This window comes from Lentzea roselyniae (assembly GCF_039537795.1).
In the GTDB taxonomy this organism is placed as follows: Bacteria; Actinomycetota; Actinomycetes; order Mycobacteriales; family Pseudonocardiaceae; genus Lentzea; species Lentzea atacamensis.
In genome coordinates this window covers 56,819-112,079 of the sequence record NZ_BAABBE010000026.1, presented here as the reverse complement: position 1 = coordinate 112,079, position 55,261 = coordinate 56,819, and the positions used below count along the sequence as shown (strand labels likewise).

Genomic DNA, 55,261 nt, shown 5'->3' with positions numbered 1-55,261 from the left:
AACGAGTCGCCGTCGGCGAAGCTGCCCGATGCCTCGCTGACCGCCGAGCCGCCGTTGTCGAAGTCCAGGTTGCCGCGCGCCGCGTTCACGGACACGTCCTCAGGGCGCAGGTGGTGGATGTCGGTGCCCGGACCGGTGGCCGTGCCGAAGTCACCGTGCGACTTGGCCCAGACGTGCTCGCGGTTCCAGTCGTCGGCGCCGCCTCCGTTGGTCGACTTCGGCTGCGAACGGCCGCTGTACAGCAGGATCACGTTGTTCGAGTTGTTCGGATCCTCGTCCGTCACCTTCAGCGCGTCCCAGACCGCCTCGTAGCTCAGCTTGGTCTGGTCGCGGATGATGCTGTTCAGAGCGTTCTTCAACGCCGAGCCGGTCTTGTTGCAGGCCGCCGCGTAGTAGCCGGTGCAGGCCGGTGGTGTTGTTGTCGACGAGGTGGGCGGGGCCGACGAGGTGGGTGTCGCGCTGGTGAACGCGAACGCCGTGGACGAGACCAGGCCGGGATGCGAGAAGTACGAGCTCAACGAGCCCGTGACGTCGATCCGCCTGCCCAGCAACGACGGGTTGGACCTGAGCCCCCACGAAGCGCGGAACGCCGTCGGGATCTGCACGTAGATCATGCGCGACGTGCCGGTCTCGGACGCCGAGTCGGCCAGCGCGAGCGCGTAGTCGCTGGGGTAGTTCGAACGAACGACCGTGTTCGTGGCCGTGGGCTGACCGACGACGTACCCGCTCACGGTCGCCGACGACCCGTTCTGCTGACTGATCGCCTGAGCAACGGTGAGCGGAGCTGCTGCGGAAGCGGCGGTCGACCCGTACAGGCCGACCGCCGCCAACAAACCGATGATCAACGCCAGTGGACTCCACCGCGCCATTTGCTCTCCCCGATCGTGTGAATGTTTCGCACACAATCAGGTGCAATGGTCAACGCGCGGTAAACGCAGTGTCACGGCACCAGGACGACCTTGCCCGTGGTCCTCTTCGACTCGACGAGCTCGTGCGCCTTCGCGGCGTCCGCGAGCGGCACCACGTGGTCGAGCTGCACCTTGACCTGCGGCAACGCCTCCAGATCGGCGCCGGAGGCGGACACGCTGCCGAAGAGCTCGAACCGGATGCCGAGGTCGGCAGCTCGGTCAACGTCAAAACCCGGGTTGCCGGGAATGGTCGACACGAGCACGCCGCCGGGCTTCAGCACCTTGGCGGACCGCTCGGCGTACTCACCGCCGACGAGGTCGAACACCACGTCGACCGGCTCGATCTCGGTGAAGTCCTGGTGCCGGTAGTCGACGACCTCGCCGGCGCCGAGCGAGCGCACGAAGTCGTGCTTGGCCGCGGAGGCCGTGCCGATCACGTACGCGCCGCGCGCCTTGGCGAGCTGCACCGCCACGTGCCCGACGCCGCCGGCCGCCGCGTGGATCAACACGCGCTGACCGGCGGAGACACCGCCCCGCCCGAGAAGCGCCTGCCACGCCGTGAGCGCCACCAACGGCAGCGCGCCCGCTTCCTCGACGGTCAGCCACGAGGGCCGGCGGGCGAGGTCGGACTCGTCCGCCACGACGTACTCGGCGTAGCCACCGCCCGTGCCGGGGAAGGGAAGCATCCCGTACGCGTCGTCGCCGGCCGCGAACCCCCGCACGCCCTCACCGGCCTGCTCCACGGTGCCCGCGACGTCCCAGCCCAGCGTGAACGGCGGCTCCCCGAGCGCCGGGAACCCGCCGGCCCGGATGTAGGTGTCGACCGGGTTCACACCGGCCGCGCCCACCTTGACCAGCACCTGACCCGGTCCTGGCACGGGCTTCGCGACTTCCGCGACCTCCAGCACGGACGCGCCCCCGACGGTCTTCTGCGTGATGACTCGCATCTTGATCCCCTTCGATGTTCTCGATGCTGATCATCTTGCAGTTAGCGCCAACTTTTAGAAAGTAGGCACTTCTGAGTAACTAACTCTCCCTCAGGTAGAGATCACGAAGCAGGGCGATCTCCGCGCCGTGGTGGATCACCTCCCGGTTGATGTGCAGCACCAGCGTGGCCATCGGCTCCTCGGCGAACGGCCCTTCCGCCGGACCGACAGCAAGCGAGAGATCCGCCTTGCGCGCACCGTCCATCCACGCCGCATAGGCGTCGTCCAACTGCTTCAACGCCTCGTCCGCGCTCAGCGCGTACTGCCACGTCCTGTAGTCGGCGGACGGGCCACCGAAGTGTGAGGCCGTGCGCATGTTGAACACGCCCACGATGATGTGCGCCATTCGCCACGCGATCGTGGTCACCGGCTCCGGCGAGGGCAGCGGGAGCTCCCAGTCGATCGAGCCGTCCCGCCGCACCGTCCACACGTCGGACACGGGCTCCCAGAAGTACTCGTCGTCGGTCAGGCCCTCCAGCCGCGGCCGCAACTGCATCTGCCAATGCCAGTCGAGCTGGTCCGTCAACTGCTTGTTCCAGTCCATGCCGGCGACGGTAGGCCCGACTGCGGACAACCACTGTCCTGAAACTAATAAACCGAGCGCTCGGTCTAGTATTGAGCACATGACGACTGTGCAGGAGACCGCGGCGGTCCGGTACGGCATCTGGGTGTTGTGCCCGGTGCTGGGAGCGGCTGTGGTGTGGGGGCTCAAGCTGGCAGCCGTGTGGATCACGACGTTGAGGTGGTTCCCGTTTCAGGGCGTGTTCGAGCTGGTCACGGACATCCCGGAGCCGTGGGTGACGATCGCGGCGCTCGCCGTGGGCGCACTCGGCGGCGGGGTGCTCGCTCTGTTGTGGGCCGCCGAGATGATGTCGGTCGAGGTCTCACACGACCGCGTCAGGCTGAAGAAGAACGACAAGATCTTCGACTTCGGCCGCAACCAGATCGAGTCGGTGTTCACCGAAGGCAAGCAACTCGTGCTGCTGTCACCCAGCGGGGCCGAGCTCGCCCGCGAGAGTTCGGACCTGAGCAGGGCCAGGCTCGAACAGGCCTTCACCGGCCAGGGCTACCGGTGGCTCGACGCGGACCCGTTCGCGGACGACTACCGCATGTGGGTCGAGCACGCGCCCGATCTTCCGGCGGACGTGAACGCCCTGTTCACGGCGCGGCGGAAGGCCATCTCGAAGTACGAGCACGAGGAGGCCGCAGAATTGGCGCGGGAGATCCGCAAGCGCGGAGTCTGCGTCAAGGACGAGAAGAAGAGGCAGTACTACAGGTGCGAACGGTAGATCCGGTCAAGCACGCCGCGAAGAAGCGCCACATCACCGACACGGCCGCGGGCCTGTTCGCGGAGAAGGGCTTCGATCGGACGACCGTCGCGGACATCTGCAAGGCCGCCGACATCAGCACCGGCAGCCTGTTCCACTACTTCCCCACCAAGCGGGCGATCTTCCGCGAGATCTTCGAGCAGGACGGCAAGGACAACGCGGAGATCCTGGCGCGGGCCGGGGAGCTGAGCCCGTGGGACGGCGTGCTGATGGTGATCGACCACCTGTGCGTGCCCGCGCTCGACCGGTCCGTGGCCGGGCTGGTGCTGGAGGTCGTGGCGCAGGCGAGCCGTGATCCAGAGCTGTGGGAGCTGGTCGCCCGCAACGAACAGGCGGTGCGCGACGAACTGGCCGTCCTGCTGCAGCGGGCGCACGACGCGGGCCAGATCAAGCTCCCGGTGAGCGCTCGGACGGCCGCGACCTGGGCGCAGGGTCTGGTCGACGGCCTATACGGCAGGCTCGTCGACCCGGACTTCGACGCGACCGCTCAGGTGAGCACCCTCCGGTTGATCCTTTCCCGGTTCGTGGGTGCTCAAGCACCATGAGGACATGGCCTACGACGTCGCCGCGGTCCGCGCCCACTTCCCCGCGTTGCGCGAGGGTGCCGCGCACTTCGACGGACCCGGCGGCTCGCAGACGCCGGACGTCGTCGCCGACGCGGTCAGGGAAACCCTGACCTCGGCGATCGCCAACCGCGGCAGCGTCACTGCCGCCGAGCGCAGGGCCGAGGAGATCGTCCGGACCGCGCGCCGCACGATGAGCGAGTTCCTCAACGCGGGCAGCATCGTGTTCGGGCGCAGCATGACCCAGCTGACCTACGACATCTCCCGCACGCTCGCGAAGAACTGGCGGCCCGGCGACGAGATCATCGTGACCAGGCTCGACCACGACGCCAACGTCCGGCCGTGGGTGCAGGCGGCCGAGTCGGCACGGGCCACGGTGCGCTGGGCGCCGTTCGACCGCACCACCGGCGAACTGCCCGTCGAAGCGGTGACGAACCTGCTGTCCGACCGCACCCGCGTCGTCGCGATCACGGCGGCGTCGAACCTGCTCGGCACGCGTCCGGACGTGGCGGCGATCGCGGCGGCGGCGCACGAGATGGCGGCGTTCGTGTACGTCGACGGCGTGCACTACACACCACATCTACCGGTCGACGTCGAGGCGATGGACGCGGACTTCTTCGTGTGTTCGCCGTACAAGTTCCTCGGCCCGCACCTCGGCGTGCTGGCGGCCGCGCCGGAACTGCTGGAGACGCTGCGGCCGGACAAGCTGCTGCCGTCGACGAACGCCGTGCCGGAACGGTTCGAGCTGGGCACGCTGCCGTACGAGCTGCTGGCGGGCACGACCGCGGCGGTGGAGTTCATGCGCGGCCTCGACGGGCTGGAGGAGCACGAGTCCGGGCTGCGCGACCAGCTGGAGGCGGGCCTGCGCGAGCTCGGCGTGCGGATCTACAGCAAGGCGTCCGCGCGCACTCCGACCGTGCTGTTCTCGGTCGACGGGCTGGAGCCGGCCGAGGTGTACCGCAGGCTCGGAGCCGAGGGTGTCAACGCGCCCGCTGGCCACTTCTACGCGATCGAGTGCTCGCGGTGGCTCGGCCTCGGCGACAAGGGCGCCGTGCGGGCCGGCATCGGGCCGTACAACGACGAGTCCGATGTGGACCGTCTGCTCAAGGCCGTCGCGAAACTCAGATGAACAGGATCAACCCGACGTAGGCGATCCCGACGAGCACGCTGATGTTGAGCTTGCGGCCGACCCGCTCGCCGGGGTGGTCGGCGATCAACGACCGTGCACGGGCCCACATCAGCTTCTCGCCCGCCTGCCGGTCCGGCAGGTGCGGTGTTGTGATCACGTCGCCGTGCGGGCCGAACGCGAGCATGAGCTGCGGACCGGCGCGACGGACACCGTGCAGCTGCGCCCACGGCACGCGGTAGGTCCAGATGCCGGTGTAGAGCACGACCGAGCGGTGGTCGAAGCGCAGCAGCGGCTGGAACCGTGTCACCGCGGCCAGCACGCACTGCACGCCGATCAGGCCGACGACGAACAGGTCCGGGTACTGCTTCAGCACGATCAGCGCGCCGGCCGCGCCCAGCAGCAGCAACACGCCCTCGGTCCGTCGCCGGTCACCCGGCCACATCGCGTGCGGCAGCTCGACGGGCGTACCGGCGGTGACCGGCTCACCCGGAAGATGTGCACTGTGGACGGTGTGGCGCGGGCGCACCCGGCTGAGCGTGCTGGTGGCCACGACCTCCCCCTCGACCAGGAGCGCGACCTGACCGCCGTGGTGCCACTCACCCGCGACGAGGATCTCCGCGGGCTCGAGCCTCACCGGCGGGTCCTCCTCACCGCGCCACACCCGGCCGAACTGCTCGGTGTCGTGGTAGAGCGGCTCCTCAAGCCCGAGGTCGGCGAACGTGGTGATGGTCGCGATGTCGTCCTTGTTGTGCCGCAACAGGATCCGCCGCTGGCCGACGGGGTGGGCCTGCAGCCGGACCGCCTTCACCGGACCGGTCCACAACGCGCGGCGGCGACGTTCCCGCGCGGCCAGCAGGATCGCGAGGAACACGGCCGCGCCGCCCAGCGCCAGCCACCAGGTGAAGTCCTCGGGCTCGCTCACCATCTGCACCCACGCGCCGTCCTCCAGCATCGGGACCTTGTCGCCGACCTGGTACTCCTCCGGCGCGAGCGGATGGAGTTCGATCCGCCGGCGGCCGGGCAGTTCCACCCACACGTCGTAGGTGTCCTTGACCTCGACGACCTCGGCATCAACCCGGCTGGCGTTCGCGACGTGCTGCGCGACCTCGTCGTTCCTGAGGTCGTACTGCACGAACGTCAGGAACCCGAACACCACGAGCAGCACGGCGACGATGCGCAGAACTCCGCGTTGCGGCGGCATGTCCGGCAACGACACGAGGGCGTCACCCGCCGCCGCGTGCTGGTCCGCGCGTGACCTGATCGTCCATGCCGCAACGATCGCGCACGCGACGGCGTACAGCCCGAACGGAACGTTGGTGGGTGCCGAGGGGTCGAACACGATGTCCAGCACACCGAAAGCCACGCCCATCGCGCAGCCGGTGAGCACACGGCCGAGCAACAACAGCAGCGGTGTGGCCAGCCACGGCACCATGGCGATCGAGAAGAACGGGTTGGGCTCGCAGGGCTGCGCGACCGTGCACGGCGCACCGCTCCCGCTCAGGGCGAAGTAGAAGGCGACGACCCAGCCGCCGACGAGCCCGACCTTGGTCACCCACCACGGAACCGCGGCCGCCTGCCACCGCTGGACATCCATAGAGCGGATCATGACACGCCCATTGCTCCGAACGGTGTGATTCCGGCACAACAAAACGGGTATCCGCAGCTCAGAACCTAGGAGGTGGACACATGCTGGCCATCATCGCCGCAGTGGCATTCGGGCTCGCCCTGATCCTCGACCTGGCGAAGGCAGCGCTCGGTGGAGTGATCACCGTCAACACGCTGGTGGTGCTCGGGCTGCTGCTCCTATCCCTGCACCTCGCCGGTGTTGGTTCCAGCACGCGTTCCTGGAGCTGGCGCCGTGCCCGCAGGTAAGACTGTCGACCGCCCCACCAGGCTGCCGAAAGGCGCCTGGTGGGGCGTTCTCAAACGGACGGTCAAAGAGTTCAACGACGACAACCTGACGGACTGGGCGGCTGCGCTCACCTACTACGCGGTGCTGTCGTTGTTCCCGGGCCTGATCGTCCTGACGTCCGTGCTCGCACTGCTCGGCGAAACGACCACGCAAGAGCTGATGAAGTACGTCGACCAGGTCGCGCCGGGCGAGGCCGGTGAGCTGGTGAAGACCTCCATCGAAGAGCTGCAGAGGGGCCAAGGCGCCGCCGGGCTGCTGGGCATCATCGGCCTGCTGACGGCGTTCTGGACCGCGTCGGGCTACCTCGGCGCGTTCATGCGCGCGTGCAACGCGGTCTACGACGTCGAGGAGGGCAGGCCGTTCTGGAAGACGGTGCCGCTGCGTCTCCTGCTGACACTGGGCTCGGTGGTGGTGATCTCACTGACGCTCGGGGCGCTCGTGCTGACGGGTGGCGTCGCGGACGCGGTGGGCAATCTGCTGGGACTGGGCGACACCGTCGTCACCGTGTGGGACATCGCGAAGTGGCCGGTCATCCTGCTGCTGGTGGCGCTCGCGTTCGCGGTGCTCTACTGGGCCGCGCCGAACGTGCGGCAGCCCGCCGTCCGCTGGGTCACGCCCGGCAGCCTGCTCGCGATCGCGCTGTGGGCGCTCGCGACCGTCGGTTTCGCGATCTACGTGGCGAACTTCGCGTCCTACAACAAGACCTACGGCTCGCTCGGTGGTGTGATCGTCTTCCTGGTGTGGCTGTGGATCTCCAACATCGCCGTGCTGCTCGGCGCCGAGTTCGACGCGGAGCTGGAGCGCGGCCGCCGGCTCGCGCAGGGCGAGAAGGACACCTCAGCCGAGCCGCGTGATCTCCCCGGGTAGTTCGGCCTCGACCGCCGTCCACACCCCGCCCGGTCCCGGCTCGATGCGCTCGCTCATGCGACCGCCGGGTACGAGCACCCACAGCTGGTCCTTGGTGGACAGCCACACCACGCCGATGCCGTCGGCGCGGTAGCTGGTGGCGTACTCGTACGACTTCTGGAAGATGTCACCGCCGTCGTGATCGGTGATCCGCACACCGCTGGAACCCTCGGCGTGCGCGATGAACTTCCCGCTCGGCGACGTCTTGGGCGCGCCGGGGCGGGCGAACCGGTCCTCACCGTCGCCGCCGCAGCCGGTGAGGACGAGCAGGAGGGCGACAACCGCCGCCAGGAGCCTCATGCCGGCTCGGAACGGAAACCGCAGTGCGTCATGCCGCCCAAAGTAGCCAGTGCCGCGACCGCCAACCAACGCCGCGTCTTCCGGCGCTCAGCAGGATGCCTCGCACCCGTCCGAACGTCGAAATACGGGGCGCAGGTTGCCGGTCGCGGCACTAGCGTGATCGTCCGTGTGGGACGTTCTCGAACAGTTTTACGACTCTGTGCCCCGACCGGGATCTCGCGTTGAGGATCACGGCGAGCTGGTGCTCTTCGTCCAGGCCGGCAACGGCTATCCGTACTACGCGCGGCCGCGGTTCCCCGGCGGGCGGCCGACGGTCGCGGACGTGGTGAAGATGCGCGAACGCCAGCGCGAGCTCGGCGTGCCCGAGGCCCTCGAGTGGGTGCACGAGACCACGCCGGACCTGTACGACGCGGCGATCGCGGCCGGTCTGGAAGTGCTCCGGGCGCCGCTGATGGTGCTCGACCCGGAGCAGCTGCCGGAACCGCACCCGCACGTGCGCGTGCTCGGCACGCGGCCGGCCGAGGTGTCGGTGGTGGCGGAGCTGGCGTTCTCGTCGCCGGGCACCGCGCCGGGCGAGGCCGGTACCGCGGAACGGGACGCGGCGCTCGCGGAGGCCGTCCCGCTGAGCACCCGGCACCGCCACGCGGTGGCCGACCTGCCAGGCGAGGGCGTGCTGGCGGTGGGCACCGCGCAACGGGCGGGTGATGTAGTGGAGATCGCGGGAATCGGCACGTTGCCGGCGGCACGGCGACGTGGCCTCGGTGGTGCGGTCACTGCGGAGCTCGCGCGGGATGCCCTGGCACGGGGCGCGAAGCTCGTGTTCCTGTCGGCGGGAAGCCCGGAGATCGCGCGGGTCTACGAGCGTGTCGGGTTCAGGCACGCCGGAACGGCCTGCATCGCGTCACCAGTCGTGGGCTAGTTCGCCGTCTCTGGGCATCGGTACGCGAAACAGGCAGCCAACGCACGGCATTCCGGACGGCTGGGCGAGCAGTTCGGCCTCGCCGCGGTGGATGAGCTCGCCGCAGTACGCGGTCATCGCGAGCGGTGTGCTGTCGTCGTCGGGCATGGGAACGAGGTGGCACGTGCGTTGTGTCTCGCCTACGACACCCGCACGCTTGCGGACCAGCAACACAGGCATGCGCGCTTCCGTTCGCCCTTGAGTGCTCATGCCTTCACCTCGACGTCGTCGACCACACACACGACGGCGTGCGTGGTCGCGTAGAACTTGAGCCGGTACGGGCCCGCGTTCCGCTCTGCCACTGCCGCGCAGAACTTCTCGGCGCTGACCTCGTCCGAGCGCGGCGTTCGTTCGGCTAGGTCGATCACACCTAGATCGTGCGGGGAGCGCCCGGAAATGGGGAGGGTCGCAGACCAATTGCGGGTCGCGTATGCGGAACTCGCATACGCCTTACCGCAGCTGGGTGACCTCGGCGGTGAGTTCGGCGATCGCGGGCGTCTCGTGCCACGGGCCGAGCTTGGCCAGCTCGGTCACGATCAGCTGGGAGCCTGTCGCACGGGCGAGGTCCAGTGCCGTGAACCCGAAGCCGACCGCCTGCTCCACGTCACCGCTGGCGGCGTACGCGTAGGCGAGCTTGGCCGTGTGCACGCCCTGCTCCCACTGGCAGATGCGGCCCCACCTGGGCATGAGCTGCGTGTACGCGGTGATCGCCCGGCGGTGGTCGGCGAGGTCGACCATGCTGGCGGCGCGCTGGATCTCCACGTGCAGGTCGGTGAAGCAGTAACCGATGGAGTACTCGTCGCTCTGCGGCCGTTCCACGCTCAACGCCAGCGACTGCGCGAGGTCGAACCGCGGCATGCACGCGTCGTAACCCGCACGTGCGAGGCCTCGTGCTTCCTGCCGCAACGCCATCGCGCGCACGATCGGGCTCACGCCGGTCTCGCGCTGGGCGGCGCGCGCCAGGCCGATGACGCGGTCGTCGTCGCCGTCGACCTCGGCGAGCTGGCTCATCCGCACGTAGCAGTACGCGACGACATCCCTGTCGTCCGCGGCCTGACCCTGCTCGAGAGCCCTGGACGTCCACGCCCCCGCGCCGCGCAGGTCGCCGATCTCCTCGTGCAACCAGCCGTAGAACTCCGCGTACATCGCACCCGTGCCGAGCAACCGCCGACGGATCTCCCCGCGCGCGTTGCGGCGCAGTGCGTCGATGAAGTCGTACATGTTGCGGACGGCGGGCATGAGCGCGCCGGTGCCACGCCAGTTGTGCGCGTCGTTGACGATCCGTCGCAGCACGAGCAGCTGGCTCACGGCGTCGTTGGCCAGCACGCCGTCGCCGTTCGCACCGAAGGCAGCGGAGGCGCACAACGCCATCAGCGCCTTGCCCTCCATGCCCACGACCAGGTCTTTCGCCACGGCCTCCAGCCCGCCGGCGCCCAGGCTCCTGGCCTCACCCGACCGCATCGGCACGGTGCGGTCGGTCAGGCCGAGCAGGTGGGCGGGGATGCCGAGCAGCCGCTGCATCGTCCTGAGCACGCGCAGGTCGTAGGCGATGTTGCTGCCGGCTTCCAGGCGCGAGATCGCCGACTGCGAGAACCCGGCGAGCGTGCCCAGCTCGTCCTGGCGCAGGCCGTGCGCCCTGCGCGCGATCGCGACCACGGCGCCGGGTGACTCCGCGGCGACCGCGTCCCGCACTTCCTTCGACTCCCAGATGGCGGGCGGCAGCACCGGCAGCGGCCCGTCCGGGACGACGACGGCGTTCTTAGCTGGGTTGCTCAACCTCAACGCCTCCCGCGTTCACCACGCATCATGCCGGTCTTGCCGAAATCGCGCTTCCTCCATCTCAACTGGGCCGGCACCGACTATCCTGCGCGCGTGATCAAGGACTTCGGGGCTGGTGTCGCACTGCTGCTGCGCGGGTTCAGGCTGGTGTTCAGCTCGCCGAAGCGCGTGCTCGTCGGGGCGTTGCCCGCGGTCATCACCGCTGTGCTGATGATCACCGGCTGGGTGCTGCTCCTCACCCACATCGACTCGATCTCCGGGTGGCTGACGGGTTTCGCGGACTCGTGGAGCGATACCTGGCGCAACGTCGTCGAGGTCGCCGTCGGAATTTCGGTGATCGCGGCGACACTCGGCCTGAGCGTGCTGCTGTTCACCGCGATCACGATCATGATCGGCGGCCCGTTCTACGAGTACATCGCAGAAGAGGTCGAGGACGAGCTCGGCGGCGTGCCCGGTACCGAGCAGGTCGGCTGGTGGCGCGGGTTCCTGGTCGGGCTGCGCAGCACGATCCTGCTGGTCGGCACGTCGATCCTGTTCGCGATCCCGCTGTTCTTCTGCGGGTTCATCCCCGTCGTCGGGCAGACCGTGGTGCCGGTGCTCGCCGTGTGCATCAACGGCTACCTGCTGGGCATCGAGCTGACCGGCATCCCGTTCACGCGGCGCGGCAAGTCGTTCAAGCAGCGCAGGCAGGTCCTCGCGACGCGGCGGGCGATGGTGCTCGGGTTCGCCGTCCCCGCGTACCTGCTGTGCCTCGTCCCGCTGGCCGCGATCGTCGTGCTCCCGGCGGCGATGGCAGGCGGCACGGTGTTGTCGCACCGCCTGCTCACCGGTGACCGCTCGGCCGCCTAGAAGGGCAGCCAGGCCTGCTGCGCCAGGCCGCTGCGGGCGTTGACCTGCACGCCCGACGCGGAGATCGACCACAGCTGGTCGCCGATCACGATCGTGCGCCTGGCTCCGCCGTGGTTCTGCCCGCTCGCCGGCTCGACGATCTTGCCCGTCTCCCGGATCTGGTTGCCCTCGACCCGCAGCACCAGTGACGACGCCTCGAAGTTCGTCTTGTACTGCGTCACCGGGATGACCAGCGTGCCGTCGGGCGGCCAGTACAGGAACGCGTGCGGGTCGAACTGGGCCTCGGAGTTCGAGCCCGGCAGGTGGTGCTGCGCGAGCCGTTGCGGTGCCGCGGGGTTGCTCACGTCGAACAGCGACACCTGCGTTCCGGTGGTGCGGCCCTGGTCGGTGGCCTCCTGACCGACGCCGATCAGCTTCCCGTCGCCCGCGGGGTGCAGGTAGGCGGAGTAGCCGGTGATCTTCAGCTCGCCCATCACCCTGGGCTGCCTGGGATCGCTCAGGTCCAGTGTGTAGAGCGGGTCGGTCTGCCGGAACGTGACGACGTAGCCCATCTTGCCGATGAAGCGCACGCTGTAGATGCGCTCGCCCTTGCCGAGCCCGCCGATCTGACCTTCCTTGGTCAGCTGGTTCCCGTTGCGGCGCAACGTGGTGACGAAGCTCTCCGACGGCGGCGGTTGCTGCTGTGGCGCGATGTCGCCGGGCATGCGCCAGCAGCAACGGATCTCGGTGCCCGTCGTGGTGGCGACGCGCAGCACTCCGTCGTGTTCGGACAACGAGTACTGGTTCAGCAGCGTGCCGTTGACGTCACCGGACGCGACGTGCTTCGGCGGGCCCGCCTGGCTGATGTCGAACTGGTGGATCGCCGTGGTGATCGGGCGCTGCACCGGTGGCTTGCCGGGGAGTTCCGGCAGCAGGCGGTGGTCGTCGGCGATGTAGAGGTTGCGGTCGGTGCCGTAGACCGTGTCACCGTCGGCCACGATCGACACCGGCTGGCCGGTGCCTAGCTGTCCGGACAGCTCGAACGTGAGCACGGTCAGCATCGACGTCGCCGAGTGCACGGCGGGGTGGCTGATGTTGGGGCAGTCGACCAGGGTTCCGCTGGACTTGGCACCGTTCTGGTCCAGCTCGTAGCGCGGCAGCCACGAGGTGATCGGCTCGCTCTGCAGGATCTCCTTGTTGCGGCGCAACGCTCCCGCTTCGTTGGTCGTCATGTCCGGGTAGACCCACTGCAGCCGCGGCTGCGAGCGGACGACGACGCGGGCGGTGCCGCCGATCTGGCGGGCGTCGAGGTAGAAGCCGTCGGTCTTGAGGCTGCCGATCTGCTTGAGCGCCTTGAGGTCCACGAGCAGGATCTCGGTGGCGCTGTCGAACACCGGCATCGTCGGTTTGCCGCGCTCGAGGGCAATGGCGTCGGTGTGGCCGACGATCACCAGCGCGCGGTCACCGGCGACGAGGAGCTGGGTGGCGTGGCGGTTGCCGATGTCGACCGTGCCCGTGATGGTCCTGCTCGCCACGTCGACCACGCGCAGCTTGCCGTCCGCGACGGAGACGACGCGCTTTCCGTCCGTCTTCACGATGTCCGGCTCGTCGACGCCCTGTTCGTGGACGTTCGTCGTCGAGTGCCCCTGCTGCTGCGTCGGAGGCGTGGCGGCCTTCTGCTCCGCATGGCTCCGCTGCGGGGTGCCTGCGCTCAGGTCCGTCGCCATGCCTTCACCGGCGGCGAAGATGTCGGGGCCGCCCCCGATGCCGTAGGCGGTGACGTACGGGGCCATGGCGCGGCGCAGTTCGGCCACCGCGTTGTCGCACGAGTCGAACGCGACGAGACGCACCGGCCCGTAGTCCACGACCGGTGGTGGTGCGAGGGTTTCGTCCCTCACCGCGGAGCTCACACACACTCCGGCGACGGCCAGCACGGCGGCGCCGGCCAACAGCTTTCTGCCGTTCATGCCACCAGGACGGAAACAAGGCCGGGAAGGGTTGCGCGCCGTCCGCGACAACCCTTCCCGGAGGTGGTGCTAGGAGTTGATCTGCGCCTGGATCTGCGTCGCGTACGTGGAGACGCGGGCGTAGATGCCGGGCCAGCCGGCGTCCGCGCAGCCCTCGCCCCACGACGTGATGCCGATCAGCTTGCCACCGGCCACGAGCGGGCCACCGGAGTCGCCCTGGCAGGTGTCGGTACCGCCCTGGGCGTACCCGGCGCACACCATGTGGGTGGCGTTGAAGCGGCTGCCGTACGAGCTGGCGCAGCTGGAGTTGCTGGTCAGCGGCACGGTGGCCTTGAGCAGGTAGCGCGAGTCCGTACCGCCGGACGAGGTGTCGCCCCAGCCGAGGATCGTCGAGCTGGTGCCCGCCGCGTACAGCGCGCTGTCCGCGGAGGTGGCGAACTTGATCGGGGTCTGCGGCAGGTTGCGGTCGAGCGTGAGGACCGAGACGTCGTAGCCGCGGGTCACGTCGGTGTAGCTCGGGTGGATCCAGATCCTCGTGACGCGGGCGACGGTGCCCGCGGTGGAGTTCTTGTCGTCGCGGCCGGCCACGACGCGCACGGCGGACGCCGAGTCGCCGACGGTGCAGTGCGCCGCGGTGACGACCTTGTTGGGAGCCACGAGCGTGCCACCGCAGTACTGGAAGCCGCTGCTGGTCGCCAGATAGACGACCCACGGGTAGGTGGACGTGCTCGCACGCGTGCCACCGACGACCTGAACGCCGACTTCGCCGTCGACGGTCGGGGTCGGAGCTGCTTCGGCCACGCTGACGCACGCCATCGGCAGCGTTGCCGCCACCAATGCCGCGCCGAGCCATGACCGGAGGCGGTGCAGGGTTGCCGCCATGATCATTCTCCTTTTTCTGTTGTGTCCCCCCGGTGCAGGGCCGGGAGTTCGTATAGATCAACACGGCCTTTCGAGACGGGGTAGGGCTGGTCTTCGTAGGCCATTCGGCCGCGTCCGCGCTCGCGTGATTGGATCGAGCACGAACAACCCCGTTCCGAGAGGAAGTTGTGATGGCCCCCACGAAGCCCGACGTCGACCCGCACGACGGCCCGGCGCCCGCAGACCTGGTGATCGAGGACATCGCGGTTGGTGACGGCGAGGAGGCCAAGGCCGGTCAGCGCGTTCTCGTGCACTACGTCGGTGTGTCGCACTCGACCGGTGAGCAGTTCGACGCGTCCTGGGACCGCGGCGAGCCGTTCCAGTTCCCGCTCGGTGGCGGCCGCGTCATCCAGGGCTGGGACCAGGGCGTCGCCGGCATGAAGGTCGGCGGTCGCCGCAAGCTGGTCATCCCGCCGCACCTGGGCTACGGCTCGCGCGGTGCCGGTGGCGTGATCAAGCCCAACGAGACCCTGATCTTCGTGGTCGACCTGCTCGGTGTCGCCTAGAACACAGCTCTGACGGCGTTCCACTGGTCCGCCCAGTGGAACGCCGTTGGTCTGTGCGGCCGATTTGCCGTGCGGGCGGAACTGGATCAGGCCCGCCTGCGTCATCCTTTGAGTCCGCTGCCGAAGAGAGGGAACACGCGTGCCCGAGGACATCGCCGGGTCGGAGCAGATGCTCGCGAACTGGAACCAGAACATCCAGGAACGCGCCGCGCGTTACCAGGACATGGCGACGCGGGTGCAGGGCATGACGATCTCCGAGCGGTCCTCCGACGGCGCAGTCGAACTGACCATCGGCTCCAACGGGATCCTGCAGAACCTCGTGATCAACGAGTCGGCCGCGGGACGCCGGATGTCCGAGATCAGCGGCGAGATCATGAAGCTGCTGCAGCGCGCGCAGTCGAAGATCCCCGCACTGCTGCAGGAGGCGATGGCGGAGACCATCGGCACGCAGGACGAGACGGCCAACGTGCTGTTCAACGAGGCCAAGAAGAACTTCCCGGCGCCGCCGCCGGAGGACCCGCCCGCGCGAGCGCCGTACGACAACAACGAAATGAACTTCCGGGTGGAGGACGACGCGCCGCCACCTCCTCCGCGCGCCACGCCACCTCCCGCGCGCCGCCGTCCGCCGTCGGATGACGACGACGACTTCGGCGGTCAGTCGGTGCTGTCCTGATCTTCTGTCCACTGCTCGAACTTGAGGGGGTTCGATGACTGCTGGCGGTTTCAACGTCACGTCGGACGTGCTGGAAGCGCACGCCAAGGCCCTGGAGGGCCTGCACGGCCGGTTGCAGGGAGCAGTGGACGCGGCGAACACCGTGTCGATGCCGACCGACGCGTACGGGATCATCTGCCAGCCGTTCCGCATGCTGCTCGATCCCGTTGAGCAGTGGGGCCTGGACGCGCTGAAGGGCGTCGCCGAAGCGATGGACTCCACCGCGAAGCGCGTCACCGAGACCGCGAAGCACTACCAGGCCGTCGAGGACCAGATCGCCAACACGCTGAAGGGCTTCTGATGTCCACGCCGAACCCCTTGGTGGCGCAGGCGCCCGCGGAACCGTCCGGATTCTTCAACGCCGGCACCGGTGACAACGGCTGGGCGACCGGTTTCCACATCGCCGACTCCGCGGTCGACGCCTACAAGGGCATCTCCGAGGGCAACTGGATCGAGGGCGGCCTCGGCGTGCTCGGCCTCGCGGCCGACGCGGCCTCGATGGCGATCGACCCGTTCGGCACCCTGCTGTCCTCCGCGGCCTCGTTCCTGATGGAACACATGCAGCCGTTGAAGGAAGCGCTGGACTGGCTGGCCGGCGACCCGCCGGTGATCGAGTCGTACTCGACGACGTGGAAGAACGTCTCGCAGGAGCTCGGCAAGATCTCGGCCGACTACAAGGCCGCCGTCGACCAGACCGCGTCGTGGACCGGTGCCGCCGGCGACGCCTACCGCGCCGCGGCGGGCGAGCAGCTGGACGCGTTGTCCGGCGCGGCTTCCACCGCGGGCTCGGTCGGCACGGTCGTCGGCGTGATGGGCATGGTCGTCGGCTTCGTGCGCGAGATGGTGCGCGACCTGATCGCCGACCTCGTGGCGAAGCTGATCACGTGGGTGCTCGAGGCCGTCTTCACGCTGGGCTTCGGCACTCCGGTCATCGTGGCGCAGGCCGTGACCGCGATCTCGAAGTGGGCGACGCGGATCGGCGAGCTGATCCAGAAGCTCATCAAGACCATCAAGAAGGTCTCGCCGCTGCTGGGCAAGCTCGTCGAGATCTTCACCAAGATCATGAAGGTCGTCGGCAAGCTGGTCGGCAAGGTGACCGGTCTCGACGTGATCTCCACGAAGTCCATCAAGCCGGGCGGCCTGTTCCACCGCACCGACTCACCGGACCTCTCGCCTTCGGGCAGCCCCGGCTCGCCTTCCTCCCCTGACGGCTCACCTTCGTCCACTCCGGACTCTTCGCCGTCGTCGTCCACACCGGACAGTTCGCCGTCGTCGCCGTCGTCGCCTTCTTCTCCGTCCACTTCGTCGACGCCGGACGGGCCTTCACCTTCTCGAACGCCGGACAGCTCGTCGCCGTCGTCCGCGTCGTCCCCGTCGCGCACTCCCGACAGCCCGTCGACGCCGGACGCCCCGTCCCGGACCCCGGACAGCTCGTCCCCCAACGCGCCGTCGCGCACCCCGGACAGCTCGTCCCCGGACGCCCCGTCGCGCACCCCGGACACCCCCTCAACCCCGTCGTCCGCCCGCACCCCGGACAGCTCCCAGTCCTCGCCCGCGGGCCCCGGCGCCCCGCACACGTCGTCCACGCCGGACACCCCGTCGCCCAGGAACACGGGCTCGACCGTCCAGTCCTCGGTGGCGCCCCCGATCGACGCCCCGACCCGCGCCGACGCTCCGCAAGCCCCGTCGCGCACCCCGGACAGCTCCCCGTCGTCCACTCCCCCGCAGGCCGCCCCGGCAGGCGCCGGCGCCCCGAACGCCGCCGGCAACCCCCCGTCGTCCCCCGCTGCGGGCCGCCCGTCGACCGGCGGCCAGGGCTGGACCGGCACCCCGGGCAGCCGAGGAGATCTGGGCGCGAGCGCCCCGCCTCCGCGCTCCCCCGACATGTCGACGTCGGCCTCCCGAGCCGACGCCCCCGCACGCCCGACGTCGATGCCGCAGTCCCCGTCCGCGCCGTCGATGCCGTCTTCCCCGTCCGTCCCGTCGAGCGGCATGCCCTCAGCCGGCGCCCCGTCCAGCGGAATGCCTTCCGCCGGGGCACCGCACGCTCCGTCGGCAGGGTCCCCGCACGCCCCGTCGGCAGGCGGCCCGTCGGGCTCCCCGAACACCGGCCGCCCCGACGCAACGCCTCCAAGCCGCGCCACGGCCCCTTCCGCAGCGGCCCCACACGCGCCGTCCACGCCGAACATGCCCCCGGCAGGGGCCCCGCACGCCCCGTCGATGGGCGGCGCCCCGCACGCTCCCTCCGCCGGAGCTCCGCACGCCCCGTCGTCAGGCGCCCCACGCACCGACGCGCCAATGCGCCCGCAGTCATCGCCCCCGATGACCCCGAACGCACCCCACACCCCCAACACGCCATCGGTACCTTCGGCCCGCACCGACGCCCCTCAGGCCCCGACGCGCCCGAACACGCCGCAGGGCGGCCCGTCCGCCCCGCACGGCCCTGGCGCTCCGTCCCACAGCCCGAACACGCCGTTCCGACCGGACTCCCCGCACAGCGGCCCGTCTGCGCCGTCGCGTCCCGACGCACCACACAGCGGCCCCTCCGCGCCGTCGCGAACTGACGCGCCCAACGCACCCTCACGTCCCGACGCACCTCACAACGGCCCTTCCGCGCCGTCGCGTACCGACGCCAACGGTCCGTCCGCTCCGTCACGGCCCGACGCGCCGTCGCGCCCGGACGCGCCGCACAGCAGCACGACGCCGTCCTCGCGTGCCGACGCTCCCCACAGCCCCAACGCACCGCACAACGGCCCGTCTGCGCCGCCGCGACCTGACGCGCCGAACGCTCCGCACGGCGGACCCAACGCCCCCCACGCACCCAACGCTCCGCACGGCGGGCCGAACGCGCCCACCTCCCGTCCGGACGCACCGCACGGCGGACCGTCCCGTCCTGACGCCCCGAACCGCCCGGACGCGCCGCACCGGCCCGACTCCCCGTCGCGCCCGGACGGCAGCGGCCCCGGCAACCGTCCCGACGGCACCAGGCCCGACGGCTCACGGCCGCACAGCCCGGACGGCGCCCGTTCCCGCGGCACCGACACCGCCGAGGCCCCGCACCGCGCCCCGGACGGCACCCGCCCGGACGGCAGCGGTCCAGGCAACCGTCCCGACGCCGACGCGCCCCACCGCCCGGATGCCGACAAGCCGCACGACAGCACCCCGGACAAGCCGCACGACGGCGACCCCGACGCCCCGAACAGCAAGGACCCGGACACCCCGCCCGCGGACCGCCCGTCTCCGGAAGAGGCACACGCCCGCCACGCCGAGTCCACCCCGGCCGGCGTCTCCCACCACGGCGGCGACCCGGACATGGGCGACCTTCCCCACAAGGTCCCCAACGACCCGCGCTTCTTCACCGCGGACGTCCACATCACCCCGGACGGCAAGGCCCGCATCGGCGGCCACGACTACACCCCCGCCGAGTACGCCGACATGCTCCGCCGCTCCGGCTACGACGGCAGCAAACCCGTCCGTCTGATCGGCTGCGACGCGGGCAGCAACGACTTCGCGCAGCAGCTGTCCAAGCACCTCGACGCCCCGGTGGTCGCCCCGACCAAGCCGGCGTGGACCGACAGCCACGGCCGCGTCTTCACGAGCGACGCCGAGCTCCGGCCCGACGGAACTCGCGAGCCCAAGATCCCGCCGAACGGCGAGTGGGAGACCCACCACCCGGACGGCTCCAAGTCCAAGGCGAGCGACGACGGCTTCGCGCCCGGCACACACGACAAGGACAAGGATCTCGACCCGGCCGACGCGAAGGACCGCGCGGCCGACGACACCGACACGTCGGGCAACCAACCGGACAACGACCCGCGTCCCAAGGTCACGATCGACGCAAGCCACCCGGACGCGCCGCTCAAGAGCAAGCCGTTCGGCCGCGAACCCGACGGCACGCCCAGCGTGCTGCAGGCGAACACCAGGTACGAGGTGACCGACAAGGCAGGCAGGGAGCGCGGCACGTTCATCACGGGCGACGACGGGCGCATCAAGGAGATCCACACGACCTCCGGCGAGAAGGGCAACTGGCGGCCCGACAGCAGGCAGCCGTTCCCGAACGCCACGTACCACGTCACCGGTCAGAAGGGCAGCGTCTACCAGTTCCACACCGACGCAGAGGGCCGCACCCAGCGCATGGAGGGTGAGCTGGTGCACACCGGCTCGGACGACGCGCGCCGCAGCCCGGACCAGGGCCCGGTCGGCCACGAGGGCCGCGACGAGTACCGCGAGCACAACAAGAAGACCATCGAGGAGTTCCGCAACCAGCACGGCCGCGACCCGGAGCCGCACGAGGTCACGCTCTACGAGGACGTCGGCTGGAACGGCGGCCACCTCGCGGGCACCGAGTTCGACGGTCCCGGCGAGTACATCAACATGGTCCCGATGCTGGAGGACCTCAACCAGCGCCAGGCCGGGACGACGCTGGCCAACAACTTCCGCGCGCTCGAAGAGCACTGGGGTGACCTGCTCAAGCAGACGCCGAAGCCGAAGCTGGACGTCCAGATCGACATGACGTACCCCGATGGTAAGAAGACGCCTACCAAGATTCGAGTGCAGTACTGGGTCGACGGGGTACCGGAGCCACCTCTGGTCTACAAGAACATCCCGCCCCGGAGGATGTAGTCAACCGGAAGGAACTGTTTCGTCATGTCGGAACCCGGTCCGCTCTCTCCGCCCGAGCAGGAGGAAGTAGTTCAGAACGCCTGCGCGGCCCTCGTGCGGGAAGCCCCAGACGGCTGGCAGCAGATCCGGTTCGAGTTCTACTCGACGGTCGGCATCGACAGCGCCAGGTTCGAGGTCACGGCGCAGGACGGGAGCGAGGTCAAGCTCGCCCCTCCGATGAGCGCCATGGACCCGCTCGGCGACCTGCGGACAGAAATGTACGAAGAGGGCAAGGGCAGTTGGTTCACGGCCAGGATCGTGATCAACCCACCCGGCAGCTACTCCGTCGAGTACGACTACGACGGCGAGCCGGCCTTCAAGCCGCCGCTGCAGGCCGACGTGTACGCCCTCGACTTCGAGCACTTCCCGCGCTCGGAGGAGAACACGCCCGACTGGCTTCGCGCGAAACTCGCCGAAGCGGCCAAGACCGAGTAACGGAACCGAGCCACCCGGACGCGCCCACGCCTCACCCCGATCGCTTCGCCACGCCGCCCGCTGTGCGAATGCTCCTGGCCACCTGGCTCATGACCACGTGAACGGGTGGAGGTGCCCGACCGGCCCGCGCGCGCGACGGCCGCCCGATAAGATCAGCGGGCGTTTTACGGGGAGAGGGGCGAGGACCACATGAGCCAGCCGGCGACACCGCTGAGCGAGCAGGACCAGCAGCAGCTGGTGCGGCAGATCGGCCGTGCCATGCTGCCGGCCGTACCGCAGGGCTGGCAGCGCATCCGGGCCGAGTACCGGGCGGCGGGCAGGCACATCGAGGTCGACCTGGCGTTCGCGGGTCCCGACGGCCAGCTGCGGCCGGTGCGGCCGCCGATGGACGTGGTGCAGATGTTCGGCCAGCTGCGCGCGGGCATGTACCACCCGGACCGCGGCACGTGGCTGAGCGCGACCTACGAGATCGAGGCGCCCGCGGCGTTCACGGTCGACTTCAACGCCGAGGACGAGCCGCGCTGGCGCAACACGCCGCCGCCCATCGGCTTCCGCGACGAGCTGCAGACGTTCCCCCGCCCGGACCGGCTGATCCCGGACTGGTGGCGCCAGCGCGTCGGACTGCCGCCGCTGCCCGCGCCCGAGCCGGAACCGCAGCAGGAGTACCAGGTTCCGCCGCCGAGCCAGGCGGCGCCGCAGCCGGACCAGCAGCAGCCGGGCGAGCTGCGGACCGCGAAGGTGTACGACGGCAAGAACGACGACGGCCGCATCATCGTCAACCGCCAGCCGATCGACCCGCAGCTGGTGGACAGCCTGCTCAACTACCTCGAGTCGGCGCCGGTCGTGCTGGCCGCGCGCAGCTACGACCTCGACGAGTTCTCGCAGAGCGGTGAGCAGGACGTGCCGCTCAACTTCCGCACCGACGGCACCTGGATCTGGGCCGGCGCCGTGCCGCACTACCTGCGCAAGTACGGCCTCCCGCCGGAGCCGGAGCTGGTCGCGCACGCGGCGGCGCGCGGTTTCCAGGTCGGCGAGGTCAGCAACCAGACGCAGGACCGCGCGGTGTCGATCATCACGGGCCAGAGCTAGTGGTGTGGCCCGGAACGTTGCCGGGGGAATTCGCGGTCAGACGGGTGCATCGCGCCCTGCTGAGCGTGAATCACCTCGCCAACGTTCCGGGACGCGCCACTAGGTATCAAGCGTTCGCAGGTACGCCTCTCCCCTCGGGGAGAGGCGATAGCCCACCTCCAGCGACTCGGTGAGCCCCTTCGCCTTGAGCTTGCGGACGTCCGCCTTGAACGGCAGCTTCTCCCTGCCCACCGACGCGGCCAGGTCAGCGGCCCGCACACCGGGGTTCGCCGCGATCAGGCGCAGCAACGCCACCGCGGCCTCGGACAGCTCAAGCCCGTCCACATCGGACGATGAGCGCAACGCGATCCGTGGATCCTCACCCACGAAACGCAGGCGGATCCGGTAAAGCGAACCCTCACGTCCCTCCACAGAGGACATGAGTGCCGCGACCGTGGGAAACCCGGCGGCAACGGCCTCGGCACGGGAGACCCGCGACACGACGTCCACGGCGTCGATCGCCAGCACGCCCAGCGACGTCCGCAAGGTCCCGCCCGCGCGCACCGTCGGCCGCTTCCACCGCCGGAACTGCAGCGTGACCTCACCGGAACGGATCCGCTGCCAGTCAGCCACCCGGATCAGCACCGCACGAGGGTCTCAGGTTGCGGGCCCCACCGACAGCCGAGACGATCCGGAACCATGCAACGCTGGTGGCTCTTCACGGTGCGCGGAGTGTTCGCTGTCCTCTTCGGTCTGGCCGCCCTCATCTGGCCAGGCCTCACCCTGCTCGCCCTGATCATCCTGTGGGGCGCCTACGCGTTCGTCGACGGCGCGACGATGCTGTACCTGACCCTCACCCACAAGGAGTGGCCCGCCCGCTGGGCACTCGGCCTGATCGGCGTGCTGGGCCTGGTCACGGGCTTGGTCGCGTTGTTCTGGCCGGGCATCACCGCGGGCGCGTTGCTGCTGCTGATCGCGGCGTGGGCGCTGGTCACCGGTGTGCTGCAGATCGTCGACGCCATCCGCCTGCGCAAGGTGATGACGAACGAGTGGTTCTACATCATCACCGGCGCGCTGACGGTGCTGCTCGGCATCATCCTGATCGCGAACCCGGCTGCGGGCGTGATGGCGCTCGTGATCACCATCGGGGTGTTCGCGATCCTGTGGGGCGTGGTGCTGGTGCTGTTCAGCCTGCGGTTGAAGCAGCACGACGGCGGTCTCGTACAACCCGTACCGCGAGCGTGACCAGCACGGCGACCCCGACGAACACGTAGAGGTTGCCGATCACCTGCTGCCACCACGCCCACTGCTGCTCGACGTCGTTGTCGCGAGGGAACAGCCAGTGCGGCCCGACGGCGAACACCGCCACGACCGCCCACGGCGCCCAGTGGCGGCGCAACGAGGCGCGCGACAGCAGCACGAGCGCGGGCGCGATCCAGATCCAGTGGTGTCCCCACGACACCGGCGAGATCAACAGCCCGCCGATCGCGACCACGAAGAACGCCTCGACGTCGCCCAGCCGTGAGGCCAGCCACCACACGGTGGCCACGACCAGCAGTGACAGCACGACCCACACCGCGACCTGGGCACCGCTCTCCAGCCCGAAACGCGCCAGCGTGCCGCGCATGGCCTGGTTCGACGCGTAGGTGAGGCGCCCGACGCGGCCCGGGTCGAGCAACGCGTGCGTCCAGTACTCCTTCGCGTCGCCGAACGCGATCACGAACCCGAGCAGCCCGAAGAAGAAGAACGACGCGATCGACACGAACACGGGCTTCCACTGCCGCCGCGCCACGAAGTACAACGCGAAGAACGCCGGTGTCAGCTTGATCGCGGCCGCCAGCCCGATGAGCGCGCCCCGCGGCCACCACCGGGTGCGTTCCAGCAGGCAGTCGGCCATCACGAGCACGGCGAGCAACAGGTTGATCTGGCCGAACCAGAGCGTCTCGCGCAGCGGGTCGAAGATCGACGACACCGCGGCCGCGCCCAGGCCCCACTTCACGGCCTGAGGCCCCCAGCCGAGCACGCGCTGCGCCGCGATCAGGCACAGCGCCGTGAGCATCGCGAGGTTCGCCACCGCCACCGCGAAGATCGCGACGACCAGCGGCACGAGCGCCAGCAGGCTGAACAGCGCCGCGGCGATCGGCGGGTACGTGAACGGCAGGTCAGGACCACCGAGAGGCTTCGCGAAACCCTCGGCGTAGAGCGGGAGGCCCTGCAGCAGCGCGTCGCCACCGTTGCGGTAGACCCGCAGGTCGAGCGACCAGCCCGGCGGGCGGGACAGCACGTACGCGAGCGTGGCGACCATGACGGCGGCCCACGCGACGATGGCCCGCTTGGCGCCCCGGTCCAGCTGCATCGGGGAATCGTAGCGATGCGTCAGATGAGGTCCACGTCACCGCTCCGCACCGGGAAATCTCACGTAGCGTCGTTGCGTGAACGCGCAACGTCGAACGTTTAGGGTCAATGCCCTGACAAGGCGCACAAATGCGCACGCGCGAGATATTCTGTGCGCATGACTCCCGCGCTGGAGACGGTGCTGGCCAAGGCCGGCCTGCAGGTGACCCCCGACGAGTTCATGGCCCTCGTGACCGACGCGGCGCGCCGGCTCGCCCCACCGCACCCGGAACCGGCCACCTACTTCACGCCGGACCAGCAGGCGGCGCTCACCGACGTGGGTCTCGACCTGTCCCCGGCGGGCGCGTCCGACGCACTCCCGCGCACCCGCACCGTCGTCGCACACGCCGTGCTGCGCGACTCGGCGCTGACCGTCGCCGAGGCGGCGCGCCAGCTTCAGGTGGACACGAGCCGCATCCGGCACCGGCTCGGCGTCGGCAGGCTCGTGGGCTGGAAGGACAGGGGCAGCTGGCGGCTGCCCGCGTGGCAGTTCGCGGGCACCGGCGTCCTGCCGGGCCTGGAAACCGTGCTGGCGGCGGTCCCGTCGGACCAACCGGCGCTGGTCGTCGCCGCGTTCATGACCACCCTCCAGGAGGACCTGCCCGTCGACGGCAAGCCCGCGACCCCGCGCGACTGGCTCCTCGCCGGAGGAGACCCGCGCCGCGTCGCCGATCTGGTCTCCGTGCTCGGCACCCCCGCCTGAGCGCTCCCGAACACCCGACAGGACCCGAATGTCACGGCTTCCGCAGCCGCCTGCCCCTGCCGTGCTGCAAGCACACCTGCGCCGCACCGAGGACGTGGTGGCGGTGCACCGGGCAACCCGCCTGGTCCGCGTCTTCACGGCCAAGGGCTCCCACCCGCAGCGCTGGAACACGTTCCGCTACACGGGCCCGCTCCCCCACGCCCGCTTCGACGCGCAACAGCCGGCCGCCGACGGCAGTCCGGTCCAGGACCACGAGAACGGCGTCCTCTACTTCGGGCTGTCCGTGCGCACCTCCATCGCCGAGGTCTTCCAGGCCACCTCGATCGTCGACCGCCGCACCCGCAGCCCGTTCCTCGTCGTCCTGCGGCCGCGCCGGACGTTGAGGTTGCTGGACCTCGGCGGCCTCTGGCCCACCCGCGTCGGCGCCTCGCAGGAGATCTCCACGGGTCCCAAGCTCGTGACGCAGGCCTGGTCGCGCGCGATCCGTGCCGCCTACCCGGAACTGGACGGTCTCTGGTACCGCTCTTCCATGGATTCCGGTGACCCGGCCATCTGCCTGTGGGATCCTCCCGGCGCATCGGGCCTCCCAGCGGCACCGGACGTGCTGCTGCCGCTGGACCACCCCGGCCTCGACCTGCCGCTGGCGCGGGTGTGCGAGGAGCTCAACTACACGCTGCTGGGGTGACGAAGTGCGGGACGACCTGCCGGAGACCGTGCCGAGCGCGCACCGCCTCGAAGCCTGGACCACCGCCGGTGACCTGCTCGGCTGCTGGGACGGCACCGAGGCGGCCGCGGTTCTCGAGCTCGTCGCCACCTTCCCCGGCGAGGAAGGGATGCGGTGCTTCAACCCCGGCTACGCGATCTGGGCGTACTCGGCCGACGGGGAGTTCCTGTTCGACCTGGAGTTCTGCTACCGGTGCCACTGGGTGGGCGTGCGGGAGCCGGGGCAACGGCAGCGCCTCGTGCCGTTCGACCCGGAGTCCGTGCCGGCAAAGGAACTCCTGGCCCGCTTCCTGGCCTTCGAGCCGTCCACTCGGGACTGACAGGGCCTGACGACCCTGTCCGCCGTCAGGACGCGTACCTAGCCTGAACGGATGCGCTTCGCGATCGCCGGGGGTGGTGTCGCCGGGCTGGCCGCCGGCCTGGCGGTGGCGCGTGCCGGGCACTCGGCCGTCGTGGTCGAGCGCGACCACGTGACGGCCCAGGACGACCCGGAGGGCGCGTTCGACGTCGTGCGCAAGGGCATCCCGCACTTCCAGCAGCCGCACACCTTCCTGCCGCGCGGCCGCCGGGTCCTGCGCGACCTCGCCCCCGACGTCATCGCCACCCTGCTCGACGCCGGCGCCGAAGAACAGGACGTGGCCGCCAAGCTGTCAGGCCCGCGGCAGCCGGGCGACGAGGACCTGGTCTACCTCTGGGTGCGCCGCCCGATGATCGAATGGGCCCTGCGCCGCGCCGCCGCGGCCGAACCCGCGGTGCGCCTGGTGGCGGGCAGGCAGATCGCCGGCCTGATGCCCGGTGCGAGCGGTCTGCACCTCGACGACGGGCAGGAGATCCGCGCCGACGTCGTGGTCGACGCGCTGGGCCGGTACCGCTGCCCTCCCGGCTGGCCACGCGCCTCCGCCCAGCCGAGCGAGTGCGGCGCGATCTACTACTGCCGCTACTTCGAACTCGCTCCCGGCGCCGAGCACCTCGACGGCCCCTGGCTGCTGAACCCGCGCGGCGACCTCGGCTACATGGGCTTCAACACCTTCCGCGGCGACAACGACACCTTCGCGGTGATCTTCCTGGTGCCCAGCGCGGACCACGACCTCCGAGTGCTGCGCGACGACCACGCGTGGATGGCCGCGGCCAGAGCCATCACCCCGCTGGACGTGATGACCTCATCCGACCACGCCCGCCCCATCACCGGCGTGATGCCGATGGGCGGCCTGGCCAACATCGACCGCACGGCGGGCCCTGGCGTGCCGGGGCTCATCCCCGTAGGCGACGCCTTGTGCCACACCGATCCCGCGTTCGCCTACGGACTGTCGTTCGCCCTGGTGCACGCCCAGGCGCTGGGCCGCGCCAGCACCACGCACACCACCCCGGCCGACCTCACGGAGGCCTACCTCGCCGACGTCGGCCCGGAAGCCCGCGAACGCCACACCTTCGCGCTGGAGACCGACGCGGCGCGCACCCTCGCGTGGAGCGGCACATCGGTCGACATCAGCCGGCGCGACGGCTGCTATCCGTTGTTCGCCTTCGGTGCGGCGCTGGCCGCGGCACCACACGACGACCACGTGCTGCGCCGGATCATCGGCCGCATAGGGCTGCTCGACCGGGTTTCCGTCTTCGACACCGACAGCGACCTGCACGACCGCATCGAACGGATCTGGGCGGGCCTGCCCCGCACGCGACCGGGACCGCCTCGGGAGGAGCTGCTCCGGGCGGTCACGGCCGAACGGGTCAGCTCTTGAGGTAGCGGCCCCACCACTCCAGCACCGCGTCGAAGCGCTGCTTGCGGTGCCGCGGCTGCCCGGAGCGCGTCAGCTCGTGCCCCTCGCCCGGGAAGATCAGCATCTCGGCCTCGACGCCACGCCGCTTCAGTGCCACGAACATGCGTTGGGCCTGTTCGAGCGGGCAGCGCCAGTCCTGCTCGGAGTGGACGACGGCGAACGGGAGGTTGATCTTCTCGACGTAGGTCAGCGGCGACATCACGCGGTGGGCCTCGGGGTCGGTGCCGCAGTAGGCGTCGGTGAAGAAGTAGCCGATGTCCGACGAGCCCGAGAACGAGTCCCAGGCGTTGACGGCGCGTTCGCTCCACGCCGCCTTGAAGCGCTCGCCGTGGTGGGCGGAGAGCCACGACGTCATGAAGCCGCCGTAGGAGCCACCCATCACGCCGACGCGTTCGGCATCGCAGTCGGGGCGGGCGAGCGCAACGTCCAGAACGGACAGGACGTCGTCGACGTCGACGGTGCCGAACCTGCCGATGACCGCCTGGCCGTGGGACTGGCCGTAGCCCGCCGAGCCGCGCGGGTTCGGCAGCACGACGGCGTAGCCCGCGGTGGCGTAGACCTGGGCCTCGTCGAAGAAGCCCCAGCTGTGGTACATGAACGGGCCGCCGTGCACCGCCAGGACGACCGGGTGCGGGCCCTCGCCGTCCGGCAGCACGAGCCAGCCGTGCACCGGGTAGCCGTCGGAGGCCGAACCGGAGAGTTCGACGACGCGGCGGGCCGGCACCGACGAGAACGCCGTGCGCACACCGGTTCCGACGAACTCCACCTGACCGGGGCTGTCCGGAGTGGACACCACGGCGACCACAGTGGACCCGTCCGTGGCGAACGAGCGAACCGCGGCCTCGGAGCCCGTGAGCACCTCGCCGGGGCCGCCGTCGAACGGGATCCGCCGCAGCTCCAGCGCGCCGCGGTTGCGCACGACGAGCAGCACACCCTCGGCGTCCGCCACGGGCTGGCCGGAAAGCCGTTCCACGTCAACGGTTTCGACGTCGGTCAGCCGGACCGGCGAAGCGGAGCCGTCCAGCGGCGCCTTCCACAGACCGTGGTTGCGCGCCACCGCGTCGATCCCGGTGAAGTCGGTGCCCAGCCAGTACAGCGAAGTCCCCGCCACGAACGGCATCGAGGTCTCGCCGGCACCGCGCACCAGCAAGGACACCTCGCCACCGGCAGCGGGAACCGTGTACAGGTCGGAGTGCAGCGTCTCGACCGCGCCGAGATCGCGCGGCGCCACGAACACCAGGGTCGAGTCGTCCAGCCACGCCGGGTCGGACACGTCGTGCGAGCCGTCGGTCAGCTCGGAAACCGTGCCGTCCAGGTCCACCACGTGCAGGCGCGAGCGGCGGTCGGCGAGGAAGCCGACGTCGTCGACGCGGTAGTCGAGGCGCGTGATGCGGCGCGGCGCCTCGGCCTCGGGGCCGTCGTCGGTCGTGCCGTAGCGGCCGGCCTCAGGCACGCGCGCCACGAAGGCGATCCGCGTGGAGTCCGGCGACCACACCGGGGCACCGGCGCCCAGCGGCAGATCGGTCAGCCGGCGGGGCTCACCGCCGTCCACCGGCATGACGTACAGCTGCGGCTTGGACTTTCCGGCGACACGCAGGAACGCGACCGAACGACCGTCCGGGGAAATGCGCTGCGCATTGTCGCGATCACCGTGTGTCCACGGCATTGTCGTGCCGTCGGGGAACACCCGGTGCAGACCGCCCCGGTAGGTGTTCGAGTCGAGATCGGGCGTGGCGATGCTGACCAGCACCAGGTCTCCCGACACGGCGACGGTGCCGGGTGTGGTGAGCAGCGACAGGTCTTCGGGGCGCACGGCCAGGACGTTAACAGAGCTTGTTAGCAAAGCTCATAACCGTTTGTTGACCGATCACAAAAATTGACTCGCCGCATAGATTTCCGCGTATGACGCGCATCGTGTTCTCTGGGGGCAGGGTCTTCACCGGCTCGACGGCCGAGCCCGGCGACGTGGTGGTCGAGGACGGCCGCATCGTCGACGTGGGCATCGGACTCGACGGCGACACCGTGGTCGACGCGACCGGCCACACGGTCCTGCCGGGGCTGTTCGACTGCCACGTGCACTTCATGTTCAGCGGCGCCGACCTGGTGCGGTCGCTGAACACGCCGTTCTCGCTGCCGTTCTACGAGGCGATCGGGAACATGAAAGCAACGCTGCAGTGCGGCATCACCACGGTCCGTGACGCGCTCGGCGCGGACCTCGGTGTAGCGGAGGCGGTCCGGCGCGGCCTGATCCAGGGGCCGCGCATGCAGATCGCGGTCAACATGGTGTCGCAGACCGGCGGCCACAACGACGATTGGATGCAGTGCGGCGCGCACATCTCGCCACCGCTGCACCCCGGCCTGCCGAACACCGTCGCCGACGGTCCCGAGGAGCTGCGCAAGGTCGTCCGCACGCTGGTGCGCCACGGCGCGGACATCATCAAGATCGCTTCCAGCGGTGGCGTGATGTCGCCGCGCAGCAACCCTCGTCACGCGCACTTCCGCGACGAGGAGATCGCGATGATCGTGCAGGAGGCGAACGCCGCGGGCATCGCGGTCATGTCGCACGCCATGAGCGGCGACGGCATCCTCACGGCCGTGCGCAACGGTGTCAGGTCCATCGAGCACGGCGTGTTCCTCACCGACGAGGGCGTCGAGGAGATGATCAAGCACGGGACGTGGCTGGTGCCGACGCTGATGGCGCCGCGCATGGTGCTGGACCAGGCCGCGGCCGGCGTGGCGATCTCGGACGTCATCCTGGACAAGGCGAAGTCCGTTGTCGCGCAACACTTCCAGGCGTTCCAGAAGGCGCACCAGGCCGGAGTGAAGATCGCGATGGGCACCGACTCCGGCGTCGGGCCGCACGGCGACAACCTCAACGAGCTCACGCTGATGGTCGAGTACGGCATGTCACCCGCCGAGGCGATCCAGGCGACCACCACGTCCGCCGCCGAGCTGATGCGCCTCGGAAACGAACTCGGCGAGCTCGCCCCTGGCAAGCTCGCCGATCTCGTACTCGTGGAGGGTGACGCCGAGCAGCACGTGAAGGCCGGAACGCTGAAGCAGGCCATCCGCGCCGTCTACCAGAACGGCGTCCCCGTGATCTAGTGGTTGGCGCCCACGTGCTTCTGGGCTTCCGGGTCGCGCCTCACCTTGAGCAGGCTGGCGATCGTCGTGATCGCCAGCACGCCGATGATCACCGACAGCGAGACCTCGATGCCGATCGTCGGCACGTGGAACGGCTCGCCGCCGTTGAGGAACGACAGGCTGTTGGTGTGCAGCGCCTCGAGGATCAGCTTCACGCCGATGAAGCCGAGGATCACCGAGAGGCCGATCGAGAGGTAGACGAGCTTCGACAGCAGGCCACCGAGCAGGAAGTACAGCTGGCGCAGGCCCATCAGCGCGAACGCGTTGGCCGTGAACACCAGGAACGGCTCCTTGGTGAGGCCGAAGATCGCGGGGATCGAGTCGAGCGCGAAGAGCAGGTCGGTGGAGCCGATCGCGACCATCACGATGAACATCGGGGTCACGAAGCGCTTGCCGTCGATCTTGATGAACGACTTGGAGCCGTGGTAGTCGGGCGTCACCGGGAAAACCTTGCGCACCATGCGCAGCATCAGGTTCTCCTTGAACTCCTCTTCCTCTTCCTCGTGGTTCTCCCGCGCCAGCTTCCAGCCGGTGTAGATGAGGAACGCGCCGAAGATGTAGAAGACCCAGCTGAACTGGCTGATCAGCGCCGCGCCGGCCGCGATGAAGATGCCGCGCATGATGAGGGCGAGCAGGATGCCGATCAGCAGCACCTTGTGCTGGTGGATCGCGGGCACCTTGAACGTCGTCATGATGATCAAGAAGATGAACAGGTTGTCGACGCTCAACGAGTACTCGGTGATGTACCCGGCGAAGAACTCGCCCGCGTAGACGCCACCGGAGAAGTACCAGATCCCGAGGCCGAACAGCACGGCCATCGCGATGTAGAAGATGACCCAGCGGGCGGCTTCCCCGATCGTCACCTCATGGGGTTTTCGATCGACGATGACGAGGTCGACGGCGAGCAGAACGAGCAGACCTACGATCGTCGCGATCCACATCCATGCGGGGACGTTCACAACCCAACCTCCGGGATAATCAGCGCACGCCAAATGACCCGGAGGTCTCCTCCGCCGCTGAGACGATCTCTCGAACGCGACCGACGGCACCGGAAGCTCCACGCTGAGCTTCGTACTGACGACACCGCCGCTTAGGGAGTACTCCCCTCCATCCTGCGTGAATATTGTGCTCTACAAGGTCCGGTTAGCGCCACACAGGGTGAGCATGCCCACGCAACCTGGAGCAATGGGAATACGGAGCGTGTCGTTCGGGCCGGAACCTGTCGTTACCTGAAGCCCTGCTGAAGATCGACTCTTGCTGAGACCGGGGGCGGATCCCGACAGGCCGTTCTCAGCAAAACTCGCATATCGTCATCAACGTGTCCCGCCTCTCCCGCCTTCGCGGCAGGTGGACGATCCCCGCATTGATCGTGGTCCTCGCCCTCGTCGCAGGCGGCGTGTACTTCACTCGATCCGGGGACGACCCCGTGGCCGTTCCCTACAAAGAAGCGAACATCGACGCACCTGAGAGCCCTGACAGCACTCAGACGGTGACGATCGAGACGCGTCTTTACCTCCCCCAGCAGACACCCGCGCCCGCGATCATGCTCGCGCACGGTTTCGGCGGCAGCCTCCGCAGCGTGCACACCCAGGCCGAGGAGTTCGCTCGCCGCGGCTTCGTGGTCCTGACGTGGTCCGCTCGCGGTTTCGGCCGCAGCACCGGCCAGATCGCGCTCAACTCGCTCGACCGCGAGGTCCGCGACGCCCAGAAGCTCCTCGACTTCCTCGGCACCCGTGACGAGGTGCAGAAGGACACCGGCGGCGACCCGCGCGTCGGCGTGACGGGCGCGTCGTACGGCGGCGCTCTCTCGTTGCTGCTCGCCGGTGTCGACAAGCGCGTCGACACGCTCGTCCCCGTCATCACCTACAACGACCTCGCCCAGGCGCTGCTGCCGAACTCCTCTTCAGCGACGCAACGTCCGGACGTCACCCCTGCCGCCACCGCGTTCGGCGAGGACGGCGTCTTCAAGCGCTCGTGGGCGGGCATCTTCTTCTCGGCGGGCATGACGTCGATCGACCTCTCGTCGCCCACCGGCGAGGCGCCCGAGATGGGCCAGACGGAGTCGAACCAGCCCGCCACGCAGCAACAGCCGGGCGGGAACTCGGGTGCCGCCGGTCAGCCGCCGACGCCTTCACTGGGCGCGTGCGGGCGCTTCACCCCCGAGGTGTGCGCCGCGTACACGGAGGTCGCAACGACGGGCCGCGCCTCGCAGCAGACCCTGGAGCTGCTGCGCAGGTCGTCCCCGGTCGCCGTGACCGACCAGATCAAGCAGCCGGCGATGCTGGTGCAGGGCGAGCAGGACACCCTGTTCGGCCTCGACCAGTCCGACGCGACCGCGCGTCAGATCACCGCGGCTGGCGGCAAGGTGAAGATGGTCTGGTACGCGGGCGGCCACGACGGCGGCAACCCCGGCACCGCACTGCGCGGCGAGATCGCCGACTGGATGGCGTTCCACCTGCAGGGCAAGGGAACCGATCCCGGCACGGGCTTCGAGTACACGGTGCAGGGCGCGTTCCGCTCGTCGGGCACGCCGTCGCTGCGCACCGTCGTCGCACCCTCCTACCCCGGTCTCTCCGGCGCCGCCACCGAGCGCCGCACGGTGAAGCTGAGCGGGCGGGAGCAGGTCGCGGTGAACCCGGCGGGCGGCAACCCGGCGGCGATCAGCAACCTGCCCGGCCTCGGTTCCGCTCTGGCGCGCTCGTCGTCGATCTCCTCGCGGTTGTCGATCGACCTGCCCGGCCAGGCCGCGGTGTTCACGTCGGACGCGCTGGACTCGCAGCTGCTGCTGACCGGTTCGTCGACGGTCCGTCTGCGCGTCGCGCGCGGCGACCAGTCGTCCGGCGAAGCGATCCTGTTCGCGAAGCTCTACGACGTGTCGGGCGACGGAACTCGGGTCCTGCCCGGCTCCGCTGTCGCGCCGTTCCGCGTGGCGCTGCCTCCGGACGGTTCCGCCGCCGAGGTGACCGTGACGCTCCCGCCGGCCGTGCGTCCCGTCGAGAGTGAGCACAAGCTCGCGCTGGTCGTCTCGACGACGGACCAGGCGTTCGCGAACGCCGAGCAGCCGGCCGCGTACCGGATCTCGCTGGCGTCCGACGAGCTCTCGGTGCCGGTCGTGCCCGGCCGCAACGTGACGACGGGCTTCCCGACGAGTGCCCTGTGGGGCATCTTGATCACGCTGCTGGTGCTCATCGGCGCCGGTGTCATCGCGATGTTCCGTCGCCGCCTGGCCCACGACTCCGATCCTTCGCTGTCCGACGTGCCGCTGGTGATCTCGAACCTGACGAAGTCCTACCCCGGCGGCCTGACCGCGGTGAAGGATCTGTCGTTCCGCGTGGAGCACGGCCAGGTGCTGGGTCTGCTGGGTCCCAACGGCGCCGGCAAGACCACGACCCTGCGGATGGTGATGGGCCTGATCCACCCGTCCGAGGGCAACATCCGGGTCTTCGGCCACAAGGTGACGCCGGGCGCGCCCGTGCTGTCGCGCATCGGTTCCTTCGTCGAGGGTTCCGGCTTCCTGCCGCACCTGTCCGGCGCGGCGAACCTGCGCCTGTACTGGGCGGCGACGGGCAGGCCGTTGGAAGAGGCGCACATCGAGGAGGCGCTGGAGATCGCCGGCCTCGGCGACGCCGTGCACCGCCGCGTGCGCACGTACAGCCAGGGCATGCGCCAGCGGCTCGCGATCGCCCAGGCGATGCTCGGTCTCCCGGACCTGCTGATCCTGGACGAACCGACCAACGGACTCGACCCGCCCCAGATCCACCAGATGCGCGAGGTCCTGCGCCGCTACGCCGCGGCGGGCCGCACGGTGCTGGTGTCGTCGCACCTGCTGGCCGAGGTGGAGCAGACCTGTTCGCACGTGGTCGTGATGCACAAGGGCCAGCTCGTCGCCGCGGGCGAGGTGGCCGACATCGCGGCGGGAGGCGGCGAGGCGACCTTCCGCGTCGACTCCCCCTCGAAGGCGGCCGATGTCCTGCGGGGCCTCGAAGGCGTGCACGACGTGCACGAGGACGAGGGTGCCGTGCACGCGTCGATGAACGGCGTCCCGCGCGCCGCGGCACTGTCTGCTCTCGTGGCAGCCGGTGTGGCCGTGGACCAGGCGGGTCCGCGGCGAAGGCTGGAAGACGCGTTCTTGGAGCTGGTCGGTGAATGACTTCCTGATGGCAGCGGCGTCCGCCACGGCGGGCGCCCCGAACCCCGGCGCGCTCGAGGTGCTGGCGGAGGCCGGCCTCGACGTGGCCGGCGAGGTCGCGGAAACGCACGACGAGGAGGGCACCGAATGAACGCCGCGCAAGCTCCCGCAGGCGTCCCCTCCCCGAGCGCGCACACGCCGCCCACCGGGCAAGGGGGACCCCTGATTCCATTCTCCCAGCCGGCACCGACAGTTCCGGGCCGGGCGCGTCGCGAACGGACCGTTCACAACAGCGGTTCGCGCACGGCCAAATCCATCCTCACCGCGAACCCGAACCGCACGAAGGCGCCAGCCCGGCAGGAGTTGGACCGGTGAACGAACACGACGTCCACACCGACCCCGGCGCGATCACCGAGCTGACCGACGCGGCCGCCAACCAGCACACCGAGGTGGCACCGGACGGTTCCTCGAAGGGCTACAGGGCGCGCAGAACGCTCCGCATCCGTGTGGAGCTGCAACGGCAGATCCGCCGCCGCAGGACCCAGCTCGTGCTGGGCTTCCTGGTGCTGCTGCCGTTCATCCTCGCGCTGAGCTTCGAGATCGGTCAGTCCGACCCGAACCGCCGCTCCGGCGGCTTCGTGGACCTCGCGACGGCCAGCGGCATCAACTTCGTGGTGCTCACGCTGTTCGTGAGCGGCAGCTTCCTGCTACCGATGATCGTGGCGCTGTTCTTCGGTGACACGATCGCGTCCGAGGCGTCCTGGTCGAGCCTCAAGTACCTGCTGGCGGCGCCGATCCCCCGGCACCGCCTGCTCCGGCAGAAGGCGATCAGCAGCGGCATCCTCAGCTTCTTCGCGCTGGCACTCCTACCGGCGGTCGCCCTCGCCGTGGGCGTCGTCTGGTACGGCGCGGGCGAGGTTGTGAGCCCGACCGGCGAGGCGGCACCGTTCGCCGACGGCGTCCTCGGTGTCGCCCTCGCCGTCTGCTACATCGCGATCAACCTGTTCTGGGTAGCCGGACTGGCGCTGTTCCTGTCCGTGTCCACCGACGCGCCGCTCGGTGCGGTCGGCGGCACGGTGCTCGTCTCGATCCTGTCGCAGATCCTCGACCAGATCGAACCGCTCGGGGACCTGCGCAACTACCTGCCGACGCACTACGCGATGTCGTGGGCCGACCTGCTCTCGACCGATGTGGACTGGTCGGAGATGACGCGCGGGACGTTCTCGGCGCTCGTCTACGGCGGCATCTTCACGCTGCTCGCGGCGCACCGGTTCAAGACCAAGGACATCACGAGCTAGCTCACTGCACGCAGAACTCGTTGCCCTCGGGGTCGAGCATGGTCACCCAGTGGCCCTTGCCGTCCTTGAACTCCTGGACCTTCGTCGCGCCGAGGGCAACGAGACGATCAACAGCGTCGAGACCCGCGTTCACATCGAGGTGGACGCGGTTCTTGGCCGTCTTGTCCTCCGGCACCCGCTGGAAGAAGAACCGCGGCCCCTTGCCCTCCGGGTCGATGATCGCCGAGTAGTCGTTCAGCGACTCGTGGGGGATGTTGTTCTTGACGGCGAAGTCCTCCCACGACTCGAAGCCGGGCGGTGGCGGCTGCACCACGTAACCGAGTGCCTCCGCCCAGAACTCAGCCAGCTTCCCGGGGTCCGCCGCGTCCATCGTCACCTGGATTCCGATTGCCATGAAGCAACCGTAGGACCCAATGCGGACAACCACTGTCCGGAGTAGCGTCCCGTCTCATGTCACGTCCTGTGCACTTCGAGATCCACGCCGCAGATCCCGATCGCGCGCGGCGCTTCTACTCCGCCGTCTTCGGCTGGAAGATCGAGAAGTGGGGCGACATCCCCTACTGGGTCATCACGACCGGCAACGACGACCAGCCGGGCGTCAACGGCGGCCTGCTGCCGCGCAGGGGCCCCGACCCGGCGCCCGACGCGCCCGTCCACGGCTACGTCATGACGATCAGCGTCACCGACATCGACGCCACGATCGCCGCCATCGACCTCAACAACGGCACGGTGGCGCTGCCCAAGGACAAGGTGCCCGGTGTCGGCCTGCTCGCCTACTACAAGGACACCGAGGGCAACATCTTCGGCATCCTGCAGCCGGAAGAGCGTTAGGCCGGCCGCTTCCGCTTCGGCAGCCGCGCGACGACAGCCTCGTAGGAGCCGTCGACCAGCTCCAGCAGGTTGTCGTCCGGCACCGATCCCTTGAGCGCGATGGTGTTCCAGCCGTAGCGCCCGACGTACCCGCTGACCGTGATGTCGTCGGGAAAGCGCTCCCGCCACGGCGCGGCGGCCTCGGCGTCGGCCCCGCACTTGAGCCCCACGGTGTGCACGTCGAGGCCGATGAACGCGAATGCTTTGCCTCCCACCTTGCACACCAGCTCTGCCTCGCCCCACGGATACGTCTCCTCCGCGCCCGGCTTGCCGGCGCAGTAGGCGATCAGTTCGTCCAGTGTCACAACGGGATTATCGCGCGCCGAACACCGAGACGAAACGTGTGAGCAGCTCCGCGAACACCACCCGCTCCTCGTCAGTCCAGTCCGCCATGGCCGCCGCGCACGCCGTCTGGCGCGCCCGGTGCAGCTCAGCCGACGTGGCGCGTCCCCGCGGCGTGCGCACGAGCAGCACGCGCCGCCCGTCCGCCTTGTCCGCGACCCGCGACACCAGCCCGGCGTCGACCGCGCTCGTGACGAGCTTGCTGGCGCGTGGCTGATCGACGTGCAACGCCGACGCCACACTGGAAACCGTTGCCTGCGTGCCTGTTCGCTCAGCCATCTCGACAACGTCCAGCACGTCGAAAGCCGGTACGGCCAGCTCGGCGAGCGCTCGGCGTGACTGACTGCGCCGCATCGCGATCAGAGCCTGCTCCACCGCGGCGAGGTGGGAGTCCACATCCACCGTGTGATCATTGCCCTCCTGTGCCGTGACGAAAGCTGTCAGCCGACATCTCACCCCAGAGAGCGATTTCTGCCGCGGGCACGGACCATCGTCCGGCCACTCGATCACCCGCCGCACCCACCGACTTCACTTTGAGCGACACGACTCGCTCCCGGGGAACAACGGATGGGACGGCGCATCCGCAGGTGCCCGCTGTGCGGCTTTCCGGAGATGGACGACCTGAACCGGGCGAACACCGGGGTGTTCCTGCGGACACCGGTGCCGTACCTGGGGCACGTGTCGGAGCGTGTCGCGGCGGAGGCCAAGGCGTGCGAAAGGAGCACGACAATCCACAATGGACAGTCGCGCCGGGACGCCACCGCCGAACAAGGGTTGAGACGGCCTACGGACAGAGCGCGCCGCCGGAACGGCGCACTCTCACTTGACCCCTGCCGCGTCCATCCCCCGCAGTTCCTTCTTCAAATCCTGAATCTCATCCCGCAACCGAGCCGCCAGCTCGAACTGCAGGTCCCGAGCAGCATTCATCATCTGATCAGTCAACGACTGCACCAGATCCGCGAGCTCCGACCGAGCCATCCCAGCCCGCTCGTGCGAGTGCACAACCCCGGAAGACCGGCCGCCCTCCCCCGTGGCCCGCTTGCCCCGGGACTGGTTCCGCCCAGACCCGCCGACCGGAACCTCGTCCTCGGCCTCGGAGTACACCGCCTCCAGAATGTCGGTGATCTTCTTCCGCAACGGCTGCGGATCAAGCCCGCGTTCTTCGTTGTAAGCGATCTGCTTGGCCCGCCGCCGGTTGGTCTCCTCGATCGCGTGCCGCATGGAGTCCGTGATCCGGTCCGCGTACATGTGGACCTCACCGGACACGTTGCGAGCCGCGCGACCGATCGTCTGCACGAGAGAGGTGCCGGACCGCAGGAACCCTTCCTTGTCCGCGTCGAGAATCGCCACCAGCGACACCTCGGGAAGGTCGAGCCCTTCCCGCAGCAGGTTGATGCCGATCAACACGTCGAACTCGCCGAGCCGCAGCTGGCGCAGCAGCTCCACCCGGCGCAGGGTGTCGACCTCGGAGTGCAGGTACCGCACCCGGATTCCCAGCTCCAGCAGGTAGTCCGTCAGGTCCTCTGCCATCTTCTTCGTGAGCGTCGTGACGAGCACGCGCTCGTCCCGCTCCGCCCGTTCCCGGATCGAGTGCACCAGGTCGTCGATCTGCCCCTCGGTCGGCTTCACGACCACCTCGGGGTCGACGAGCCCGGTGGGCCGGATGACCTGCTCGACGAACTCGCCGCCGGACTGCCCGAGCTCGTACGGGCCGGGCGTCGCCGACAGGTAGACGACCTGGCCGATCCGGTCGGCGAACTCCTCCCACGTCAGCGGGCGGTTGTCCAGCGCAGAGGGCAGCCGGAAGCCGTGCTCGACGAGGTTGCGCTTGCGCGAGGCGTCACCCTCGTACATGCCGCCGATCTGCGGCACCGTCACGTGCGACTCGTCGATGACCATCAGGAAGTCGTCGGGGAAGTAGTCGAGCAGCGTCGCCGGCGCCGTGCCGGGACCGCGGCCGTCGATGTGGCGCGAGTAGTTCTCGATGCCGTTGCAGAAGCCGACCTGACGCATCATCTCGATGTCGTACTGGGTGCGCATGCGCAGGCGCTGCGCCTCCAGGAGCTTGCCCTGGCGCTCCATCTGGGCGAGCGTCGACTCCAGCTCCGCCTCGATGTCGCGGATGGCGCGCTCCATGCGCTCCGGGCCCGCGACGTAGTGGGTGGCGGGGAAGATCCGCAGCTCGTCGACCTCGCGGATGATGTCGCCGGTCAGCGGGTGGAGGTAGTAGAGCTTGTCGATCTCGTCGCCGAAGAACTCGACGCGGACCGCGAGCTCCTCGTAGGACGGGATGATCTCGACCGTGTCGCCGCGCACCCGGAACGAGCCACGGGTGAACGACATGTCGTTGCGGTTGTACTGGACGTCGACCAGCAGGCGCAGGAACGCGTCGCGGTCGACCTCCACGCCCGTCTCCAGCCGGATGGAGCGGTCGAGGTACGACTGGGGCGTGCCGAGGCCGTAGATGCACGACACCGAGGCGACCACGATGACGTCGCGCCGGGTGAGCAGCGACATCGTGGCCGAGTGGCGGAGACGCTCGACGTCCTCGTTGATCGAGGAGTCCTTCTCGATGTACGTGTCCGTCTGCGGGATGTACGCCTCTGGCTGGTAGTAGTCGTAGTAGCTGACGAAGTACTCCACCGCGTTGTGCGGGAAGAGCTCCTTCAGCTCGTTCGCCAGCTGCGCGGCCAGCGTCTTGTTCGGCGCCATGACCAGCGTGGGGCGCTGCAGCCGTTCGACCAGCCAGGCCGTGGTCGCCGACTTGCCGGTACCGGTGGCGCCGAGCAGCACCACGTCGCGCTCGCCCGCACGCACGCGGCGCTCCAGCTCGTCGATGGCCGCCGGCTGGTCACCGGCCGGCTGGTAGTCGCTGACCACGCGGAACTGCCCGTCGGTGCGGACGATGTCGCCGACGGGACGGTGCTCGGAGTGCGCCTTGACGGTGCTCTCCTCTGGCGGGAGCTCGGTTGCGAAAGCCACGGGAAGCACGTTACGCCGGGGGTCTGACAATTTCAGATCGGGCCTGGTCAGGGCCCCTAATCGCACGGACAGCAGTTGCAGTCGCAGCAGTCGCACCCGTCGCAGTCGAGCGGGTTGTCCCGCCGCTTGTCGCTCCACGGGCCGGGGAACGGGTCGCGGCAGCAGAACTGGCAGGTCCCGCACATGTAGAGGAACGCCCCGCAGCCGCTGAAACACCCGCGCGGCCGTGGCTGCGGGTTCAGCCTCGGGTACGCCCACAACCCGCTGCCCGGATTCGACCAGCTCGGCTTCTCCGGAGCACGCCGGCGGCCGAACACCCGGATGATCGACTCCTCCAGCTCGTGCACCAGCAGCTTGTGCACGAGCCGCGCGTCGGTGAACTCGACCTCGTCCAGCGCCAGCCGGATGCCCGTGACGGCGTCCAGGCACAGCCGGTGGGCCTCGTCGACCGTAGCCCCGGTGGCCAGCAACGGGTTCCACGCACCCGACGCGCGGTCCTCCTCCAGGTCCTCGACGGCGTCGATCAGGTGCGCCACCCGTCCGAACAGCCGTCCCACCTCGCGCAACGGCTCCGCGTTCTGCGGCCTGCCCGCGATCAGGGCCGTCTGCCCGACGGCGAACGCGGTCGCCGTCTCCGTCGGCTCCGTGACCACCAGCACCGAGCTGCCCAGCCCCGCCGCTGCCTCCACGAGGGGCTGCCGCCGCACCGAGTCGACCATCACCGAGGCGTCGAAGCCGAGATCGGACGCCGTCCCGATCCCCTTGGCGGCCCAGCGCTGCGCCACCGCGCGCCCCGCCCACCCCAGCCGGCCGGTCAGCCCGTCACCGTCGTCCACGTGGTCGTGGATCTTCAACGACGCCAGCACCAGCGACACCGACGCCGCCAGCCGCGCACCGGATCCGATCGCCACGTCCGCGGACTTCAGCCCGCGCAACGCACACGGCCCGGCAGACCGCCGCGAGAGGCCGCTCTGCGCCTCGACCACGGCCGAGATCATCAGCCCGTCGTAGTTGGTGACGAGCCGCGACAGATGACCGTGCTCGTCGCGCAACGACAGGCACATCCCGCACAGGTGCGCGAGCCACGCGGACCGCAGCTCAGCCCCCATCCTGTTGCGGCAGGGGCGAATGATCCCGAACATGCGGCGCATCCTAAGTGGCCGTCTCAGGTTTGGATGGCAGTATCGGCCCCGTGGCACACATCCATCCGCCGAAGATCGAGTACTTCGACCTGGACGCCAAGAGCAACACCGATCCCAAGGGACAGCTGCGCAGCGTCGACGAGTACCGGCTCACCCCGACGGGCCTCTACATGTTCCGGCCGCTCAGCGGTCATCCGCAGATCAGCCACTTCGAGAGCTGGTTCCTGCCGAAGCTCAACGTCCGGGTGACCCGCCAGTCCTGGCACCCCGGCCACGAGCGCGACTACGACTTCTACGTCGACGTCGTCGAGATCACCGGGGTGGGCAGCGTCTGGAAGACCATCGACCTCTACCTCGACCTGATCGTCCGAACGGGTCGCAGCGTCACCGTTCTGGACACCGACGAATTGATCACCGCAGTTCAGCACAACCTGATCACCCCGGAACGAGCCCAATGGGCGCTGGAAACCACCTACTCAGCGGTGTCCGGCATTTCAGCGCACGGTCACGATGTGGTCAGGTGGCTCACCTCTTCGGGTTGTCCCACCTCCTGGCGTTGATACACAGAGTGTGTTCGTCATCTGACCGTGACGTAACGAATCGACCCGGCGTGTAACTGCGAGCACTTATTTGACTACCCTCGGCGGCGTGGGAGCGGTCACTACACCTCAGCTGGTCGACGTTGTCGACACCATTTCGGGCGTGCGCGCTTATTCGTCCGGTGGCACGCGGACCCTCAGTTCGTGCGAGGTGGAGCGCTGGGGCCTGCGGATCGAGCACCCCACCCCGGAAGACCCGTTCTCGGACGCCGAAATCACCTGGCTGATGCCGGAACTGGGCCTGCGCCTCACGACCTACCGCGCCCGCTCCCGGCACTCCCGCAGCGGCCCGAGCGTGCTGTCCGCGGTCCGCGTCGAGCGCGACCACCGCCACTGGCAGACCACGGACCTGTTGCTGGGCCTGGCGATTCCGGGCGGTACCACGCCCCGCATCGTGCGCAGCGAGGACTTCGCCGCCGCCGTGGCAGGCCGCGTCCTGCGCCCCGGCGACGCCGACCAGGCCCTGCGCACCGTGCACCGCACCCTCGAAGAGCTCAGCAACGTCAACCACAACCTGACGTCGTGGCTGACGTGGCACGGCATCTACGACACCTGGCCGCCCCTGTAGGCCTGCACGCGCGCGACGGCAGCCACCATCCACGGCTCCTTCGCCTCACCGTAGGCAAACGCCGAGGAATCGGCCGCGAATCGCTGGGACAGCTCGAGTTTGAGCGCCGCGTACTCCTCACGAGCCTGCGTGTCGTGCCGCAGCCAGTCGCGGAAGTCGATCGCCCACCGCCAGTTGGCAGCACCCTCGACGCGCAGGTGAAGATTCACCCGCCGCCCCGGATCAGCCCCGGCGTGCAGTCGCTTGCTCCAGTCACCCTCGCCGCGCGGCGTGTCCTCGTACGGCCCCACGTACGGAAACCCGGCCTGCGCCAACGTCTCCCGCAACGAGTCGGCGGTCGCCATGTCCTCGACAGCGAGCTGGAAGTCCAGCACGTCCTTGGCCGCGAGCCCTGGCACCGCCGTCGACCCGATGTGCTCGACCCGCCGCCCACCGGCCGCCACGCTGATCCGCCGGGCAAGCCGCTTGGCCTGCGCGGGCCACCGCCCGTCGTACGGCACCACGATCGGCGACCCGGCCGCGTAGGACTGCGTCCGCACGTTCTTCTCGAACCCGACCAGCCGGTCCCACAACCCGGTGATGTCCGGAACCTCCCCGGAGTTGTCCAGCCACACGTCCGCCACGGCCCGCCGCTGCTCGTCCGTGGCCTGCGCGGCGATCCGGTTCTCCGCGTCCCGCCGGTCCATCCCCCTGCTCGTGACCAGGCGCTCCAGCCGGGTGGCCGCATCCGCGTGCACCACGATCACGAGGTGGTACGCCGCCGCCAGGTCCCGCTCCACCAGCAAGGGGATGTCGTGCACGACGATCGCGTCCTCGGGAGCCTCGGCCATCCGCTGCCCGGTCAACGCCCCGATGCGCGGATGCGTGATCCCGTTGAGCGTCTGCCGAGCCTCCTCACTGGCGAAGGCCTTGGCCGCCAACGCCGCCCGGTTCAACGTGCCGTCACCGTTGAGCACGTCCTCACCGAACGCCTTGACGACCTCCTTGAGCCCGTCCGTACCGGGCTCAAGCACCTCACGCGCGAGCTTGTCCGCATCGATGACCACAGCGCCGTTCTCGGCGAGCAGCTTCGCGATCGTCGACTTCCCGGACCCGATTCCGCCGGTCAACCCCACCCTGAGCATGCCGGTCAGGTTAGCCGGGCAAGCCCGGCGAGCAGGACCGACACCACCACGGCGACGACCGCCACCGTGCCGAAGCCGCTCGCCGCCCCGACCGTCCCGATCACCGCGACCCCCAGCGCCAGCCCGAACTCCGTCCCGGTCTCCGACAACGCCGCCGCCGAGCCCGCCTTCTCCTCCGGCGCGGCACCCACGATCAGGTCCGTGCTCAACGCCATCACCGGCCCCTGTCCCAGGTAGATGACGACGATGCCGAGCACCGCGGCGTGCGGCACGATCGCGAACCCCGCGGCAGCCACGATCAGGGCCACCGACACAGTCCGCCCGGCACCGAAAGCGCCGGCGAGACGCGGAGCGAGCACCGACGTGACGATCATGGCAACAGACGCCGGAAGCAGCAGAAGCCCTGCCCGCAACGGCGAGAAGTGCTGCTGCAACTGCTGCGTCACCAGCAGATAGACCCCAGCCGTCACCGCGGCGTCCGCGACCAGCACCACGACCGCGCGCCCGAACCGCCCCCGGAACAACGCCGTCTCGATCAACGGATGCGCGATCCTCCGCTGCCGCCGCACGAACCAGCCGCCGACCGCAAGACCCGCCACCGCCGCAACGACGTCGAAGTGCTTGATGCCGTACACCGTCAGCACCGTCGCCACGAGCACGAGCGCCACACTCGGCAGATCAACCCGGTGCACCGGCCCGTGGTGCTCCGGCAACACGAACGGCCCCGCGACCAGCAACAACACCATGACCGGCACCGCCACCAGGAACGCCGACCCCCACCACCACGTCTCCAGCAGCGCACCACCGACCACAGGGCCAAGCGCGACACCACCGGACATCGCCGCCGCCCAGATGCCGATCGCCGTACCGCGCCGGTCCCGGAACATCGTGCTGATCAACGCCAACGTCGACGGCATCAACGTCGACCCGGCAACCCCGAGCAACGCCCGAGCCGCGATCAACGCCTCAGGCGTGGGCGCGTAAGCAGCCACCACCGACCCACCCGCGAACGCCGCCGCCCCGATGAGCAACAACCTGCGTCGCCCGATCCGGTCACCGAGCACACCCATCGGAATGAGCAGCGCGGCGATCACGAACCCGTAGCTGTCGAGAATCCAGAGCAGCTCAGTACCGGTGGGCTGCAAGCTCTTCGCGAGATGCGGGGAGGCGAGGTAGAGGATGGTGACATCCATGGCGAGCATCGCCGTGGGCAGCGTGAGCACCGCGAGTCCGAGCCAGGACCGCACGCTCTCCTTTGATCGACTTGTCATGCCCAGACGCTAAAGTCTCACACAGGTGTGAGAGTCAAGGGAGAAATCGCGTGCGAATCGGGGAACTGGCACGGCGCACCGGCGTGAGCCAACGACTGTTGCGCTACTACGAGGAACAAGGCCTGCTCACGCCACAACGACTGCCCAGCGGCTACCGCGTCTACACCGACTCCGACGTGCTGCGTGTGGCACACATCCGCAGCCTCCTGGCCGCAGGCCTCTCCACCGACACGATCGCCGAAGTCCTGCCGTGCATGGGCGTGGACGGCGAGCGGCTGATCGCGTCCATCTGCCCAGAGCTGGTGGACGAACTGCTGGTGGAACGAGCCCGGATCGCCGCGTCGATCCAAGCCCTGCAGGAAGCTCAGTCCGCTTTGGACACGATCATCACCGCTAGACCGGCGGCGTCATCGACTGCTGCGCCAGCACCGGCAGGATCGCCATGAGCTTCTCCTTCGGGATGAAGTTGTGCCGGTTGCGCACCACGAACGTCGACTTGCCGAGCGACCCGACGAGCAACTGCTCCTCTTTCCCCTCGATCAACGTCCCCTTCTGCTTCCCGACGTCAACCTCGGTGATCTTCGCCCCCTCCTGCCGCTCAGCCTCGACGCTCTCCGTGACCCGAGTACGCGCCGTCAAATCGTCCGTGTAGGTGGACAGCCCGATGACGATCTTCGCGTCCGGCAGGTTCTTCTTCTCGGGAATCCCGTAGTAACAATCGATCTTCCCGGTCCGCCCGATCCCGGGCTCCTTGATCCCGATGATGATCCGAGGCTCGCCAGGCAACTCCTGCCCGAGCGTCGCGTTCATCATGTCGACCGGCACCACCAACTCGCAGTCGTCCGGCAACGCCCGATCCACCATCGCCGGAACCCGCGACGCCGTGGTGGGCGGGGTGATCTTCGGGATCTGCGGCGGCGGCGCCTGAGTTTGTGGTGCAGAGCCGGAGCAGGCCGCGCAGACCGCCAGCGCCACCGCGCCCAGTGCCACGAAGAACTTGTTCCCACGCATAGGTTTGCCAACCTACACAACGAGGTTGAGCCTCCACCACAGAGTGAACGGGTGGCCCTGTCGTGGCCACGCGCGGCACATCTCGCATTGGCGGGTCTGGCGCGGAGCCCCAGGAAAACCCTCGCAACCGGCACGTCCGATGCCAACGCACCCACCTGCGGACCCAACGAAAACGGAGGCCCCCACACCCAAAGGGTGCAGGGGCCTCCGTCAGTCAGCTACAAGGAGCTGGAGCGGATCACATACCGCCGGACAGCTTCTCCCGAAGCGCGGCCAGCTGCTCGTCCGAAGCGAGCGTGCCACCGGACTGAGCCGGCGCACCAACGGACGTGGTGCCGGAAGTGTCCCCACCGGAGGTGTAGTTGCCCGCACCCTCGGCCGAAGCCTCTTCCTCAGCCTCAGCGGCCTTGCGGATCTGCTTCATGTGGGCCTCGTAACGAGTGTGGGCCTCAGCGTACTGACGCTCCCACTCCTCACGCTGCTTGTCGAAGCCGTCCTGCCACTCCTGGGTCTCCGGGTCGAAGCCCTCGGGGTAGATGTAGTTGCCCTGGTCGTCGTACTCGGCGGCCATGCCGTACTGGGTCGGGTCGAACTCGGTGTCGACCGTGAAGCCCTCGTTGGCCTGCTTGAGCGACAGCGAGATGCGGCGACGGTCGAGGTCGATGTCGATGACCTTGACCATGACGTCGTCGCCGACCTGGACGACCTGCTCCGGGATCTCGACGTGGCGCTCGGCCAGCTCGGAGATGTGGACCAGGCCCTCGATGCCCTCGTCCACGCGGACGAACGCACCGAACGGAACCAGCTTGGTGACCTTGCCCGGCACGATCTGGCCGATCGCGTGGGTGCGGGCGAACTGGCGCCACGGGTCTTCCTGGGTCGCCTTCAGCGACAGGGAGACGCGCTCGCGCTCCATGTCGACGTCGAGGACCTCGACGGTGACTTCCTGGCCGACCTCGACAACCTCGGACGGGTGGTCGATGTGCTTCCAGGACAGCTCCGAGACGTGGACGAGACCGTCGACGCCACCCAGGTCCACGAAGGCACCGAAGTTGACGATCGAGGACACGACGCCCTTGCGGACCTGGCCCTTCTGCAGCTGGTTGAGGAACTCGCTGCGGACCTCGGACTGGGTCTGCTCCAGCCACGCACGGCGGGACAGGACCACGTTGTTGCGGTTCTTGTCCAGCTCGATGATCTTCGCCTCGAGCTCACGGCCGACGTACGGCTGGAGGTCGCGGACGCGACGCATCTCGACGAGCGAGGCGGGGAGGAAGCCGCGGAGACCGATGTCGAGGATGAGACCACCCTTGACGACCTCGATGACAGTGCCGCGGACCGGCTCGTCCTTCTCCTTGAGGGCCTCGATGGTGCCCCACGCGCGCTCGTACTGAGCGCGCTTCTTGGAGAGGATCAGGCGGCCTTCCTTGTCCTCCTTCTGGAGAACAAGGGCCTCGACCTCGTCACCGACGGAGACAACCTCGGCGGGATCGACGTCGTGCTTGATCGACAGTTCACGCGAGGGGATGACCCCCTCGGTCTTGTAGCCGATGTCGAGCAGGACCTCGTCCCGGTCGACCTTGACGATCGTGCCTTCAACGATGTCGCCATCGTTGAAGTACTTGATCGTCTTGTCGATAGCAGCGAGGAAGTCCTCCTCCGTCCCGATGTCGTTGATCGCGACCTGCTTGGGCGCAGCGGCAACGGGGGCGGTGGTGGTGTCGGTGGACATTAGGTAGGTGGCTCCGGTACGGATTGGCATTAATGAGTGGTAGTGGTGCGCGCGCAGCGTCGCAGCGACCTGGAATCCCCGACCGTTCTGGATCATGGGCAGCACTAACCCACTACGCGGGCGTTATCGTACGCGGCCGCGAGACGTGTGAGCAAACCAGCCCCCATGTGAAGGAGCAGTGTGTCCAACCAGCACGCGAGCGCGGAACAAGCGCTCGGCACGGCCGGCATCGTCAAGCGCGGAGCTGACGCCGCCGAGTCACGTGCGGCGAACCGCATCTGGTGGGACGCGGACGCCGACGACTACCACGACACGCACGGCGACTTCCTGGGTGCGGCCGACTTCCTCTGGTGCCCTGAGGGACTGCGCGAGGAGGAGACCCGTTTCCTCGGTGAAATCGCTGGTCAGCGCATCCTCGAGGTGGGCTGCGGCAGTGCCCCGTGCGCCCGGTGGCTCAAGGCGAACGGGGCCGAAGTCACCGCCTTCGACATCTCCGAGGGCATGCTCAGGCACGCGCGAGAGAACAACGCCAAGACCGGCATCGACGTGCCGCTCGTCCAGGCCAGCGCCGACCAGCTCCCCTTCGCCGGCGGCTCCTTCGACGCCGCCTGCTCGGCGTTCGGCGCGGTGCCTTTCGTGGCGGACGTTCAGGAGGTCTTCAGCGAGGTGGCCCGCGTCCTCAAGCCGGGCTCGCCGTGGGTGTTCTCGGTCAACCACCCGATGCGGTGGATCTTCCCGGACGACCCCGGCCCGCTCGGCCTCACGGTCACGCAGTCGTACTTCGACCGCACCCCCTATGTAGAGGTCGACGAGGAGGGCCGCGCCACCTACGTGGAGCACCACCGCACGCTCGGCGACTACGTCCGGGCGCTCACAGCCACCGGATTCGTCGTCGAGGACCTCGTCGAGCCGGAGTGGCCGAAGGGGCACACGCGCGTCTGGGGGCAGTGGAGCCCGCTGCGGGGCAGGCTCTTCCCCGGCACCGCGATCTTCCGGACGCGCCTGACGTCGTAATCTCACGCTCATGACCTCGGCACGCGGACTCGTGGCGGCCCAGTCAGCACGTTTCGCGTCGCTGGACCCGTTGCTCCCGCCCGCCGTCGAACCGCCGATGGACGGCCACGTCATCACGGCGGCGCTCGCCGACGGCACGCGCGTCGCCGGGGTCATCAGCCACCAGTCGTTCGAGCCGCACTCCATCACCCGGCTGTGGTCGGCAGCGGAGGTGTGGGAGCTGCTGCCGCTGGTCGGCACGAGCCAGGGCATGGACGCACTGCTCGCGCGGTGGCGCCGGCACCTCGACACGCAGGAGATCGGCGAGGACACCGCGTGCGTCGTGCACTGGCCGAGCCGCGACACGACGGCAACGCGCGCGTTCCTCGACCACGGCCTGGTGCCGCTGTCCGTGCTGGGCGTGCGGCTGAGGACTCCGCCGGTCCGCGTCCCGCGCACGCTCACGATCCGCCGAGCCACCCCGCACGACCTGGAAACGGTGCTGGAGCTGTCGCTCGCGGAGCTGGAGTACTCGTCGTTCGTCGGCTCCACGATCGTGCGCCCGGAGGCACCCGCCCTCAAACGACGCGCCTTGGCCGAACGGCTGACCAACGCGAGCCCGATCTGGCTGGCGGAACGGGACGGCATCGCGGTGGCGCTCGCCGAGTGCGCGATCGTCTCGTCCGAGCCGGGCACCAGCGCGGCGGCGAGGCTGCCGCGCGGGCGCTGGGGCTATGTGAACTGCGTCTCCGTGCTGCCCGGCGCCCGCGGCACCGGCATCGGCCAGCAGCTCGTCGCCTACGCCCACCAGGAACTTCACCGGATGGGCACGGTCGGCACGTACCTCTACTACAACCCGCCGAACCCGCTGAGCAGCGTCTTCTGGCCGCGTCAGGGCTACCGGCCGCTGTGGACCGTCTGGGAAGTACGCCCCGCCACAGCCCTTAGGTGACCAATGTCCGAGTTGCCAGGCGACCTCGACTGCGCGAGAATTTGTACTGACCGGTCAGTTTAAACGGAAGGTAAAGCCGTGGAGATCCGCGCGGAACGCGCAGGCGTCAACGGGGCACATGGTCCGCTGCTCCGGCCGACTTCGCTGATCGTGAAGCCGGGCGAGCTGACGCTGGTCGCCGGCGAGCCCGGCGCCGGTCACACCGCGCTCGGCCTGCTGCTCTCCGGCCGCATCAAGCCCTCGACGGGCACGGTCTCGCCGGACGCCAGGGCGTTGCGCAAGCAGGTCGTGCTGGTCGACGCCCCCGAGGTGAACGAGCCGGAGGATGCGCTGTCCCTGGCCGCCGTCGTCGGCGAGGAGCTCGCGATGAACGGCATGTCCTCCGGCAAGAAGGCAGTGCACGACTGGCTGGTGGAGCACGCCGCCGACGAGCACGCGACGAAGCGCTTCGAGCACGTGCCGCCGCAGACGCGGTGCGCCGTGATGCTCGAACTGGCCTCCGCGCGGCCCGGCGTCACGACGCTCGTCCTCGACTGCCCCGACCGCTACCACCCCAACCCGCGCGAGTGGTTCGCATTGGCGCACGACTACGTGACCCCAGAACGGTCCGTGGTCGCCCTGTGCTCGAACTCCTCCGCCCACATCCTCGACATCCCGCACGCGCGCCTTGGTGAGGACAACGACACCAAGATGGAGATCACCGCATGAGCGCCCTTCGCATGGCCTTCAACGAACTTCGCCGGGTCACGTCCGGCACCCTGCCCCGGCTCGCGGTGCTCGCGCTGGCCCTGGTGCCGCTGCTCTACGCCTCGCTGTACCTCTACGCCAACAAGGACCCGTACGCGAACCTCAACCAGGTGCCGGCCGCGCTCGTCGTCAAGGACAAGGGCGCCAAGGACCTCAACGCGGGCAAGGAGGTCGCCGACGAGCTGCTGAACGGCAAGAAGTTCAACTGGCACGTCGTCGACAACCCCGCCGACGCCGACGACGGCGTGCGCAAGGGGACGTACATCTTCGCCCTGACGCTGCCGGAGGACTTCTCCGAGGCGCTCACGTCCGCGGAGCAGAACAAGCCCCGCCAGGGCGTGCTGACGCTGACGACCAACGACGCCAACAACTACCTCGGCAGCACGATCGCGAACCAGGTCGTCTCCGAGGTCCGCCGCGCCGTGACCGCGAAGGTCTCCACCGAGGCCGCCGACAAGCTGCTGCTCGGGTTCTCCACGATCCGTCAGGAGACCACCAAGGCGGTGGACGGTGCCACGCAGCTCGCTTCCGGCAACGCCGAGCTGCGCGACAAGCTGAAGGAGCTCGACAAGGGCGTCCAGGAGCTCCGCACCGGTTCCGTGACCGCCGCGAACGGCGCCGCACAGCTGCGCGACGGCACGCACCAGATGCGTTCGCAGGCCTCGGTGCTGCCCGACAGCACCCGTCAGCTCGCCAACGGGGCCCGCCAGGTCGCGGACGGCAACGAGACCGCCGCACGTGAAGCGGAGGAGTACGCCAAGAAGGCCCAGGCTCTCGTCGGTGTGCTCGACCAGGCCAACGGCGACATCGCGACCCGGTTGCGGGCACTGGGCTTCACCGAGGCCCAGGTGCAGAACGTGCTGGGCACGATCGGCCAGGTCCGCAAGCCCGTCGACGACGCCAACGGCAAGGTCCAGGGTGCGGCCGGCGACCTGCGCAAGCTCGCGAACGGCGCGGACCAGGTCGCCGACGGCGCCGAGACGCTCGCCTCGAAGATGCCCGGACTGTACGACGGCATCGTGAAGGTCGACGACGGCCTCACCACGCTCGCGGACGGCAACGCGAAGATCCGCGACGGCCTGCAGCAGGCCGCGACGGGCACCCCGCAGTTCGTCGACGGCTCCACGAAGCTCGCGGACGGCTCCGCACAGCTGCGCGACGGCCTGACCGGCGGTGTGAACAAGATCCCGAACACGGACGACCCGACGCGGGCGGCCATCGCGCAGGCGATCGGTGACCCGGTGGCGGTGAAGGGTCTCTCCCAGACGAAGGCCGCCACCTACGGCGCGGGCCTGGCCCCGTTCTTCCTCGGCCTGGCGACGTGGATCGGCGCGTTCGTGCTCTTCCTGCTGCTGCGACCGTTGTCACGCCGTGCACTGGCCGCTGGTCAGTCCGCGCTGCGCGTGGCGCTGGGCGGCTGGTTGCCGGGTGCGTTGCTGGGCGTCGTTCAGGTGCTGGTGATGTTCTCGGTGGTGCGGTTCGTGGTGGACATCGAGCCGTCGAACCCCCTCGGCACGTTCGGGTTCCTCGTGCTGATGTCGCTGACGTTCGTGGCGATCCTGCACGCGCTCAACGCCGCGTTCGGCGCCGTCGGCAAGTTCCTCGGCCTGATCCTGCTGATCCTGCAGCTGGTCAGCGCGGGCGGCACGTTCCCGTGGCAGACGATCCCGGTGCCGCTGTACCCGCTGCACTACGGCCTGCCGATGGGTTACGCGGTCGACGGCCTGCGCCACCTGATGTACGGCGGCGACCTCGGCAGCGTGGGTCACGACGCTTTGATCCTTCTCGCCTGGCTGGTCGGAGCCCTAGCCTTGTCGTCCGTGGCGGCCTACAAGCAGCGGGTGTGGACACCTTCCAAGCTGAAGCCGGAGCTCGTGCTGTGAGCGCGCGAACGACAGCGACCAAGCAGAAGCTCTTCGACGCGGCGTTGAAGCTGGTCGGCGAACGGGGCGCGGCCTCGGTGACGGTCGACGAGATCGCCGCGGAGGCAGGCGTCGCCAAGGGCACGATCTACTACAACTTCGCCTCGAAGGACGCCCTGGTCGAAGCCCTCCTGCGGCACGGGGTGGAGATCCTCGCCGGCAGGCTGCGGGCGGCCGAGGGTGCGGAGGACTCGCTGGAGGCGCTGGTCGACGCGATGCTCGGCTTCTGGGCCGAGTATCCGGCGTTCGGCCAGCTGCTGGTCTCCGAGCTGTGGCGGACGCCGGGCCAATGGCACGGCACTCTCTCGCTGCTGCGCGACGACATCGTGTCGATCGTGCGCGGTCAGATGAAGCGACTGTCCGACGCGGGCCGGCTGCCGGAAGGCGTCGAGCCCGGCACCGCGTCGGCGGCGTTGTTCGGCACTCTCCTCGTGATCGCGCTGGACTGGCAGGTGTTCCAGCCGGAGCGGTCACGGGCGGAGGTGCGCGACTCCGTCATGCTGCTGGTGCGGGGGATGCGGTCGGCCCGCTGACCTGCACGGCGTTCAGCTGCCGGATCATCGTGGCGAACACCGTGAGCTCGAACGCGTACTTCGGCGGCAGGGAGATCGAGAAGTTCGACAGCAGGAAGCAGAGCCACCACAGCAGCACCAGGCCGCTCGTCTCGCGGTGCTGCAGGCCGAGCATGGGCTGTGACCGTTCGGACCCGCGCCAGATGTCCTGCCTCACCGCGTAGGGGATGCAGAAGTTCTCGATCGGGATGAACCAGCCGACGAACACCCACACGTTCCTGAAGCGGTGCTGCTGGTCGGACGTGATGGCCTCGGAGTTGTGCCGAGCCCTGTTCATCCACACGATGAAGGCGATCGCCGCGCCGACGAACCCCACCAGCAGAGCCCACGAGAGCACCCGTCCCACCGCGGCGTGAGCTACACGGCATCGACGGTGAGCCACGCCAGAACCGCGACGAGGACCTTGGTCAGTGCGACGACTCCGATCAGGACGGTCGCCACGACGCCTGCACCGTGCACGGGCCGGAGAACGCCTTCGGTCATGAGAACTCCCCCAGAATCAACGGGTCCCCGACGTCGGCGCGGAGCTACCTCGTCAAACGCCCAGTCGCCCCCAGGCGACGAACACGCACAGGGCGAACAGCACCACGTTCGTCGACACGGCGCGCACCTCCTTCAGCCTGGTGTGGCTGATCGCCGCTCCCACCATCACCACGGCCAGCCCGATGGCCGCCACCGGTGTGAGTTCGGGGGCGATCCCCGTGAGCCCCGGCAGCAGGAGCCCGGCGACCGCCGCCAGCTCCAGCGCCGCCACGATCCGGATCACCGGGAGCGGGAAGAACACCACCCCGGTCTGCCCGGTCGCGATCATGCGGTCCTTGGACTGGGTCGACTTGAGCGTGCCCGAGATGAGGAACACAACGGCCAGCACGCCCTGAGAGATCCACAATGCGATGTTCATGCCGTGGAGACGACGCGGCGTCTCGATGTGTGACAGCTGCACCGCCCGATCGAGCTACACCTTTGGTCATGCGGGGCTAAATGGCCGCCGGTACGAACGAAGACATGCCGAAACCGCCAAGCATCCTCGTCGCGCTGCTCGCGTGTGCCGCGCTCACGACGTCCCCGGCCGTCGCCGCCGAACCCGTGACCGCCACCGCCGACTTCCAGGAGGCGCTGTTCTCCCCCGTCGACGGCGTCCTCGACTTCGAGGAGACAGCCGACGGGATCAAGGTCAAGGGCGCGTTCCAGAAGGGCTTCTCCTCCGGACGGCCCGACGACTACCTGCTGCAGGTCCTCGACAACGCGACGGTGGTCGTGGACTTCAGCGAGGAGTTCCGCGACGTCGCCGAGATCAAGTCGCCGGCGGTCGCGGAGTTCGAGTTCACCACGAAGACCAAGCAGAAGATCGCCGACATCCGCAACGAGGACGTCGTGGTCCGCCAGCTCGTGAACGTGGCGGCCGGCATCAAGGTGCAGGCGGAGATCGGCCGGGCGAAGGTCCAGAAGGGCTGACGCTCAGCGGGCGTCCTCGTGGTGCAGCGAGGGCGCCCGTCCCTCCAACGCCCGTTCGACGGCATCCAGGACGGCACGGCTCGTGCGCTGCGCGGCGTCGTGCGCGAAGTGGCCGAGCAACACCTGCTGCGTCGGGTTCGGCAGCACCGGGTCCGGCACCGGCGCGCACGTGTGCACCTCCACCACCGGCGCGCCTTCTGCCAAGAGATGCCGCACGGCCCGCAGGACGCCCTCGCGGTAGCTGTCGTGCACCCACGCGACCAGCAGGTTCACCGGCCGGCCTGCCAGCTCGTACTCGACCTCCGAGGCCAGCGCGGCAGGCTTGGTCCAGTCGGCCTTGACCCACGTCGGACGGTGTCCGCGTGAAATGGCCGCCCGCGCCGCCCTGCCAGGCCCCTCGTCGGCCATCAGGGGCCGCGTCCGTGACGGCAGCACGACCTGCCACCCGCGTTCCACCAGCCGTTGCGCGCAGCCGGCCAGCATCCCCGTCCCGCCGAGCACCAGCGCCGTTCTCACCGAGCACGCTCCCGTCCGACCGACGCCAGCGGGCCGGCCAGCCACCGCTCCACCTGCGCCTGCCCGCACAACCGCACGACCGCGATCTCGTCGACCAGGGCGAGCACCCTGGCCCGGTTGCGCCGGTAGGTCTTCCAGCCCCACCGCAGTATGTGCTCGGAGTCCGTGAACACCGACCACAGCGACGGTTCCTGGTTACCGTTCCACAACTCCACGCGGCACGCGCGGCGTCTGATCGTGCGGCCGACGAGCCGTCCCATCACCGTCGCGAACGGGTGATCAAGCCACACCAACGTGTCCGCGCGGTCCAGCAGGACGGGCCGCACTTCCTTGTACTGGAACTCGGTGACCCACGTGTCGTCGTCCGCGAACGCCGCCACCTCGGTGGCGAACTCGGGTCGCGGCGTCCACTGTGGCCCCCAGTAGAGA

At 69.2% G+C, this 55,261-nt stretch carries 60 protein-coding genes (2 of these 60 cut by a window edge); 32 read left to right on the top strand and 28 right to left on the bottom strand.

Annotated elements, in window-relative coordinates; all coding sequences use genetic code 11:
• The 3 genes from ABFX45_RS46605 to ABFX45_RS34925 form a co-directional block, all read right to left on the bottom strand.
• Positions 1-869 carry the 5' portion of an endonuclease gene (locus ABFX45_RS46605; RefSeq protein WP_428834269.1) on the bottom strand. Its footprint begins 283 nt before the window's first position, so only the first 869 of its 1,152 coding nucleotides appear in the window; the start codon lies at positions 867-869; the stop codon falls past the left edge of the window.
• Positions 870-940: 71 nt separating this feature from the next.
• Entirely contained in the window at positions 941-1,855 is a 915-nt protein-coding gene (locus ABFX45_RS34930) for an NADP-dependent oxidoreductase (protein ID WP_346134719.1), read from the bottom strand.
• A 79-nt stretch (positions 1,856-1,934) separates the two neighbouring features.
• Entirely contained in the window at positions 1,935-2,438 is a 504-nt protein-coding gene (locus tag ABFX45_RS34925; protein ID WP_112230203.1) for a DinB family protein, read from the bottom strand.
• A gap of 79 nt (positions 2,439-2,517) precedes the next feature.
• Here ABFX45_RS34925 and ABFX45_RS34920 point away from each other — a divergent pair, with 79 nt between their 5' ends.
• Genes ABFX45_RS34920 through ABFX45_RS34910 form a run of 3 tightly spaced genes read left to right on the top strand, consistent with a single transcriptional unit; the run spans position 2,518 to position 4,914 of the window.
• A complete protein-coding gene (locus tag ABFX45_RS34920; RefSeq protein WP_346134717.1) occupies positions 2,518-3,183 on the top strand; it encodes a YqeB family protein in 666 nt (221 codons plus the stop codon).
• A complete protein-coding gene (locus ABFX45_RS34915; RefSeq protein WP_112230207.1) occupies positions 3,171-3,767 on the top strand; it encodes a TetR/AcrR family transcriptional regulator in 597 nt (198 codons plus the stop codon). The genes ABFX45_RS34920 and ABFX45_RS34915 overlap by 13 nt, the downstream gene beginning before the upstream one ends.
• Positions 3,768-3,771: 4 nt before the next feature.
• The gene (locus ABFX45_RS34910) at positions 3,772-4,914 is read left to right on the top strand and encodes a cysteine desulfurase-like protein (RefSeq protein WP_112230539.1); all 1,143 of its coding nucleotides are present in this window, start codon (positions 3,772-3,774) and stop codon (positions 4,912-4,914) included.
• Here ABFX45_RS34910 and ABFX45_RS34905 read toward each other — a convergent pair.
• Positions 4,907-6,508 carry a hypothetical protein gene (locus ABFX45_RS34905; RefSeq protein WP_346134714.1) on the bottom strand — a complete coding sequence of 534 codons (1,602 nt, stop codon included), beginning with the start codon at positions 6,506-6,508 and terminating at the stop codon, positions 4,907-4,909. The genes ABFX45_RS34910 and ABFX45_RS34905 overlap by 8 nt on opposite strands.
• A gap of 92 nt (positions 6,509-6,600) precedes the next feature.
• Here ABFX45_RS34905 and ABFX45_RS34900 point away from each other — a divergent pair, with 92 nt between their 5' ends.
• Positions 6,601-6,786, top strand: a complete 186-nt coding sequence (locus tag ABFX45_RS34900) for a hypothetical protein (RefSeq protein ID WP_346134713.1) — start codon at positions 6,601-6,603, stop codon at positions 6,784-6,786.
• Positions 6,773-7,693 carry a YihY/virulence factor BrkB family protein gene (locus tag ABFX45_RS34895; protein WP_346134712.1) on the top strand — a complete coding sequence of 307 codons (921 nt, stop codon included), beginning with the start codon at positions 6,773-6,775 and terminating at the stop codon, positions 7,691-7,693. Before ABFX45_RS34900 ends, ABFX45_RS34895 begins: the two co-directional genes overlap by 14 nt.
• Here ABFX45_RS34895 and ABFX45_RS34890 read toward each other — a convergent pair.
• Entirely contained in the window at positions 7,664-8,032 is a 369-nt protein-coding gene (locus ABFX45_RS34890) for a hypothetical protein (protein ID WP_109640973.1), read from the bottom strand. The two genes, ABFX45_RS34895 and ABFX45_RS34890, sit on opposite strands and share 30 nt — an antisense overlap.
• Before the next feature lie 241 nt (positions 8,033-8,273).
• Here ABFX45_RS34890 and ABFX45_RS34885 point away from each other — a divergent pair, with 241 nt between their 5' ends.
• The gene (locus tag ABFX45_RS34885; RefSeq protein ID WP_346134709.1) at positions 8,274-8,951 is read left to right on the top strand and encodes a GNAT family N-acetyltransferase; all 678 of its coding nucleotides are present in this window, start codon (positions 8,274-8,276) and stop codon (positions 8,949-8,951) included.
• On the opposite strand, the gene ABFX45_RS34880 is transcribed toward ABFX45_RS34885, so the two are convergent.
• The 3 genes from ABFX45_RS34880 to ABFX45_RS34870 form a co-directional block, all read right to left on the bottom strand.
• The gene (locus ABFX45_RS34880) at positions 8,934-9,170 is read right to left on the bottom strand and encodes a hypothetical protein (protein ID WP_211337679.1); all 237 of its coding nucleotides are present in this window, start codon (positions 9,168-9,170) and stop codon (positions 8,934-8,936) included. The genes ABFX45_RS34885 and ABFX45_RS34880 overlap by 18 nt on opposite strands.
• Positions 9,171-9,196: 26 nt before the next feature.
• Positions 9,197-9,358 (bottom strand): hypothetical protein, encoded by a 162-nt coding sequence (locus ABFX45_RS34875; RefSeq protein ID WP_170155268.1) that lies wholly within the window; start codon positions 9,356-9,358, stop codon positions 9,197-9,199.
• An 82-nt stretch (positions 9,359-9,440) separates the two neighbouring features.
• The gene (locus ABFX45_RS34870) at positions 9,441-10,766 is read right to left on the bottom strand and encodes a helix-turn-helix domain-containing protein (RefSeq protein WP_346134707.1); all 1,326 of its coding nucleotides are present in this window, start codon (positions 10,764-10,766) and stop codon (positions 9,441-9,443) included.
• Between the two features lie 96 nt (positions 10,767-10,862).
• Between ABFX45_RS34870 and ABFX45_RS34865 the strand changes: the two genes are divergently transcribed.
• Complete coding sequence (locus ABFX45_RS34865) at positions 10,863-11,618, top strand: EI24 domain-containing protein (RefSeq protein ID WP_346134705.1); 756 nt, start codon at positions 10,863-10,865, stop codon at positions 11,616-11,618.
• Here the strand turns inward: ABFX45_RS34865 and ABFX45_RS34860 are convergent.
• On the bottom strand, positions 11,615-13,564 hold the full coding sequence (locus tag ABFX45_RS34860; RefSeq protein WP_346134703.1) for a beta-propeller domain-containing protein: 1,950 nt from the start codon (positions 13,562-13,564) through the stop codon (positions 11,615-11,617). The two genes, ABFX45_RS34865 and ABFX45_RS34860, sit on opposite strands and share 4 nt — an antisense overlap.
• Before the next feature lie 69 nt (positions 13,565-13,633).
• A complete protein-coding gene (locus ABFX45_RS34855) occupies positions 13,634-14,446 on the bottom strand; it encodes a S1 family peptidase (protein WP_346134701.1) in 813 nt (270 codons plus the stop codon).
• A 170-nt stretch (positions 14,447-14,616) separates the two neighbouring features.
• Here ABFX45_RS34855 and ABFX45_RS34850 point away from each other — a divergent pair, with 170 nt between their 5' ends.
• The 6 genes from ABFX45_RS34850 to ABFX45_RS34825 all read left to right on the top strand — a co-directional run bounded on the left by ABFX45_RS34850 (position 14,617) and on the right by ABFX45_RS34825 (position 21,889).
• Complete coding sequence (locus tag ABFX45_RS34850) at positions 14,617-14,991, top strand: FKBP-type peptidyl-prolyl cis-trans isomerase (protein WP_112230217.1); 375 nt, start codon at positions 14,617-14,619, stop codon at positions 14,989-14,991.
• Positions 14,992-15,130: 139 nt separating this feature from the next.
• Complete coding sequence (locus ABFX45_RS34845) at positions 15,131-15,664, top strand: YbaB/EbfC family nucleoid-associated protein (RefSeq protein WP_109640977.1); 534 nt, start codon at positions 15,131-15,133, stop codon at positions 15,662-15,664.
• 34 nt (positions 15,665-15,698) lie between these two features.
• A complete protein-coding gene (locus ABFX45_RS34840) occupies positions 15,699-16,004 on the top strand; it encodes a type VII secretion target (protein WP_109640978.1) in 306 nt (101 codons plus the stop codon).
• A complete protein-coding gene (locus ABFX45_RS34835) occupies positions 16,004-20,326 on the top strand; it encodes a DNA/RNA non-specific endonuclease (protein ID WP_346134698.1) in 4,323 nt (1,440 codons plus the stop codon). Before ABFX45_RS34840 ends, ABFX45_RS34835 begins: the two co-directional genes overlap by 1 nt.
• A 24-nt stretch (positions 20,327-20,350) precedes the next feature.
• Entirely contained in the window at positions 20,351-20,800 is a 450-nt protein-coding gene (locus tag ABFX45_RS34830) for a hypothetical protein (RefSeq protein ID WP_109640982.1), read from the top strand.
• Between the two features lie 189 nt (positions 20,801-20,989).
• Complete coding sequence (locus ABFX45_RS34825) at positions 20,990-21,889, top strand: hypothetical protein (RefSeq protein WP_109640983.1); 900 nt, start codon at positions 20,990-20,992, stop codon at positions 21,887-21,889.
• A gap of 99 nt (positions 21,890-21,988) precedes the next feature.
• Here ABFX45_RS34825 and ABFX45_RS34820 read toward each other — a convergent pair whose 3' ends face one another.
• Positions 21,989-22,513, bottom strand: coding sequence for a hypothetical protein (locus ABFX45_RS34820; RefSeq protein ID WP_109640984.1), 525 nt, complete (start codon positions 22,511-22,513; stop codon positions 21,989-21,991).
• Positions 22,514-22,567: 54 nt separating this feature from the next.
• On the opposite strand from ABFX45_RS34820, the gene ABFX45_RS34815 reads away from it, so the two are divergent.
• Positions 22,568-23,113, top strand: a complete 546-nt coding sequence (locus tag ABFX45_RS34815; RefSeq protein WP_112230235.1) for an HdeD family acid-resistance protein — start codon at positions 22,568-22,570, stop codon at positions 23,111-23,113.
• Here ABFX45_RS34815 and ABFX45_RS34810 read toward each other — a convergent pair.
• The gene (locus ABFX45_RS34810; protein ID WP_346134694.1) at positions 23,055-24,224 is read right to left on the bottom strand and encodes a glycosyltransferase 87 family protein; all 1,170 of its coding nucleotides are present in this window, start codon (positions 24,222-24,224) and stop codon (positions 23,055-23,057) included. The genes ABFX45_RS34815 and ABFX45_RS34810 overlap by 59 nt on opposite strands.
• A 156-nt stretch (positions 24,225-24,380) precedes the next feature.
• Between ABFX45_RS34810 and ABFX45_RS34805 the strand changes: the two genes are divergently transcribed.
• The 4 genes from ABFX45_RS34805 to ABFX45_RS34790 are packed head-to-tail and all read left to right on the top strand — an operon-like array spanning position 24,381 to position 27,424.
• On the top strand, positions 24,381-24,965 hold the full coding sequence (locus tag ABFX45_RS34805; protein ID WP_346134692.1) for a DNA-binding protein: 585 nt from the start codon (positions 24,381-24,383) through the stop codon (positions 24,963-24,965).
• 28 nt (positions 24,966-24,993) lie between these two features.
• Complete coding sequence (locus ABFX45_RS34800) at positions 24,994-25,650, top strand: RES family NAD+ phosphorylase (protein ID WP_109640988.1); 657 nt, start codon at positions 24,994-24,996, stop codon at positions 25,648-25,650.
• A 4-nt stretch (positions 25,651-25,654) separates the two neighbouring features.
• Positions 25,655-26,008 (top strand): hypothetical protein, encoded by a 354-nt coding sequence (locus tag ABFX45_RS34795; protein WP_346134689.1) that lies wholly within the window; start codon positions 25,655-25,657, stop codon positions 26,006-26,008.
• A gap of 51 nt (positions 26,009-26,059) precedes the next feature.
• Positions 26,060-27,424, top strand: a complete 1,365-nt coding sequence (locus ABFX45_RS34790) for an NAD(P)/FAD-dependent oxidoreductase (protein WP_346134687.1) — start codon at positions 26,060-26,062, stop codon at positions 27,422-27,424.
• Here the strand turns inward: ABFX45_RS34790 and ABFX45_RS34785 are convergent.
• Positions 27,414-29,276, bottom strand: coding sequence for a S9 family peptidase (locus ABFX45_RS34785; protein ID WP_346134685.1), 1,863 nt, complete (start codon positions 29,274-29,276; stop codon positions 27,414-27,416). The two genes, ABFX45_RS34790 and ABFX45_RS34785, sit on opposite strands and share 11 nt — an antisense overlap.
• 89 nt (positions 29,277-29,365) lie before the next feature.
• Here ABFX45_RS34785 and ABFX45_RS34780 point away from each other — a divergent pair, with 89 nt between their 5' ends.
• Positions 29,366-30,568: a metal-dependent hydrolase family protein gene (locus tag ABFX45_RS34780; RefSeq protein ID WP_346134683.1), complete on the top strand. Its 1,203-nt coding sequence runs from the start codon at positions 29,366-29,368 to the stop codon at positions 30,566-30,568.
• On the opposite strand, the gene ABFX45_RS34775 is transcribed toward ABFX45_RS34780, so the two are convergent.
• Positions 30,565-31,566 carry a TerC family protein gene (locus ABFX45_RS34775; RefSeq protein ID WP_109640993.1) on the bottom strand — a complete coding sequence of 334 codons (1,002 nt, stop codon included), beginning with the start codon at positions 31,564-31,566 and terminating at the stop codon, positions 30,565-30,567. The genes ABFX45_RS34780 and ABFX45_RS34775 overlap by 4 nt on opposite strands.
• 359 nt (positions 31,567-31,925) lie before the next feature.
• Between ABFX45_RS34775 and ABFX45_RS34770 the strand changes: the two genes are divergently transcribed.
• The 3 genes from ABFX45_RS34770 to ABFX45_RS34760 all read left to right on the top strand — a co-directional run bounded on the left by ABFX45_RS34770 (position 31,926) and on the right by ABFX45_RS34760 (position 36,034).
• The gene (locus ABFX45_RS34770; RefSeq protein WP_109640994.1) at positions 31,926-34,757 is read left to right on the top strand and encodes an alpha/beta fold hydrolase; all 2,832 of its coding nucleotides are present in this window, start codon (positions 31,926-31,928) and stop codon (positions 34,755-34,757) included.
• Positions 34,750-34,887 (top strand): hypothetical protein, encoded by a 138-nt coding sequence (locus tag ABFX45_RS34765; protein WP_170155271.1) that lies wholly within the window; start codon positions 34,750-34,752, stop codon positions 34,885-34,887. Before ABFX45_RS34770 ends, ABFX45_RS34765 begins: the two co-directional genes overlap by 8 nt.
• Positions 34,888-35,107: 220 nt before the next feature.
• On the top strand, positions 35,108-36,034 hold the full coding sequence (locus ABFX45_RS34760; protein ID WP_346134680.1) for an ABC transporter permease: 927 nt from the start codon (positions 35,108-35,110) through the stop codon (positions 36,032-36,034).
• Between the two features lies 1 nt (position 36,035).
• Here the strand turns inward: ABFX45_RS34760 and ABFX45_RS34755 are convergent, their stop codons facing one another.
• Positions 36,036-36,428, bottom strand: coding sequence for a VOC family protein (locus ABFX45_RS34755; protein ID WP_346134678.1), 393 nt, complete (start codon positions 36,426-36,428; stop codon positions 36,036-36,038).
• 56 nt (positions 36,429-36,484) lie between these two features.
• Between ABFX45_RS34755 and ABFX45_RS34750 the strand changes: the two genes are divergently transcribed.
• Positions 36,485-36,865: a VOC family protein gene (locus ABFX45_RS34750; protein ID WP_109640997.1), complete on the top strand. Its 381-nt coding sequence runs from the start codon at positions 36,485-36,487 to the stop codon at positions 36,863-36,865.
• Here ABFX45_RS34750 and ABFX45_RS34745 read toward each other — a convergent pair.
• From ABFX45_RS34745 to ABFX45_RS34730, 4 genes are all read right to left on the bottom strand, one after another.
• Positions 36,862-37,209 (bottom strand): MmcQ/YjbR family DNA-binding protein, encoded by a 348-nt coding sequence (locus tag ABFX45_RS34745; RefSeq protein WP_346134676.1) that lies wholly within the window; start codon positions 37,207-37,209, stop codon positions 36,862-36,864. The genes ABFX45_RS34750 and ABFX45_RS34745 overlap by 4 nt on opposite strands.
• 7 nt (positions 37,210-37,216) lie before the next feature.
• Positions 37,217-37,648, bottom strand: a complete 432-nt coding sequence (locus tag ABFX45_RS34740) for a MarR family winged helix-turn-helix transcriptional regulator (RefSeq protein ID WP_346134674.1) — start codon at positions 37,646-37,648, stop codon at positions 37,217-37,219.
• A 417-nt stretch (positions 37,649-38,065) separates the two neighbouring features.
• Positions 38,066-40,228 (bottom strand): excinuclease ABC subunit UvrB, encoded by a 2,163-nt coding sequence (gene uvrB, locus ABFX45_RS34735; protein WP_109641000.1) that lies wholly within the window; start codon positions 40,226-40,228, stop codon positions 38,066-38,068.
• A gap of 56 nt (positions 40,229-40,284) precedes the next feature.
• Entirely contained in the window at positions 40,285-41,370 is a 1,086-nt protein-coding gene (locus ABFX45_RS34730) for a DUF5685 family protein (protein ID WP_346134672.1), read from the bottom strand.
• 50 nt (positions 41,371-41,420) lie between these two features.
• Here ABFX45_RS34730 and ABFX45_RS34725 point away from each other — a divergent pair, with 50 nt between their 5' ends.
• Complete coding sequence (locus ABFX45_RS34725; protein ID WP_109641002.1) at positions 41,421-41,930, top strand: ribonuclease FAU-1 family protein; 510 nt, start codon at positions 41,421-41,423, stop codon at positions 41,928-41,930.
• Between the two features lie 88 nt (positions 41,931-42,018).
• A complete protein-coding gene (locus ABFX45_RS34720; protein ID WP_346134668.1) occupies positions 42,019-42,537 on the top strand; it encodes a ribonuclease FAU-1 family protein in 519 nt (172 codons plus the stop codon).
• Here ABFX45_RS34720 and coaE read toward each other — a convergent pair.
• Together coaE and ABFX45_RS34710 are read right to left on the bottom strand one after the other, a co-directional pair.
• Entirely contained in the window at positions 42,513-43,661 is a 1,149-nt protein-coding gene (gene coaE / locus ABFX45_RS34715; RefSeq protein WP_346134666.1) for a dephospho-CoA kinase, read from the bottom strand. The genes ABFX45_RS34720 and coaE overlap by 25 nt on opposite strands.
• 5 nt (positions 43,662-43,666) lie before the next feature.
• Positions 43,667-44,932, bottom strand: a complete 1,266-nt coding sequence (locus tag ABFX45_RS34710; protein WP_346134664.1) for an MFS transporter — start codon at positions 44,930-44,932, stop codon at positions 43,667-43,669.
• Between the two features lie 50 nt (positions 44,933-44,982).
• Between ABFX45_RS34710 and ABFX45_RS34705 the strand changes: the two genes are divergently transcribed.
• Positions 44,983-45,378: a MerR family transcriptional regulator gene (locus tag ABFX45_RS34705; RefSeq protein WP_346134662.1), complete on the top strand. Its 396-nt coding sequence runs from the start codon at positions 44,983-44,985 to the stop codon at positions 45,376-45,378.
• On the opposite strand, the gene ABFX45_RS34700 is transcribed toward ABFX45_RS34705, so the two are convergent.
• Complete coding sequence (locus ABFX45_RS34700; protein ID WP_346134660.1) at positions 45,326-45,943, bottom strand: hypothetical protein; 618 nt, start codon at positions 45,941-45,943, stop codon at positions 45,326-45,328. The two genes, ABFX45_RS34705 and ABFX45_RS34700, sit on opposite strands and share 53 nt — an antisense overlap.
• A gap of 238 nt (positions 45,944-46,181) precedes the next feature.
• Positions 46,182-47,675: a 30S ribosomal protein S1 gene (gene rpsA, locus ABFX45_RS34695; protein WP_109641007.1), complete on the bottom strand. Its 1,494-nt coding sequence runs from the start codon at positions 47,673-47,675 to the stop codon at positions 46,182-46,184.
• A 180-nt stretch (positions 47,676-47,855) separates the two neighbouring features.
• Here rpsA and ABFX45_RS34690 point away from each other — a divergent pair, with 180 nt between their 5' ends.
• From ABFX45_RS34690 to ABFX45_RS34670, 5 genes are all read left to right on the top strand, one after another.
• A complete protein-coding gene (locus ABFX45_RS34690) occupies positions 47,856-48,689 on the top strand; it encodes a class I SAM-dependent methyltransferase (RefSeq protein WP_346134658.1) in 834 nt (277 codons plus the stop codon).
• A 10-nt stretch (positions 48,690-48,699) separates the two neighbouring features.
• A complete protein-coding gene (locus ABFX45_RS34685; protein ID WP_346134656.1) occupies positions 48,700-49,620 on the top strand; it encodes a GNAT family N-acetyltransferase in 921 nt (306 codons plus the stop codon).
• Positions 49,621-49,698: 78 nt separating this feature from the next.
• A complete protein-coding gene (locus tag ABFX45_RS34680; RefSeq protein WP_109641010.1) occupies positions 49,699-50,328 on the top strand; it encodes an ATP-binding cassette domain-containing protein in 630 nt (209 codons plus the stop codon).
• Positions 50,325-52,250 (top strand): YhgE/Pip family protein, encoded by a 1,926-nt coding sequence (locus ABFX45_RS34675; protein ID WP_109641011.1) that lies wholly within the window; start codon positions 50,325-50,327, stop codon positions 52,248-52,250. Before ABFX45_RS34680 ends, ABFX45_RS34675 begins: the two co-directional genes overlap by 4 nt.
• Positions 52,247-52,822 carry a TetR/AcrR family transcriptional regulator gene (locus ABFX45_RS34670; RefSeq protein ID WP_346134653.1) on the top strand — a complete coding sequence of 192 codons (576 nt, stop codon included), beginning with the start codon at positions 52,247-52,249 and terminating at the stop codon, positions 52,820-52,822. Before ABFX45_RS34675 ends, ABFX45_RS34670 begins: the two co-directional genes overlap by 4 nt.
• Here ABFX45_RS34670 and ABFX45_RS34665 read toward each other — a convergent pair.
• Genes ABFX45_RS34665 through ABFX45_RS34655 form a run of 3 tightly spaced genes read right to left on the bottom strand, consistent with a single transcriptional unit; the run spans position 52,785 to position 53,762 of the window.
• Positions 52,785-53,207: a DUF4328 domain-containing protein gene (locus tag ABFX45_RS34665; protein WP_346134651.1), complete on the bottom strand. Its 423-nt coding sequence runs from the start codon at positions 53,205-53,207 to the stop codon at positions 52,785-52,787. The two genes, ABFX45_RS34670 and ABFX45_RS34665, sit on opposite strands and share 38 nt — an antisense overlap.
• A gap of 11 nt (positions 53,208-53,218) precedes the next feature.
• Positions 53,219-53,344 carry a hypothetical protein gene (locus ABFX45_RS34660; RefSeq protein WP_346134649.1) on the bottom strand — a complete coding sequence of 42 codons (126 nt, stop codon included), beginning with the start codon at positions 53,342-53,344 and terminating at the stop codon, positions 53,219-53,221.
• Positions 53,345-53,396: 52 nt separating this feature from the next.
• Positions 53,397-53,762: a DoxX family protein gene (locus ABFX45_RS34655; protein ID WP_109641077.1), complete on the bottom strand. Its 366-nt coding sequence runs from the start codon at positions 53,760-53,762 to the stop codon at positions 53,397-53,399.
• A gap of 104 nt (positions 53,763-53,866) precedes the next feature.
• On the opposite strand from ABFX45_RS34655, the gene ABFX45_RS34650 reads away from it, so the two are divergent.
• Positions 53,867-54,316 carry a hypothetical protein gene (locus ABFX45_RS34650; protein ID WP_146231822.1) on the top strand — a complete coding sequence of 150 codons (450 nt, stop codon included), beginning with the start codon at positions 53,867-53,869 and terminating at the stop codon, positions 54,314-54,316.
• A gap of 3 nt (positions 54,317-54,319) precedes the next feature.
• Here ABFX45_RS34650 and ABFX45_RS34645 read toward each other — a convergent pair whose 3' ends face one another.
• Both ABFX45_RS34645 and ABFX45_RS34640 read right to left on the bottom strand, forming a co-directional pair.
• Entirely contained in the window at positions 54,320-54,832 is a 513-nt protein-coding gene (locus ABFX45_RS34645) for a Rossmann-fold NAD(P)-binding domain-containing protein (RefSeq protein WP_233440152.1), read from the bottom strand.
• Positions 54,829-55,261, bottom strand: partial view of a P-loop NTPase family protein gene (locus tag ABFX45_RS34640; RefSeq protein WP_346134646.1) — the 3' portion only. The gene runs 140 nt beyond the window's last position; 433 of the gene's 573 nt are visible here — the last part of the coding sequence; its start codon lies beyond the right edge, outside the window; it ends in the stop codon at positions 54,829-54,831. Before ABFX45_RS34640 ends, ABFX45_RS34645 begins: the two co-directional genes overlap by 4 nt.

What these genes read in the sequence shown, in the direction of transcription:
- ABFX45_RS34880 (WP_211337679.1), bottom strand. Translation starts at nt 9,170, where the DNA reads ATGCCTGTGTTGCTGGTCCGCAAGCGTGCGGGTGTCGTAGGCGAGACA.
- ABFX45_RS34830 (WP_109640982.1), top strand. Translation starts at nt 20,351, where the DNA reads ATGTCGGAACCCGGTCCGCTCTCTCCGCCCGAGCAGGAGGAAGTAGTT.
- ABFX45_RS34710 (WP_346134664.1), bottom strand. Translation starts at nt 44,932, where the DNA reads ATGACAAGTCGATCAAAGGAGAGCGTGCGGTCCTGGCTCGGACTCGCG.
- ABFX45_RS34840 (WP_109640978.1), top strand. Translation starts at nt 15,699, where the DNA reads ATGACTGCTGGCGGTTTCAACGTCACGTCGGACGTGCTGGAAGCGCAC.
- ABFX45_RS34685 (WP_346134656.1), top strand. Translation starts at nt 48,700, where the DNA reads ATGACCTCGGCACGCGGACTCGTGGCGGCCCAGTCAGCACGTTTCGCG.
- ABFX45_RS34860 (WP_346134703.1), bottom strand. Translation starts at nt 13,564, where the DNA reads ATGAACGGCAGAAAGCTGTTGGCCGGCGCCGCCGTGCTGGCCGTCGCC.
- ABFX45_RS34835 (WP_346134698.1), top strand. Translation starts at nt 16,004, where the DNA reads ATGTCCACGCCGAACCCCTTGGTGGCGCAGGCGCCCGCGGAACCGTCC.
- ABFX45_RS34755 (WP_346134678.1), bottom strand. Translation starts at nt 36,428, where the DNA reads ATGGCAATCGGAATCCAGGTGACGATGGACGCGGCGGACCCCGGGAAG.
- ABFX45_RS34800 (WP_109640988.1), top strand. Translation starts at nt 24,994, where the DNA reads ATGTCACGGCTTCCGCAGCCGCCTGCCCCTGCCGTGCTGCAAGCACAC.
- ABFX45_RS34905 (WP_346134714.1), bottom strand. Translation starts at nt 6,508, where the DNA reads ATGGATGTCCAGCGGTGGCAGGCGGCCGCGGTTCCGTGGTGGGTGACC.
- ABFX45_RS34700 (WP_346134660.1), bottom strand. Translation starts at nt 45,943, where the DNA reads ATGCGTGGGAACAAGTTCTTCGTGGCACTGGGCGCGGTGGCGCTGGCG.
- rpsA (WP_109641007.1), bottom strand. Translation starts at nt 47,675, where the DNA reads ATGTCCACCGACACCACCACCGCCCCCGTTGCCGCTGCGCCCAAGCAG.
- ABFX45_RS34660 (WP_346134649.1), bottom strand. Translation starts at nt 53,344, where the DNA reads ATGACCGAAGGCGTTCTCCGGCCCGTGCACGGTGCAGGCGTCGTGGCG.
- ABFX45_RS34920 (WP_346134717.1), top strand. Translation starts at nt 2,518, where the DNA reads ATGACGACTGTGCAGGAGACCGCGGCGGTCCGGTACGGCATCTGGGTG.
- ABFX45_RS34825 (WP_109640983.1), top strand. Translation starts at nt 20,990, where the DNA reads ATGAGCCAGCCGGCGACACCGCTGAGCGAGCAGGACCAGCAGCAGCTG.
- ABFX45_RS34890 (WP_109640973.1), bottom strand. Translation starts at nt 8,032, where the DNA reads ATGAGGCTCCTGGCGGCGGTTGTCGCCCTCCTGCTCGTCCTCACCGGC.
- ABFX45_RS34900 (WP_346134713.1), top strand. Translation starts at nt 6,601, where the DNA reads ATGCTGGCCATCATCGCCGCAGTGGCATTCGGGCTCGCCCTGATCCTC.
- ABFX45_RS34730 (WP_346134672.1), bottom strand. Translation starts at nt 41,370, where the DNA reads ATGTTCGGGATCATTCGCCCCTGCCGCAACAGGATGGGGGCTGAGCTG.
- ABFX45_RS34850 (WP_112230217.1), top strand. Translation starts at nt 14,617, where the DNA reads ATGGCCCCCACGAAGCCCGACGTCGACCCGCACGACGGCCCGGCGCCC.
- coaE (WP_346134666.1), bottom strand. Translation starts at nt 43,661, where the DNA reads ATGCTCAGGGTGGGGTTGACCGGCGGAATCGGGTCCGGGAAGTCGACG.
- ABFX45_RS34930 (WP_346134719.1), bottom strand. Translation starts at nt 1,855, where the DNA reads ATGCGAGTCATCACGCAGAAGACCGTCGGGGGCGCGTCCGTGCTGGAG.
- ABFX45_RS34855 (WP_346134701.1), bottom strand. Translation starts at nt 14,446, where the DNA reads ATGGCGGCAACCCTGCACCGCCTCCGGTCATGGCTCGGCGCGGCATTG.
- ABFX45_RS34750 (WP_109640997.1), top strand. Translation starts at nt 36,485, where the DNA reads ATGTCACGTCCTGTGCACTTCGAGATCCACGCCGCAGATCCCGATCGC.
- ABFX45_RS34790 (WP_346134687.1), top strand. Translation starts at nt 26,060, where the DNA reads ATGCGCTTCGCGATCGCCGGGGGTGGTGTCGCCGGGCTGGCCGCCGGC.
- ABFX45_RS34655 (WP_109641077.1), bottom strand. Translation starts at nt 53,762, where the DNA reads ATGAACATCGCATTGTGGATCTCTCAGGGCGTGCTGGCCGTTGTGTTC.
- ABFX45_RS34810 (WP_346134694.1), bottom strand. Translation starts at nt 24,224, where the DNA reads ATGCAGCTGGACCGGGGCGCCAAGCGGGCCATCGTCGCGTGGGCCGCC.
- ABFX45_RS34910 (WP_112230539.1), top strand. Translation starts at nt 3,772, where the DNA reads ATGGCCTACGACGTCGCCGCGGTCCGCGCCCACTTCCCCGCGTTGCGC.
- ABFX45_RS34780 (WP_346134683.1), top strand. Translation starts at nt 29,366, where the DNA reads ATGACGCGCATCGTGTTCTCTGGGGGCAGGGTCTTCACCGGCTCGACG.
- ABFX45_RS34925 (WP_112230203.1), bottom strand. Translation starts at nt 2,438, where the DNA reads ATGGACTGGAACAAGCAGTTGACGGACCAGCTCGACTGGCATTGGCAG.
- ABFX45_RS34650 (WP_146231822.1), top strand. Translation starts at nt 53,867, where the DNA reads ATGCCGAAACCGCCAAGCATCCTCGTCGCGCTGCTCGCGTGTGCCGCG.
- ABFX45_RS34675 (WP_109641011.1), top strand. Translation starts at nt 50,325, where the DNA reads ATGAGCGCCCTTCGCATGGCCTTCAACGAACTTCGCCGGGTCACGTCC.
- ABFX45_RS34815 (WP_112230235.1), top strand. Translation starts at nt 22,568, where the DNA reads ATGCAACGCTGGTGGCTCTTCACGGTGCGCGGAGTGTTCGCTGTCCTC.
- ABFX45_RS34805 (WP_346134692.1), top strand. Translation starts at nt 24,381, where the DNA reads ATGACTCCCGCGCTGGAGACGGTGCTGGCCAAGGCCGGCCTGCAGGTG.